Genomic DNA, 57,671 nt, shown 5'->3' on the forward strand with positions numbered 1-57,671 from the left:
TTGGTTCAAGTTCACTGTAAGAAAGAACGGGTACATCCTGCATCGTTCTCTCCACAATTTGTCTCAAATACATCCGAATGGTAGGTGATGCGAGTACAACAGGCTGTTGGCCAGCTTGAATCTGACGATTTACATGCTCATTGAGCTTCTGGTAAATCTGTTGAGTGGAAACGGGATCCAGTGCAATATAGCTGCCTTGATCCGATTGCTGCACAGATTCAGCAATTTTTTTCTCAAGCTGCGGTCCTACTGTTATCACTCGTAACGTATCGCTACCAGATGAAAACTGCTGTGTAATTTGTCTTGATAGCGACTGGCGTACATACTCTGTCAATATATCAGGATCTTTCGTATAGTTTCCATGATCCGCTAATGCTTCAAAGATGGTAACTAGATCTCGTATAGAAACCTTTTCTCTTAGAAGCTTCGACAACACTTTTTGTACGTCTCCAATAGTAAGAATAGACGGTATAAGTTCATCGATAAGCGCAGGATAGGACTCTTTTACATTTTCTACGAGCTGCTTCGTTTCTTGACGTCCAATCAGCTCGTGTGCATGTCGTTTAATAATCTCAGTTAAATGTGTAGCAACGACTGAAGGCGGGTCAACGACTGTATAGCCGGAAAGTTCGGCACGTTCCTTCATTTGCTCGTCAATCCAAATCGCAGGCAATCCGAAGGCTGGCTCAGTTGTTTCAATACCAACGACCGAATCGTCCTCAAATCCAGGGCTCATGGCCAAATAATGATTAAGCAGCAAATCGCCGCGAGCGACGGTGTTGCCTTTAATTTTGATGACATACTCATTTGGCTTCAGTTGAATGTTATCCCTGATCCGGATGACTGGTACGACGAGCCCAAGCTCCAGCGCACATTGCCTGCGTATCATGATGATTCGATCAAGCAAATCTCCTCCCTGCTGCGTATCCGCAAGCGGGATAAGACCATAACCAAACTCAAATTCAATCGGATCGACCTGCAAGAGGCTAATTACACTCTCTGGACTGCGAACCTCTTCAATTTGCTGTTCTTCGACAAGCATTTCCTCTTGCTCTTGTTGCTTATGTATAGCTTTCTGCATATACCAGCCGCCAAAGGCTAGCATAATAGCGAATGGCCAAGTCCTTAATGGACCGATAGGTGTAAGGCCTAGCAAAGCGATTGTTCCAGCTGCAATAAATAGCAGCTTCGGGTATTTGAATAGCTGAGCGGTTACATCCTCTGCCAAGTTCCCCTCTGATGCCGCTCTAGTTACGATAAGGCCAGCAGCTGTGGAAATAAGCAATGCAGGTATTTGACTGACGAGACCATCACCAATCGTAAGGATCGAGAACGTCGAAAGCGACTCGCCAAAGCTCAAGCCATGAATCGCCATACCAATGATAAATCCGCCAACTAAGTTGATGACTAGAATGATAATGGAAGCAATTGCATCACCCTTTACAAACTTGCTGGCACCATCCATTGCCCCGTAAAAGTCCGCTTCACGTTCGATTTTTGAACGACGTGCTTTCGCTTGATGTTCATTAATCAAACCAGCATTCAAATCTGCATCAATACTCATTTGTTTACCCGGCATCGCGTCGAGCGTGAATCGTGCTGCAACTTCCGCTACCCGTTCAGAACCTTTCGTAATAACGATGAACTGCACGACTACGAGAATGAGGAAGACGATAAATCCAATTGCAATTTCTCCACCGCCAACCCAACTGCCAAACGTAGCTACGACTTCCCCTGCTTCCGCATGTGACAAAATATTTCTAGTAGTAGAAACGTTCAGCGCAAGTCGGAATAAGGTAGTGATTAGTAGAATTGCCGGAAATATAGAGAAATCAAGAGCTTCCTTTGTATTCATTGCAATAAGTAATATCATCAATGCTATCGAAATGTTTAAAATGATGAGTATATCGAGTAGTAGGACTGGGATCGGGATTATCATCATGAGTACAATTCCAATTACGCCAAATAGTATTACAAAGTCCTTTGCTTTCATGACGCCTCCACCTCCCGTAGTGTTATGATTTCAATCGGCCTTTCATCTTATATACATATGCGAGCACCTCAGCCACAGCTTGGAACAGATCTGGAGGTATGACATCCCCAATCTCCGCTCGTTCATAAAGCGCTCTGGCAAGCGGTTTATTTTCCATTGTCACAACACCGTTTTCTTTCGCTATTTCTCTAATGCGAAGCGCTACATGATCCATACCTTTGGCGATGATTCTTGGCGCTTCCATTTTGGTTGCATCATATTTCAATGCAATAGCGAAGTGTGTAGGGTTGGTAATGATGACATCCGCTTTAGGAACCTCTTGCATCATACGCTGCATGGCCATTTTGCGTTGACGCTCACGAATGCGGCTCTTAATGATCGGGTCACCTTCAGATTTTTTGTATTCATCCTTAATATCCTGCTTAGACATTCTCAAACTTTTGTTATGCTCATAACGCTGATAGAAAAAATCTGCTAATGCGAGTACGGCGAGCACCACACCAATTTCTATACCTAGTTTTATCGTTAAACCCGCGGTAAAACTAAATATTTGTTGGATTGGCAAGCTAGCAAGCACTAATATACGGTTCCATTCTTTGGATATGGTCATATATACAAGCACCGCTACAATAAGCAGTTTTAAAACACTTTTCAAAAATTCGACTACTGTTTTAGCTGAAAAAATTTGCTTAAAGCCGTTGATCGGGTTCAATTTGCTTAATTTCATTTTTAGAGGATCACCGGTTAGCAAAAAACCGTACTGTACAACGTTGCCGAGGACACCGACAAGAACGGTTACCGCAAAGATTGGCAGTAAGATTAGCAGCATTTCAATTGCCACATCATTGAAGAGCGACATAATGTTGCCTGTCGTAACATCCATCAACAGCCAGTCTTCAAACAGATTGCCGAAGAGCATCATGATATGTGTCTTGAAATAATTGCCCATCATAATGAAGCTCATAAAAACAAAAATTAATATTAATGAACCCGGTAAATCAGCCGATCTCGCAATTTGACCCTTTTTTCTTGCTTCATCCTTTTTCTTCGGAGTTGCTTCCTCAGTCTTCTCTTGACTGAAAAGCTGCAAATCAAGCTCTAGACGGTAATTTCGCATGGGAAGCTTCCTCCTATTTCACGTCAGGCGGCGGTCCTTGCACGATACCGAATAACTGCTCCAAAGCATCAAACATGATGGAAAACAATCTTTCGAATATGCCAGCAAGACTTGGCATTAACAACACTAGCAAAATCATGCCTATAATTAGCTTTAGAGGTATCCCAATTACAAAAACATTGAACTGAGGAGCTGTTTTGGTTAAGAAGCCTAATCCAACATCCGTCAGAAACATCGCTACTACTAATGGCGCTGACACTTGAATGGCCAGCAAAAACGTGTTTGCGAATGTTCTTGTTAAAAAATCAGTAATGCTGCCGCTCATTATTCGGCTAAATAAATCATTGGACAAAGGCATCCATTCGTAACTGTCCATAAGGCCTGTTAATAAAAAATGATGACCGTTCATCATTAAGAAAACAACTAAGATCATCATGTATTTAAAATTGCCGAGCAATGGGGCTGACGTACCTGTATGGGGATCTACGATATTTGCCATTGCAAAACCAACCTGCAAATCCATTAAGGCTCCCGCGGTCTGAACGACCGTGAAGAACAAGTAGACTACATACCCAAGCAGTACGCCGACCAATATTTCTCGAACCAGAACCAAAATATATTCAGCGTCCGGAACCATCGTCTGCTTCACGCCGTACGTCAAGAAAACGATAAACGAGATAAAAAATCCGAGCCCAATTTTGAAAACATTCGGCACGCCTCGCGACGAAAAAACAGGCGCTACGACGAAAAACGCAGTTATTCGACAAAAGATTAACAAAAAAATAGGGAAACCCTGTACGATCGCGTTCATACACTCACAACCTAACCGATGTAATTATGAAGATTGTTCAGCAGATTGTAAGTGAAGTCGATAACCGTATTTAGAATCCATGGGCCAAAAATGATGATGGACACGAAAACCGCTACAATTTTCGGAACAAATGCCAGCGTCTGCTCCTGAATCTGTGTTGTTGCTTGAAATATGCTGACTAGTAACCCTACGACCAAAGCAAGAACGAGCATTGGTGCACTGGCTTTCAAAACAACGAATACGGCCTGGCTGGCCAACCCGATTATGAAATCAGTACTCATCAAAAGTCCCTCCCTGCTAGTATCACGTGTTGAAACTTAACAACAAAGATTTTACGATCAAATACCATCCATCTACTAATACAAATAGCAGTATCTTAAACGGCAAGGAAATCATAACAGGAGGCAGCATCATCATCCCCATTGCCATCAATGTGCTTGCGACAATCATATCGATGACTAGAAACGGAATGAATATCATAAATCCCATTATAAAAGCTGTTTTCAACTCGCTTATGGCGTATGCAGGTATTAGTACTGTGATCGGAATCTCTTCAAATGAAGCCGGCTTCTCTGTTTTCGTATAATTCATAAAAAGCATTAAGTCCTTTTCCCTCGTATGAGAGAACATAAACTTCTTCATCGGAACGGAGGCTTCCTTAAAAGCTTCTGTTTGAGAGATTTGACCTTTTAAATAGGGCTGCAATGCAACATCATTTACTTGAGAGAACGTTGGAGCCATGATAAAGAAGGTAAGGAACATTGCCAGTCCAATCAATACTTGATTGGGCGGCATTTGCTGTGTTCCAAGCGATGTTCTTACAAAGCCTAGAACGATAACGATCCTAGTAAAGCTTGTCATTAGCACCATAATCGCTGGTGCGATACTTAGTACTGTAATTAATAGAAGAATGGATAATGCGCTAGTATCGGGCGTGTCACCGCTTCCGTTGCCAATATTGATGGATACGTCGGGTAACGGCTCGGCAAATGCTTGATTATGTAATAACATCGCAAGCAATTGAACAACAACGATTGATATCCACCACTTATTTTTCATCATCCATCAACCGTTCATTTGATTTAGATTCATGCAATAACGATTCCAATTGCTGCTTGCGGTCAGCTTGCTGACTAAGCTTATTTTGCAACAAATCCTGAAAGGAAGACGTCTTGTTCCACTGCTCGTTCGTAGGATCAGAGCCATTCGGATTGTTGCGATTTTTGAACTTCTTAAGTATTTGTGAGACTAGATCCTTTGACCAAGCCGATTCCTGTTGCCGCTCCAGCGCTGAAATAACAGCACTTGCTTGCTCAGGATCATCTAGCTTGTCAATTAGAGTTATGTTCTCGCCGACGCCAACGATATAAATCCGACCTGCAATCTCGACGACTTGTAACGAGTTATTCTGTCCAAGCGCAATACCGCCGAGTGAACGAAGCGATCGATTCGTTCCCCACATGCGATTGCGCTGCGACAACCATTTAATGACTAAAATAATTAATACGATAACGATGGCAAGCGATACGATAACCCAAATCATGTTGCCCGCTAGATCATTTGTTCCGGTAAACATCATTTGTCCTTCATCGTTTGCGCTGCTGCCGCCTTGTGCCGCAGCAGCCGCAAATTGTGGCCCAATCGCCACCCCAAGAGCAGACACCATTGAAATGCGCGAAGCTATGTTAAACATAATGTCTAACCGTTATCCGAGTGTTTTCTTGATCGCTTCAATTACACGATCAGCTTGGAACGGTTTGACGATGAAGTCCTTTGCGCCTGCTTGAATCGCATCAATTACCATTGCTTGCTGACCCATTGCTGAACACATAATTACTTTAGCATTGCTATCAATTTTTTTAATTTCTTTCAGAGCGGAGATTCCGTCCATCTCAGGCATCGTAATATCCATTGTTGTCAAATCAGGTTTCAATTCCTTGTACTTCTCAACTGCTTGTGCGCCGTCTTGGGCTTCACCGACGACTTCGTAGCCGTTCTTTGATAAAATGTCACGAATCATCATGCGCATGAAAGCTGCGTCGTCTACGATAAGAATGCGGTTTGCCATCTTTTTATCCTCCTAGGATGCTATTGTAATTTTTGAATGCGGTCCCATTGGCTTACGATATCCGTTACACGAACACCAAAGTTTTCATCTATGACAACAACCTCGCCTTTTGCGATCAGCTTGTTATTCACTAGGATGTCGACTGGTTCGCCAGCTAGCTTGTCCAGCTCAATAATAGAACCTTGCGACAGCTCCAAAATATCTTTTATCTGCTTTTGGGTCCTTCCTAATTCTACCGTGACCTTAAGCGGTATGTCGAGAAGTAAATTGAGGTTTGTCTCATCTGGCTGAATAATTGGCGCATTGCCAAAATTAGCAAATTGCACAGGCTGTACATTAACATTTCGACTAGCTGCATGACCATATGTATGAGGCCCCGGCGGCTGCATCGACATGTCGTAGCCAGCTGCAGGTGTTTGATACGGCATAGAAGGCATTTGAGGCGCCTGTGAAGCCATATTCATTTGCGGCGGCACAGCGTTCAAATGAGCTGCTGCAGCCGTTTCTTGCATTGCCATAGCTTGTTGTGCTGCCGGCGCTGCTGCAGCCGTTTGAGGCGCTGGAACAGCAGGCTGAGCTGGCTGATCTTCTACCACTCCCATTAATATATCAACCATTTGTTTCGCAAACGGAATGGGCAGCAGCTGMATGATTGTTGAATCTATGAGATCTCCAATCGTAAGCCGGAATGATATTTTTATAAACATATCTACCGGTGGCAAATGCTCCATGCCATCACCGTTATTAACATCTAGAATGTCAATGCCCGGCGGCGAAATATTGACAAAACGATTAAATATCGTTGACATCGACGTAGCAGATGATCCCATCATTTGATTCATCGCTTCTTGAACTGCACTAATGTGAATTTCATTAAGCTCTTCTACAGTGATGTTGGTGCCTTCACCGCCAAGCATCAAATCAGCAATGATTTGGGCATCTTTTGTTTTTATGACAAGTGAATTAATGCCTTGAAAGCCGTCTACGTATTGCACGCTAACTGCAACATGAGGCTTAGGGAAAATGTCAGCAAGCTCATCTTTTCTTACAATAGTAACTTGTGGTGTAGTAATATCTACTTTCTTGCCAAGCAACGTTGACAATGCTGTTGCCGCACTGCCAAATGTTATGTTTCCAATCTCACCCAGAGCAGACTGTTCCATATCGGATAAAAAGTCTGAAAGTTGTGTTCCGACTTCAGTGTGCTGCTCCGGTTCCGGCTCACTGGAGGATTGACGTAGCAATGCATCAATTTCCTCTTGTGACAAATAGTCCTTACTCGTCATAATCTTCTTCCACTCCTTCAGTGACAATCTCATCTACTTGAACAGCTAGCCGATCCTTAACAGAGCCTGCACTGCCAATGAATTTAAGCTTGTCTCCAACTTTAATGTTGAGACCATCATTAACTGATTTATTCAATGAAATAACATCACCAATATTCAGTCCTAGAAACTCTTGAATGGTTAGCGACGATTCGCCAAGCTCGGCTACGATAGGAAGCTTCGCTTTATTTACTCGCTGCTCCAATATTTCAACTTCCTCTGGCGCGCGAGCTTTCTTCTGCGATACAAACCAGTGATGAACAGACAGCCTGGACATAATCGGTTCAATAACGACATGAGGAATACAAAGGTTAATCATACCCGTCGTATCGCCGATTTTGGTGCTGAATGAAATGAGAGCGATCGTTTCATTGGGCGATACAATTTGCATGAACTGCGGGTTCGTTTCCAATGCTTCCAGCCTAGGAGAAATATCGATTACTGTTTTCCAAGCCTCCTGCAAGCCTTCAAACGTTCGACTGAAAATTTTCTCCATAATAATGGTTTCAATTTCAGTTAAGTTGTTGATTTTGGATGGCGCTATGCCTTGTCCGCCTAACATTCGATCCAGCATTGCGTACGCTACGTTTGGATGAACTTCAAGCACCATACGACCTTCCAGCGGCTCCGCTTCAAAAATGTTCAATATCGTCATCTTTGGTATCGAACGAATAAATTCATCGTAAGGCAATTGCTCGACCTGCACGACATTAATTTGAACAAATGTGCGAAGTTGTGCTGAGAAATAGGTTGTCAAATACCGTGCGAAGTTTTCATGAATCCGCGTCAAACTTCTAATATGATCCTTCGAAAAACGTACGGCGCGTTTGAAATTATACACACTGACTTTTCGCGTCGTTTCTTCCTTCTTTAAATCCTCTGCATCCATTTCACCGGAATCCAAGGCAGCTAGTAGCGCATCAATTTCATTTTGCGATAAAACATCAACCAAATATCTCACCTCCTTCGAGGAATGTCTGCGTAGTCAGTTAAAGTGGAGCAAGTGTAAAGTCTGTGATTTCTACCTTAATCAACTTACCTTTAGGAATAATAGGATTGATTAAGTTGAGAAGCTTCGACTCAAGTGCGTCTTCACCTTGAGAACCCTGCAGCTCATCTGCTGTCATATCAGCAATAACACGGTTAATAATTGGGCGAACTTCAATCTCAAGCAGTTTATCAAAATCTTCTTTTGTTTTCTTCTTGTCGAGCTGGAAAGCAAAACTCAAAATAACGACATATTCACGATCTTTCAGATTTCTTCTGAATTCCTTTAATTCAGAAGTTACGGCCACACGCTCATCAGCCGATAAAGCTTTAACCTCAATCGTTTTTGTCTCCGTCGCCTGCTCCTTAGGGTCAGTAAAAAACGACTTGAACAAGATGATTGAAACAATGGCGATTAAAGTTATGGATAACAAAATCGTAATTAACCAAGGTAGCATTTTCTTCATGACGATGGACCCTCCGTTTGCTCACTCTTTTGGGCCGCCGCAATAAGGCCAATTGTGCGAAGATACTGCCCATTAAGCTGCAACAGTTCCGTTGTTTTTTCTTTTACAACCAGCTTCTTGCCCGTCGTAAGTGTAATCACCGTATCCGCTGATTCTTCAATCATTTCAATTAATAAAGCATTTATTGTGACCTTTGTTCCGTTCAACCGCGTTACGGTAATCATCAGTTGCCCCCTCACACCTAGGGGAGGCGTTAAGCCTCCCGCTCGTTATGACTTACTTATCGTTTTAGATTAACTACCTCTTGCAAAATTTCATCAGAAGTTGTAATGATACGTGAATTCGCTTGGAAACCACGTTGTGCAACGATCATTTCTGTAAATTCAGCAGTTAAGTCAACGTTAGACATTTCCAGCTGACCGGCAATGATTGCGCCTGTACCGAATTCAGGATCAGTCGCGAACGTCATGAAATCCTCAATAGAAGCATCCGGATTAGCATTCGCTGTAACACGGTACATATTGCCGCCCAGTTTCTCAAGACCACTTGGATTTACAACTTTGGCTACGCCAAGCTGTGCAACGGCTTCCGTACCATCCGCTGTTACACCCATGATTGTTCCGTCTTGACCAATGGAAAACGCCGTAATTGCCTCATCAAGTACGATAGGCTCTTGATCAACGCTTAGTACGAAATAGCCATCGCCTGTAACAAGCTGTCTATTCGAGTCAAGCGTAAAGTTGCCCGCACGTGTTAAAAGCATTTCAGAATCTTCGCTCGCTCTAACTACGAAAAATCCGTCTCCGTCAATACGAAGGTCTGTCGGTTGGTTCGTTGTCATTGCGCTTCCTGCGGTATGTACGGTATCGATAGAGCCGATAGACACGCCGAGTCCGATTTGTTTTGCGTTAACGCCACCGCGCACGCCTTCCTCAGGTGCGGTAACGCCCGCAACCGTTTGGCTCAAAATATCTTTGAACATGACGCGCCCTGCTTTAAAGCCAACCGTGTTCACGTTCGCAATATTGTTACCAATAACGTCTAGCTTTGTTTGGAAGCCGCGCATACCGGACACGCCCGAATACATCGATCTTAGCATTTTCGTAATTCCTCCTAGGGAATGGATTAAAATCTTATGGGCTTCAAAAAAATGTTAGCACTATCATAAACTGCTTCAATCGGTCCACAGCTTGAGGCTCCCTGATAGGTCCAGCCTTACGATAATATAATAGCGCTGTCTATTTGCGTAAATACGTTGCTTCGCATTTGCGCGCCATCCATTGCAGTCACAACTGTACGGCTTGGGACATTCACAATCATGGCAATGTCTCGGAAAACGATTAATGAATCCTGAGCGCCTTTGGATGCAGCCTCTTCGACCGCATTCATTATTTTGGTTAATGACTCTGGTTGCAAGTTAATGCCTCGCTGCTGCATTCTAACCTCGGCATGATGACTAAACTTTAAAACCTTGCCATTAAGTATTTCTTGAAATTCAGATGGCTGAGCTGAACGGTTGACAACTGTCTTGCTAGGCTGCAGAGGTGTCGACTTAACCGGGAAAATATGACCGATTTTTATGCCTTCACTCATTATTTATCAGCCCCTTCCTCAGCACCAGCTGGATCCGAAGGATTCTTGTCTACGCCGTTATCTTCCCCTGTAGAATCCTCTGGCGTTGGTGTTTCACCCGTTGTTTCCGAGATAGAGTTGACATAATCAAGAGCAATCTCGGCTCCGCCTACCCTTGCATAAAGGAGACCATCCTTCGAAATAATGGAATCAACTACGCCTTTGGCGGTCTTGATTGCACCAGCATCATCATATTCATTCCATTCAATCGTTTTACCGATTAAGCTGGATGCTGAACCAATGTTTTGACGCATTAAAGATAGCTCGGTGGACATATTCATCAGCTGCTCTACAGAAGTAAATTGCGCCATCTGAGCGATGAACTCTTTATCCTGAAGCGGCTGCATGGGATCCTGGTTGCGAAGCTGCGTAACGAGAATACTTAGAAATTGATCTTTTCCAAGCGTATCCGTGTTTTTTTTGTTTGCTGCAGCTTGTACATTCTCTTTGCTGTAATTCGGCCAAACTACGCGAGTAGAAACGCTATCTGCCATTTCCGATCACCTCCGATCTCTCTAACCCTCTACTAACTCCACTACGCTTTAACGTTGATGCCTCTGCCAAATCCAAGACCCTGAATTGTCGCTTGTTGAACCATTTCGGTTTCAAATTGAGACTCATTCACAGTATCGTCAGTGTTCACAGCATTACGATTGGATGACTGCTGCTGATTGCTTCCTTGTCCATGCTGCTGTTGAAACAGCTGCGCAGCTGATTGACCTTGCGAAACCTCAAGCTTATCTACCATAAGGCCTTGTGCTTGAAGCGCTGACCGCAGTTGAGCCATTTGATTATCCAGCATGTCCTTGGCCATTGCCGTATCTGTTTGGAAGATCGCGGTTAGAAGTCCATTTTGCATCGTTATTTTAACGTCTACTTGCCCTAAATGCTCTGGGTATAACATGAGCTTCGCTTCTGAAACGCCATTCAATGTTGTAAGATCAAATTTCTGTACGATCATACCTGTCATGGATTGGGCAAATTCATCAGCGACAACAAATGAAGTAGCTGCTGCATTAGCAACAAGAGAAGTAAACGTCCGCATTGTATCCGGATTGTTTGTTCCAAGCTGCATTTGCGGAATCAATTCAATAGAAGAGTCAGATACATCTGATGCGATTGCCTGCTCCATACCCTGAACTGCAGTTGTTAATAATGCAGGATGGGCGGTTTGCTGTGACAGTCGTTGCAATAGCGTACTAACGTCAGCTTGCTGTACATTTTGAGCCGTAAACAGTTGTTGTGTAAAAGCGGTCGATTTCGTATGAGTCTTAGTCGTATCCACCGGCTCGCCTTCCAAAATCGCTGTTAACGCCTTAAGCTGTTGTGCCACCAAAACCGTTGGCTCTTGCTGTCCAACCAATTTTGTTGTTCCCTGCTGCAGCATCACTTGCATTTGCAGCAACGTATCCTGCAGGCTTGATTTGATATTTACTGCATTCTTCCCCTCTAATGAAATAGAGGAATCTTCCTCACCGCTAGTCGGTTGACCAATCGGTTGCTGAATGACAGGCACTGGAATGCCAAGCAGAGCAAGCAAAGCATTCATTTGATCAAGCACGTCTTCCAACTGTTGGAGCTGCTGATCATCTTCAAGAGAAGCCTTGCCGTCTTCACCATTTGTTGCATCCAATTGCGCTAGCAAACCATCGATGATTGACATGAGGTCAGATAATGTTGGTGCTGCAGCAGCGCCATCCACCAAAGCCATAGCTTCCTTAGATACGTTTGCAACTAAAGGTGCAGCTTGTGTCTGACTGCTGCTGCCAGCAGTTTCGCTATTAATTTGCTGCACTAACGTTTTCTGAAACGCTGCTCCGCTTGTATTGCCGCTCGCTTGTCCAGTTGTTGTACCTTGTGCTTGCGGTTGTACTACAGCAACTTGTGAAATGTTCATTTCCATTTTTCTCACCTCCTTTCAAATAGAGGGAAAACATAAGGTCAGACATTAACTTCCTGTCATTAATTTAGCTACAATTTTTGCTGTAGTCGTTTCATTAATTCCAGACATTTCTGCAATAATGGATGATCTTGTTTGATTATCCACCGCATTTAAAATCCGAAGCACTTTGCTTGGACTCACATCTATCATTTTGATTAGAAGCTCTGCAGCGCTCTTTGCATTCATAGCTGTAAACGTTGCACTTAATTGCTCTTGATCAAGAACAGAGGAAGCAGGCTTCGTTGTTGGCGATTTCTGCGAATCAAGTCTTGCTTGAAGCGCGGCAATTTGCAAATCCTTTGCCTGCACGTTATCCTTCAGCTTCATCGCTGCATCAGCTGCCGTCTGAGGATTCATCTTCTCCATAATGCGCACTCGATCATCAGGCCGCATATTTGCAAATACGAGCACCATTTCATCTAAAGTCATACTTTGCAAGATTGGAGCAGCTTTACTTGGCGTAATTTTAGAAAACATGCTTGCCAGTTCTTGAATTTTCGCTTGATACTGCTCATCCTCAAGCAATTGATCATCGTTTACACCTTTAAGCTGGATGTTATCACTTTCCAAGTCCTTTACTTCTTGCTCAAGCGTCGCTTTCGTTTGATTCGCAGCTGCCAGTTCGCTTTCAATTGCAGTAAGCTGTGTTTGCAAATCTGCTATTTTTGCTGACATATTCGCTGTCTTCAAAGCATCATCATTTCCAGGCCCGCCTGCAACCTTTGGCTCGGGAAGCACGTCTTTTAGAAAGGGAACTGAGTTTCCGGCTTCCAGCATTTTATTGCGGAAATCAATATTGAACAAGGTGTACAAAACACCGAGCAATACGATTGCGAATAAAATTGGTGTCATCAAAAACATAATTCTCTCTAGCGTGCTATAGCCTTGCTTTTCATTATCCATACCCGCCAATTCCACTCACTCCCTCTAGCCGGTGTCACGCATCACTTTATGGGGTTGGTATCATGAAACGGACGCTTGCCATCTCATCTAGTTCGTTCTGCTCTTTGATTTGCATCGCATACTGGAACCGATCACGCGCATGATCTTTTGCTTTAAGCCACACTTTCTCATCTTTCATCTTGTCTGAAAGCTTAAGTCGGCTTTGCTCAACCGCCTTTTGTGCATGCAACACATCTTTCAATTTGCTTGTAATACAAGTGACCAAATAGTCTAAGTATTGTTGAATAACTTGAAGCTCAGATAAAGGAACAGCAGTCTGTGAGGATTCAAGCAGCTTGCTTTCCCATTCTTGCTGCTTCGCACGCAATTGCTCTAACGACAATTCTTCAGCCGCTAGAGCACCAATGGCCGATGAAAGAATCCATTCCGCCTGTGTTTTTTCACTAGATTTTAAATCAACAACCTTTTGAAAAGTATAACGAAACGATGCCATCTCGTGATTCAACTCCTGTAGAAGTCATTAATTAAACGACTTTGCGCTTCCTCTAAGCTCACCTTTTCATTGGTCTTTTGCTTTGTGTAGCTTTGAATCGGTTCAATAAATTCTAGCGCCATATCAATTTCTACATTTGATCCTCGTTGGTACGCCCCTATATTGATCAGGTCTTCCGAATCTTTATATGTAGCTAGCATTTTTTTTAGTTCATTCGCCGCATCTTGCTGTTCTTCTGTGACAATTTCCTTCATAACACGGCTGACAGAAGCTAAAACATCGATGGCAGGAAAATGACCTTTATGAGCTAGCTGACGACTTAAAACGATATGACCATCCAATATTCCGCGGACAGCATCCGCGATAGGTTCATTCATATCGTCACCATCAACAAGAACGGTGTAGAAGGCGGTTATCGAGCCTGTTGGCCCTGTCCCTGCACGTTCCAGAAGCTTTGGCAGTGCAGCGAATACAGAAGGTGTATAACCTCTAGTAGCAGGCGGTTCACCAATAGCCAGACCTACTTCACGAAGAGCCATTGCATACCTTGTAACGGAATCCATCATCAACATAACGTCCAGACCGCGATCACGGAAATATTCAGCAATGGATGTCGCAATTAATGCGCCCTTCATGCGAATGAGTGCTGGTTGATCTGAAGTTGCAACAATAACGACCGAACGGGACAAGCCTTCTGGGCCAAGATCCTTCTCGATAAATTCAAGCACTTCACGACCACGCTCGCCGATCAACGCAATTACGTTAACATCAGCTGAAGTATTGCGAGCAATCATGCCAAGCAGTGTACTCTTCCCTACACCGGATCCGGCGAATATGCCTACACGCTGACCACGCCCGACGGTAAGAAGCCCATCGATCGCTCTTACACCGATACCGAGTGGTTCAACGACGCGCGGCCGTTTAAGCGGATTGCTTGGTTCATTATAAGTAGAATAATGCGGCATACGCCTTGGCAAAAATGATCCATCCAGCGGATTTCCAAGCCCATCGAGCACTTTACCGAGCAGCTCTGATCCGACTTGAACAGTCAAAGGTTTGCCTGTACCTACAACATCACAGCCCGGGCTAATGGACTGAAGATCACCGAGCGGCATTAATATTACTTTATTATCACGAAAACCAACGACCTCTGCCTTGATAGGCTTTGCGCCTTTGGATGGATAAATAAAGCAAACATCGCCTATGCTCGCATCAGGTCCTTCAGACTCCACGGTTAGGCCGATGACCTGAGTGACTTTGCCATTGACCCGAACGGGATCAAGCGGCTGCAAATGCTCGATATACTTAAGCACATCTAGATTATTCACTATCATAGGCTTGACCTCGTTCTTCGCCGCTATGATGAGCAAGATGTATTAATTCTTTTTTGATCTCAGCAAGCTGCGTGTCAATTCGAGCGTCTATGCTGCCAAATGAAGAGCGAATAACACAACCGTTGTCTTTAACCGTCGAGTCAGGCAAAATTTGCAATTCCGCTTGAGAATCGATGGCCATATGAAGCTCTTCTCTAGCTGCTTGCACGAATGCAAGCTGCCCAGGTGCAACACATAGAGTAATAACTCCTTGCTCTCTGCGTCTAGACAATGATTTGCGAATGAGCTCGATTGCCATTTCAGGAGCCGTTGATAGCTGCTGCCCAATAATTTTTTCGGCAATCGCACAGCTTAGTTCAACAAGAAAGGGTTCTGCTTCCTGAATGATTTGTTCTCTCATTTGAAATGCAGTTTTTAGCACATCCGATGCTTCAGCCAGCTTTTGCTCCCAGATCTCACGCATTTCCTTTTCGGATTGCGCGGCTCCTTCGGCATAACCAAGCTCATAGCCTGATTGCCTGGATGCTTCTGATGCTGATTCATCTTCTGTACGTTTTTCAAGCCACCATACATCGATTTGCTGCTGTGTATCAGCAAGAAGCTTTTCACTTTCTTCTGCTGCATCACGCAGTCTCTCTTCTGCATATAGCTGAGCATCATTTAATATTTGATCTCGCAAAGTTATCGTTTCTTCATCAGGAACGGGTTCCATATCCTCTTCCTGATCCAGCGATTCATTGATTTCAAGATTCCGTTGATGCAGCCATTCGAGCTGCTTCAATTGATCAAGAGTAATCACACTCGAAGATTTGATCAAATTAGACAATGATATCGTCTCCTCCACCACGGGCGATGATGATTTCACCTGACTCTTCTAATCTGCGAATCGTAGCAACAATGCGTGTTTGCGCTTCTTCAACATCACGAAGCCGCACTGGTCCCATAAATTCCATTTCTTCTTTGAATGTTTCGGCCATACGCTTCGACATATTGCGGAAGATCGCTTCTCTAACTTCTTCACTTGCCACTTTAAGCGCAAGCTGAAGATCGGAATTCTCGATATCGCGAATGATTCGTTGAATGGAGCGATTGTCGATATTGACAATGTCCTCGAAAACGAACATCCGTTTTTTGATTTCTTCTGCAAGCTCTGGATCTTGAATTTCAAGCGCATCGAGAATCGTACGCTCCGTCCCGCGATCGACACCATTCAATATTTGAACGATAGAGTCGATACCGCCAGCATTCGTGTAATCCTGGGTAACGGTTGCGGACAGTTTTTGTTCAAGCACTCTTTCTACCTGCGAAATGACTTCTGGCGATGTGCTATCCATCAGAGCAATTCGCCTCGCAACCTCTGCTTGTTTCTCTTGCGGCAGCGATGAAAGAATGTGCGAAGACTGCTCCGATTGCAAATACGATAATACCAAAGCAATCGTCTGCGAGTTCTCATTTTGAATAAAGTTCAAAATTTGTGTAGGTTCCGCTTTTCTAGCGAAGTCAAATGGTCTTACTTGGAGCGTTGCCGTTAACCGGTTAATAACTTCAAGAGCTTTTTGTTCACCGAGCGCTTTCTCCAAAATGTCTTTGGCATAAGAAATGCCGCCTTGCGTGATATACTCTTGAGCCATACAGATTTGGTGGAACTCGCTTAAAATCGTTTCACGATCACTACTGTCCACTTTACGGACATTTGCGATTTCAAGTGTTAGCTGTTCAATTTCTTCATCTCTTAAATGCTTGAATATTTGAGAGGATACATCAGGTCCAAGCGTAATAAGTAAAATGGCAGCTTTCTGTCGACCAGATAATCCTTGCATTGATTTTGACACATGAACCACCTCTATTCATCCACAAGCCATGTGCGAAGAAGGTTAACGAACTCATCCGGTTTTCGTTTGGCAAGTGTTTCAAGATTTTTTCTAGCCTGACTGTCGTTGTTGACACTTTCCAAATCAAGTGTTGGATATTCCACTTTAGCTGGAGCAACCAATTCGATTTCTTCCTCGGCAACCTTCTTGCGTCTGCGTGCTAACATGTAGATAAGTCCGCCAATGATAGCAAGAGCAGCAACACCAATTCCGATAATCCAAGGTGTTGATAGTAGGCTCGATTCCTTAGCAGAACTGCTTCCAGAAAATGTTCTTGCAATAAGAGCAACTTTTTTCTCTATCAATGCGTCATTGGTTACATCTTGACCAGAATCAGCTAGTTGTGCGCGCACCAATGCAGTCAAATATGTCATAATGGCTGATCTGCTTGCTTCATCATTCATTTGTGACTGTTCGATGCCGATACTAATAGAAAGGTCTTTCAAAACAAAAGGTCCGGATTCGATGTTGCTATTGACTCGAGTCACATCATAATTCCGAATGGTCGAGTTCGATTCTGAAGAATTGCTGCCCGTCGCAGCCGCTTCGTAGCCCGGTACGTCAGTCTCTCCAGTTCCTGCAACACCGCCAGCGTCTCCTGAATTGCCAGTCGAAGTACTGTTATTCAGCTGTTCACTAATGATAATGCCGTTATTGTTGTTATTGTCTAGCGGCTTCACAACAGATTCTTGCGATGTCTTCTTATCGAAGTTCATGCTGCTAGAAACTTGAACGACTAAATTATCAGCTCCAACGATCGTTCCTAGAAACTGCTGGATATTTTTCTTGAGCTCAGCCTCATATTTGCGCTGAATGACGAATTGGGACTCAACCGCATCTGAATTATTAGCTATTCCGCCAGCAACATCAGAGTAGATTAATTCGCCTTGAGGACTTGAGATCGTAATATCCTTAATTGCCAAATCCGGAACCGCTGTTTTCACCAGGTTGTAATAGCCGTGGATTTCCTTCTGGCTTGGACGATAGCCAGACACGAATTTCATCATAATCGATGCTGATGCTTGCTCCGCATCTTCTGCAGAAAGAAATACACTTTCTTTTGGCAAGTTAACCAAAACCTTCGAACTGTCCACACCTTGCATCGCATTCAGCAACTGTTGAACTTCACCGTTCAAAGCATTCAAATATTTTACATTGAATTCATTTTCGGTTGTGCCAAACTGGCTTGAGCTTGCATTAAATGCTTCAAAACCAATGGAACCGTTTTGAACTAAACCTTGAGAACCTACATCCACTTTTATTCGTGCTGCATCTGTGCTCGGTACTGAAATGCTTTTCCCATTGTTGCTGAGCTGGTAAGGTATTCCGCTTCCGTCTAAGTAAGTCATAATAGCAGCTGCGTCTGTTGTATCCAAACCTTGAAAAGCAATTTCGTATTCCGTTCTCGTAAATACAATTGTTAACAAAATAATTGCTAACAATAGTCCACTAATAGATGCCCCCAACCAAATTTTTTGTTTTCTGCCCGTCTGGCTCCATAATTGTGTAAGCCTACCTCGAAACTGGGCGATTCTCTCGTTCACATTTTCACCTCACCCAAATACTATGCTAGGTCTTCATGATGGTTAAATTTGCATCCGCATCATTTCTTGATATGCCTCGACCATTTTGTTGCGGACTTGTGAGGTAAGCTGCAAACTTAGTTGCGCCTGCTCAGAAGCAATTAAAACCTTTGAAACGTCAACCTGACCTATTAAGTATTTGTCGTTAAGCTTATGAACGTTCTTTTCCTGATCACTTACATTATTAATTGCCGTTTCTAGATATTGACCAAATGATTGCGTCAATTGTGCCGGAGTCGCTTCTTGAACCGATTTAGTTTCAATGAGTTTGGTTGGCTGAACCGGGCTAAGCGACATCGCTTGTATCATCATTACTCCCCCAATACTTCATATGGAATTGTTAATCAATTACTTTCCTATTTCTAGTGCCTTAATAAACATTGATTTGGTAGCGTTTAGCGCGGTTACGTTTGCTTCGTAAGATCTTGTAGCTGCAATCATATCTACCATTTCCTTCGTTACATCCACATTCGGCATATTTACATAGCCGTTTGCATCAGCATCAGGATGCGTTGGATTATAAATGAGCTTGTTTGGCGATTGATCCTCTTTAATTCTCGTTACTTTAACTCCTTGAGCAGCGGAGTTTTCATTCATTTGCTGAGAAAGCACATTTGAGAAGGACTGCTGCAGAGGTTCAATGACAACCATCTTTCGCTTGTACGGCTGGAATTGTCCATTTACAAAACTGCCTCTCGTCGTTTCAGCATTCGCTATATTAGAAGAAATTACATCCATCCGCAGTCTTTGTGCTGATAGAGCCGAAGCGCTGATATCAAACCCTGTGGACAATTTCATCGTTAAGCTCTCCCTTCAATCGCTGTGCGCATCATTCTTACCTCATGATTAATCTGTTGGACATAAAAGTTGTAGCTTAATTGGTTTTTAGCTAGCAAAGACATCTCACGATCGACATCAACATTATTTTCATTGTTGTTCATCGAAGTTGTTTCATCGGTAATAAGTTTGGGTATAGGTACATTAGAAGAACCTGCTCCAATAGCAATATGCTTTTGATTCGTTCGTTTGCCGATCAATTGCCCTTGCGTATTTCCCATGGATTGCTCTAATAATTCCTCAAACAAAACCTCTGACCGTTTGAAATGCGGCGTATCACCGTTTGCCACATTGTTAGAAATGACGCGCTGCCGCATTTCAGCTGCTTGAAGCGCACCTTCCATTCTTCCAAATGCTGCGCCATTCAACAAATTCACGTAGTTTCACCACTTTCACATAGGGGATCTTCTTAACGTATTCAACAGATTACTGCTCATTCCTTCTTTGTTCGACAGTAAATATTAAAAAAATGAGATACATGTGTCGATTTTTGCCGACATGATAATATTCAACAATTTCCTAAATTATTACAATAAGAAAAAAGCCCTATCTTTAAAATCAGATAGGGCAAAAATGGTCTAAACGTCCTATAATTATCGCTTCATCTTATCTAATTCTTGCAATAATTGGTGATTTAATATTTTAATGTATGTGCCTTTCATGCCTAATGACCTTGTTTCTATGACACCAGCACTCTCCAGCTTCCTAAGCGCATTTACAATAACTGAACGAGTTATTCCTACCCGGTCAGCAATCTTCGATGCGACAAGCAAACCTTCCTTGCCATCAAGCTCCTCGAAAATATGCTCGACTGCTTCTAATTCGCTAAATGACAAAGAACCGACCGCAACGGCAACAACTGCACGACTGCGAACCTCCTGCTCAATCTCATCCGCGCGCTCGCGTAAAATCTCCATGCCTACAATCGTTGAACCATATTCAGCTAAAATGAGGTCATCGTCATCGAAAGTACCGGACAAACGGGTCAGGACCAACGTACCTAGACGATCTCCTCCGCCAATAATAGGTACAACCGTCATAATTTCTTGATCACCTAACCGCGGAAAAGTTTCGTAAATTCCCGAATCAGGCTTCACATTCGTCATCGATTCCTGCATATCAAGAAACCGAACGTTGCTCTCTTGCGGGAAACGAAGCTCATCAGCTGATAACGTTCGCATGAAATCGTGATCAAACGCATCTACTGCGGAGCAGCCAAGTATTTTTCCTCTCCGGCTGACGACAAATACATTGGTTTGGATCGTTGTACAAAGTACTTCTGCCATTTCCCTGAAACTCAGCGCTTTGCCAGCTGCGCGTTGCAACAACCGGTTCAGCGTTCTAGTCTTCGTTAGTAAAGTCATTCTAATGCCTCCCAAAACTCATAACAACTACAGTATATATTGACTCAAATCGCGATTTTGCGCAATGCTTCCGAGTTTTTCTCGAACGTATTCCGGCGTAATCGTCATTTTTTCGAGCGACAGCTCAGGCGCTTCAAAAGATAGATCCTCCAGCAGCTTCTCCAAAATCGTATGCAAGCGACGCGCGCCAATATTTTCAGTATTGCGGTTAACATCTGCGGCAATGGACGCAAGCTCACGAATCGCCTCATCAGTAAATTCGATCTGAATGCCTTCCGTTTCAAGTAGAGCTGAATACTGCTTCGTTAAAGCATTTTTTGGTTCTTTCAAAATACTTACAAAATCGTCCAAGCTAAGACTAGTCAGCTCTACCCGGATCGGGAAACGACCTTGAAGCTCTGGTATCAAATCCGAAGGTTTGGCAACATGAAACGCGCCAGCAGCGATAAACAACACATAATCCGTTTTAACGGGACCATATTTTGTCATGACAGTAGAGCCTTCAACGATAGGCAAAATATCACGTTGAACACCTTCCCTAGATACATCTGGGCCAGATCCACGTGATGGGCTCGCAATTTTGTCAATTTCATCTATGAAAATAATGCCAGATTGCTCAGCTCTTGTAATCGATTCGGTAATGACATCATCCATATCGATTATTTTGTTAGCTTCCTCCTGCGTCAACACCTTGCGAGCTTCCTTTACAGGCAGCTTGCGCTTCTTCGGCTTCTTCGGCATTAATTGACCGAACAGCTCCTGCATATTCATGCCCATGCCCTCTGGGCCCTGGCCTGAAAGCATATCCATCATATTAGGTGAGGAGTCCTCTACCTCAATTTCAATGATTTCGTTTTCCAGCTTGCCAGCCGCGAGCTGCTCTTTAATTTGCGAACGTTTTTGAAAGAGCGCATTTTCCACTTCCGGCTCTTCCTTTTGCTCTTCTGATTGCTGTTGATTGCCAAACAACATTTCAAATGGATTTTTTTGCGATTTAGCCTTAGCCGTTGACGGAGCAAGCAAAGAAACGATGCGATCATTAGCTAGCTTTTCTGCTCTGTCTTTTACTTTTTCCGTTTTTTCTGTTTTCACCATACGTATAGCTGTTTCCACTAGATCGCGGACCATTGATTCAACATCACGGCCTACATATCCGACCTCAGTAAATTTCGTCGCTTCTAGTTTCACAAATGGTGCCTTAACCAGCTTTGCCAAGCGGCGTGCGATTTCCGTTTTACCTACTCCGGTAGGTCCGATCATCAAAATATTTTTCGGAACGATTTCATCGCGCAGCGTTTCATCGAGCAAACTTCTCCGGTAACGATTGCGAAGCGCAATGGCTACAGAACGTTTCGCTGGTTTTTGCCCAACAATATACTTATCAAGCTCCGCTACGATCTGACGAGGCGTCAGTGCATCATTTCCCATTATAAAATCCCTCCGATTTCTATTCTTCGCTAAGACTTTCCGAAGTTTGGCCTTCTATCCAAAATCCTGTTACTCGATTTATACGATCTCTTCAACAATAATATTATGATTCGTGAATACACAAATTTCTGCCGCTATTTCTAGCGATGAACGTGCGATATCCTTTGCTTCCATTTGAGGTGCATGACGCTGAAGCGCTCTTGCTGCCGATAATGCGAAGCTGCCGCCTGAGCCGATTGCTAGAATGCCGTCATCCGGCTCAATGATCTCACCGTTGCCTGAAATAAGCAGCAAGCCGGTTTTGTCCATAACGAGCATCATCGCTTCCAATCTACGAAGGACACGGTCTGAACGCCATTCCTTGGCAAGCTCAACAGCTGAGCGCTGCAAGTTGCCGTGATGCTCCTCCAGCTTTGCCTCAAACTTCTCGAACAAAGTAATGGCATCTGCAACTGATCCTGCAAAACCTGCGACGACTTGACCGCGATAAAGCCTTCTTACTTTTTTAGCAGAGTTTTTCATGACCATGCTATTCCCAAAAGTGACCTGACCATCCCCGGCAATTGCACCTTTTCCCTCATGACGAACTGCGCAAATCGTTGTAGCGTGAAATTGCATTTCCATTGCTTTGCCTCCTCAAGGTTCCAAATAATTAAATTGCCATGCCTTCATTACGCAATATTATTGCAAATGTTCCTTTTTAAATTGCTCAATACCTTCCAAAGCGCGATTCGCAATCATTTCGTTCTTTTCTTTTTTGCTGCGGATCTTCTTCTCAAGCGGTGGAAATAAACCGAAATTAGCATTCATCGGTTGGAAATGCTTGAAATCGGCTGTTGTAATATAATGAGCCATACTGCCAAGCGTAGTTTGCTCCGGCAATACGAGTGGTTCAAGATCTCGAGCTAATCTTGCAGCGTTGATTCCAGCAATCAAGCCGGAAGCAGCAGATTCCACATAACCTTCAACACCGGTCATCTGGCCTGCAAAAAATAAGGTCTCGCGGTTGTTAAGCTGATAGGTAGGCTTAAGCAAACGAGGTGAATTGATAAACGTATTGCGATGCATAACGCCGAAACGAACAAACTCAGCATTTTCCAGACCTGGTATTAATGAGAAGACGCGTTTTTGCTCTCCCCATTTGAGATGAGTCTGGAATCCAACTAGGTTGTATAATGTTCCTGCAGCGTTATCCTGACGAAGCTGAATTACAGCATGTGGCAGCTCACCCGTGTGCGGATTTACAAGTCCAACTGGCTTCATAGGTCCAAACAATACGGTTTGTTTGCCTCTGCTTGCCATAATCTCGATCGGCATACAGCCTTCAAAGTAGACTTCCTTCTCAAAATCTTTTACTTCTGCTTTCTCAGCTGTTGTCAGCGCTTCGTGGAAAATTTCAAATTCTTCTTCTGTCATTGGACAGTTCAAATAAGCAGCCTCACCTTTATCGTAACGGGAAGCTAAATAAACCTTGCTCATATCGATCGAATCTTTTTCAACGATTGGCGCTGCAGCATCATAGAAATAAAAATACTCTTCGCCCAGCAGCTCTTGAATTTGCGAAGACAAGCCCGGTGCTGTAAGTGGGCCTGTAGCAATAACAACAATTCCATCCTTCGGAATTTCTGTTACCTCTTCATTCCGTACTTCAACAAGTGGATGCTCATGCAGTCTACGAGTAACTTCACCAGAGAAACCGTCGCGGTCAACCGCCAGCGCTCCTCCCGCAGGTACAGCGTGCTGATCAGCACAGCTCAAAATAAGCGAGTCTAGTCGGCGCATCTCTTCCTTTAATACTCCAACAGCATTTGCAAGACCATTAGAACGCAAGCTATTGCTGCATACAAGCTCTGCAAATTGATTCGTATGATGAGCAGGTGTTTTTGTGACTGGACGCATTTCATACAAAACGACAGGTACTCCTTGTGATGCAATTTGCCATGCTGCCTCGCTGCCTGCTAGTCCTGCTCCGATGACGGTTACTTTTTGTGGTTGTGACAAAATATATTCAATCCTTTCAGATATAGTTCACGTAGGTTGACCTTTGGCGCTACTACCTTGCCTTCAAAGGTTTTTTTATTGTAAATTAATAATTTCGAACCTTCCAATAATTTCAAACATTTTGAATGTTGTGAAGTTTTTCAACTTTAAAACTTTATAAGCTTTTTGAAGGATGAAAGAGCTTTTAGAGCCTTTCATGCTTTACAAAACTTTTAAAACACTTTTTGTATTTTAAAACATTTTTACAACAATTTTACAAGCATTTTAAAACATTCAATTCCTTTTTAAACATCAAACCTTTTAAAACTTAAAACCCCCACAAACTTTTCGAACCCACCCAAACCCTCCCTTCCAAGGGAGGGCCCCAAGGACTGCGTCCTCTGGACACCTGCAATTGGACTAACCTCAGTGTTAAACAGTCGGTTATCCATCCCATTGCCGTAAGATCGCTTCCGTCACTTCGTGACACGCTTCCAGCTTGCGCTAACATAGATCTCATCCATCAGTTCGTGATACGAGTTCAGCCTGCGCAAACAAAGATTTCATCCATCAGTTAGTATTATGAATTCAGCTTGCGCAACAAAGATCTCTTCCATCAGTTAGTATTATGAATTCAGCTTGCGCAACAAAGATCTCTTCCATCAGTTAATGATATGAGTTCAGCTTGTGCAAACAAAGATCTTTTCCATCAGTTAGAGATTGGAGTCCATCTACCACAAACAAAGACATCTTTCATCACTTCGTGACAGGTTTCCGGTTTGCGCAAACTTTAGTATCGCATGACCGAAAGGAAGTAGAAGCTTAGGCGCGATTTGAGCGATTTAAGCCATTTGAATCATCAGAATGATTGAAACCATTATAAATCGATTACAGCAGCTTAATAGCCCGTTTAACAACGGTGTCCCCCCTTTGTGAAGGGAGGACGGGTAAGGCGGTTGTCATTCGATTCTGTAGTATGGTTGCTAATGCTAGCTCATGCTTAATTAATCCGTATCGGTACCTTGCTCGTCTTCATCCAATACCTCTTCGGAATAATCACATGTTGGGCAAAGCAGCTTTGCTCCGCTGCGATTGCGCTTTTCAACAAGCTTGGACTCGCCGCATTGCGGGCAAGGTTTGTTCGTCGGTTTATCCCATGACACATAATCACAGCCGGGATATTGATCACAGCCATAAAATATACGTCCCTTTTTGCTCCGACGCTCAATGATTTTGCCTTCTGCGCATTTCGGACATGTCACACCGATATCCTTGACGATCGGTTTCGTATTGCGGCAATCCGGGAAGCCCGAGCACGCAAGAAACTTGCCAAATCGGCCCATCTTATAGACAAGGTGGCGTCCGCACTTCTCACAAAGCTCATCGGACACTTCGTCTTGAATTTCGATTTCCTTCATTTCATCTTCGGCAACTTCTAATCTTTTCTCAAAGGATTCGTAAAATGTAGCGAGCACCTTTACCCAATCCTCTGTGCCTTCTTCCACATGGTCGAGATTGCCTTCCATGTTCGCTGTAAACTCCGCATCCAAAATTTCAGGGAAAAACTCTTCCATGAGCTGAATGACAAGATCTCCAAGCTCAGTTGGCATAAATTTTTTCTCTTCCATTGCAATGTATCCGCGCTTCTGAATCGTTTCCAGAGTTGGCGCATACGTACTTGGACGACCTATACCGAGCTCCTCAAGCGTCTTTACTAGTCGCGCCTCCGAAAAACGTGGCGGCGGCTGCGTAAAATGCTGTTTTGGATCTATCGATTCTGATTGAATGACATCTCCAGCGGCTAGCGGCGGCAAAAACTTATGCTCTTCAACCGTGCCGTCATCGTTGCCTTCCACATATACCTTCATAAAGCCGGCAAATTTCACTTTAGAACCAGTAGCTCTAAACGTTGTATCGCCTGCCTGCAAATCCACGGTCATCGTGTCGAGCACTGCCGATTGCATTTGACTCGATACGAAACGTTCCCATASGAGCTTATACAGTCGCAGCTGATCACGACTCAAGAACGGTTTCATTGATTCGGGATCTCTTAATATGGACGTTGGCCGAATCGCTTCATGCGCGTCTTGAGCGTTGCTGTTTTTCTTTGTGTAAATGCGTGGTTGTTCAGGCACAAAAGCTTCGCCATACTTCTCAGAAATGAATTCTTTCGCTTCTTCTTGAGCGATAGGCGAGATGCGCGTAGAATCGGTTCTCATATAAGTAATTAAACCGACTGTACCTTCTTTACCCAGCTCAACGCCTTCATACAGCTGCTGTGCTACTGACATCGTCTTAGAAGCCCGGAAGCCAAGTTTCCTTGCCGCTTCCTGTTGAAGGGAGCTCGTTATAAATGGAGGCGCTGGATTGCGCAGACGCTCCTTCTCTCTCACGTCAGAGACTGTGAGCTTGCTGCCCTTCATCGCTTGTAGAACTTCCTCAACGTCAGCTTCCTTGCCTAACTCACGTTTTTCTCCAAGAATGGAATGATATTTCGCATCAAAAGGAATTCCTGCATGAGTCAGCTTCGCAGTGATGGACCAGTATTCCTCAGGGATGAATGCATCGATTTCGTTCTCACGATCGATGATGAGCTTAACGGCAACCGATTGAACCCTGCCGGCAGACAAGCCCTTCTTCACTTTTTTCCATAGAAGCGGACTAATCTTGTAACCAACCAATCGGTCCAAAATCCTTCTCGCCTGCTGCGCGTTAACTAAATCCATATTAATCTTTCGCGGTGTCTTAAAAGCATCCTTCACGGCCTGTTTCGTAATTTCATTAAATACAACGCGGCAAGTATCGGTCTCATCCAGCTCCAAATAATGCGCCAAATGCCAAGCAATCGCTTCACCTTCGCGATCCGGATCGGCTGCTAGAAAGACATGTTTCACTTTTTTGCTGGCATCCTTCAATTCCTTGAGGATGCTGCCTTTGCCGCGGATGGTTATGTATTTAGGATTAAAATCATTTTCAACCTCGACGCCGATCTGGCTTTTGGGCAAATCGCGAATATGTCCCATAGAAGCTTTAACGATATATTTACTGCCAAGATATTTACCAATCGTTTTGGCTTTCGCGGGTGATTCGACGATAACTAAAGAATCTGCCATGTAAGGCGCCTCCTCTCTCCATTGCAAGCTATAAAGCAATATATATTGATCCGGGCTGCAATTCAATTTTGCGTTTTATACATAAATTTAGCAGAAGTGCGTTCAAATGTCCAAACGGGAAGGCGGAGAGCTCGTGCAACTCATTAATAGATAAGGGCTGATCTCGCAAAAAAGCAATCAATTTACTCTCCTCAGGCGTTAGCTCTGGCTTATTTAATTCCTGTTCGGACTTGCTCGCTGCATCTGCTTCCTTGTAAGCTTTAAGCGCTTCCGGCAGCCAATTCAGCTCATCGATAATATCTTCAACGCAGCTAATAAGCTTTGCTTCTCCGCGTTTGATGAGCGCATTTGGCCCCTCACTCTTAGGCGATGAGTTTGGACCGGGTACAGCAAACAACTCCCGAGACATGTCCATCGCATGCTGTGCTGTTATCAGTGAGCCGCTCTTCGTTGCGCCTTCCACAATAACCGTTCCTACAGATAATGCCGCAATAATACGATTGCGCTGTGGAAATTGTCCAGGATGCAGCGGAGTACCGATCGGCGTTTCTGAGACGAGCAAGCCATGCTCGGCAATTTTGTGAAACAATGATAGATTCTCAGTTGGATAACACTTATCAATAGGCGTAGGCAGAACAGCAATCGTTCCTCCCGCTCCGTACAACGCTGCTTCATGAGCTTTGCTATCGACACCTTTGGCTAGGCCGCTAACCACCGTCAAGCCAGCAGAGGAAAGCTCCTGTGCCAGCGTAGTCGCTGATTGCCTGCCATATGCGGTCGGCACTCTTGTACCTACTACTGCAATTGCTGGACGCTGCAGCAGCTCAAGACGTCCTCTAGCATACAAGACCCAAGGCGGCTGTGCAATCTCTCTTAAAATTTTCGGATATTCGGTATCATAAGGCGTTAATGCGATTGCATTTACTGCAGCAACTGCTTCTGACGGATCTTCTGTCAAAATCCATGGCCGCTCTGCATAACGTTCAGCCGCTGCTTTCGCTTGACCACGATGCAGGCCTATAGCAAGTAAATCTTCTATGCTCCATGATCGTTTATTCCAAAATTCATGGTGAACAGCCTTCTGAATTGCATGCCATCCTATGCCAGGAATTTCGTGAAAGGCAATAACCATTTGTCTACGAATATCTTGTTTTTTAGTCATCAGTACCAAGCCCCTTCTCTACTCGGGCTGGCCTACATACTTATCTATTGTGCGGTAGATAGCATAAGAATGCAAGTCAGCCGATAAAATAATGGCAATCCGCAAAAAAAAAAGCAACCTTCCAACTCCCGTTATCGGGTCGTTGAAAGGTTGCTTACCTTAGATCAAACTATATAATTATTTGCGTGTGATACATTTTTCAAGAAGGCCTTGCTCTTCAAGAACACTCACAAGCGTTGAACCCATCTCAGATGGTGTTGGAGCTACTTTAATGCCGCAAGCTTCAAGCGTTGCGATTTTTTCAGCAGCTGTTCCTTTACCACCGGAAATGATTGCGCCAGCATGTCCCATCCGTTTGCCCGGAGGCGCTGTTGCGCCGCCAATGAAGCCGACAACTGGTTTTTTCATGTTTGCTTTAATCCACTCAGCAGCTTCTTCCTCTGCTGTACCGCCGATTTCACCAATCATGATTACCGCGTAGGTATCTGGATCTTCATTGAAAAGATTCAAGATATCGATAAACTCAGAGCCCTTAACCGGGTCGCCGCCGATTCCTACTGCAGAAGATTGTCCAATTCCACGAGTCGTTAATTGATGAACCGCTTCATAAGTCAATGTTCCTGAGCGAGAAATTACGCCAACATGTCCAGCTGTATGAATGTAACCAGGCATAATGCCGATTTTGCATTCATCCGGCGTAATTACGCCTGGGCAGTTAGGTCCAATAAGAACGGTTTTACTGCCGTCCATGTAACGTTTAACTTTTACCATATCCAGCACGGGAATGCCTTCTGTAATACAGATAACAAGATCAAGCTCAGCGTCAACCGCTTCCATGATTGCATCTGCAGCAAATGCAGGTGGTACATAGATAACTGAAGCATTAGCGCCAGTAGCAGCTTTTGCTTGAGCAACCGTGTTGAAAACAGGCAATGATACGAGCGTGCCGTTATCAAGTGTAATATCAACGTTTGTGCCACCTTTGCCAGGTGTTACGCCGCCGACCATTTGCGTACCGTATTCCAATCCGCCTTTGGTATGGAACAAGCCAGTTGCTCCTGTAATACCTTGGGTAATGACTTTTGTATCTTTATTAACCAAAATGCTCACTCTTAACTCACATCCCCTGAATGAATTCGTATGCGGCCTATGCCACACAGCAAGTTATCTTATTTCACGAGAGCGACAATCTTCTGCGCGCCGTCCGCCATGGAATCCGCAGCCACGATGTTCAATCCCGATTCTTTCAAAATAGTTTTGCCGAGGTCTACGTTAGTACCTTCTAGACGAACAACGAGCGGACGGTCAAGACCGACTTGCTTCGCTGCTTCGACAACGCCATTTGCAATTACGTCACAACGCATAATGCCGCCGAAAATGTTAACGAAAATACCTTTAACTTTTTCATCAGACAAAATGATTTTGAACGCTTCTGTTACCTTCTCAGCTGTAGCACCGCCCCCTACGTCTAGGAAGTTGGCAGGGTCGCCGCCGTAATATTTGATAATATCCATTGTTGCCATCGCTAGGCCTGCACCGTTGACCAAGCAACCTATGTTGCCGTCAAGAGCGATGTAGCTAAGGTCGTATTTGGACGCTTCAATTTCTTTTGCGTCTTCTTCTTCCAAATCGCGAAGCTCAACGATATCTTTGTGACGATAAAGAGCGTTTGAGTCGAAGTTCAATTTAGCATCAAGAGCAATAACTTGTCCGTCGCCAGTTACAACAAGCGGATTGATTTCTGCAATGGATGCATCTTTCTCAACAAAAGCGGTATAAAGAGAAATCATGAACTTAACTGCTTTGTTAACAAGCTCATTAGGAATGTTGATTGCATAAGCTAGTTTGCGCGCTTGGAACGCTTGCAAGCCAACAGCAGGATCAACGATCTCCTTAATGATTTTCTCCGGGGAGTGTTCAGCAACTTCTTCAATCTCAGTGCCGCCCTCTTCCGAAGCCATCATAACGACACGACCTGTACCACGGTCTAATACTACGCCGATATAATATTCTTTCTTAATGTCGCAGCCTTCTTCGATCAGAAGACGTTTGACTTCCTTGCCTTCTGGACCTGTTTGATGCGTAACAAGCACTTTACCTAGAATCTCACTAGCATAAGCGCGCACTTCATCAAGATTTTTTGCTACTTTAACTCCGCCCGCTTTACCACGGCCGCCAGCGTGAATTTGTGCTTTCACGACAACAACCTTTGTTCCGAGCGATTTAGCCGCTTCAACAGCTTCGTCTACAGTGAAGGCTACTTTACCTTCAGGTACGACGACACCATACTGTTTAAGGACCGCTTTCCCTTGATATTCATGGATATTCATTGTTGAAATCCTCCATTTCACAGACTGAAATCAGTCATATGTACACAAACCTCTATTATTGTAGCACCTTTCCCCACCAGTTACCTTACTTTCACACATAATTAATACGGCTTTTTTGATATGGGTTTCATCTCAAAATGAGATTAAAGCGATAAAACCAGCTGAAATGCTCGTTTTATAAGGGAAAATACCACGCCATTTAGTATGACCCAATCCTAAAAATCATACCCGAAACATTTTAAATATTGACAATGCGAAGATAACTAAATTATGATATTGGCAAATTCATAACGATGGAACGGAATCGTAAGGAAGCACCTTCATTCATACATATGGGGGTGCTTTTTGTCGTGTTTAGTTTAATTCAGAGCGCAAGCGTTTATGGAGTAGATGGTAAAAGCATCTCGGTTGAGGTTGATATTTCCAGTGGCCTACCCCAAATCAACGTAGTAGGTTTGCCTGATCCTGCTGTTCGCGAATCTGTTGAACGTGTTCGAGCCGCTCTAAAAAATAGTGGTTTTACTTTTCCTATGGACAGAATTACGGTTAATCTAGCTCCTGCCGACTTGCGCAAGGAAGGCACATCCTTTGATTTAGCCATTGCGGCGGGCATCTTAACTGCAAGCGGACAAATTAGCGTTGCCCCTTTTGAGAATACGCTTCTTCTTGGAGAGCTCTCACTTAACGGCAATGTCCGTCCGGTAGCCGGTGTACTTGCCATGATTGAACAAGCGAAACGACTTGGCTTTACGCGTGTCTTACTGCCTGTAGCGAACGTCAAGGAAGCCATCTGGATTTCTGATATGGAATTGTTTGCGTTAAGCCACCTGAAAGAGCTTGATTTAATCAAAAAGAAACAATCCGACTGGAACGATATTCGTGTCGATCATAGAAACGATTCCAGCTTTAGCCAAATTGAAAACAAAGCATATCTAGATAAGCAAGATGAAATTGGTGATTATGGAGATGTTATCGGTCAGCATCAAGCCAAACGAGCTATGCTTATAGCCGCGGCTGGCAAACACAATATTTTGCTCAGCGGACCTCCAGGCACGGGTAAAACGATGATGATTCGGCGTCTACCGGGGATATTGCCCTTATTGACTGAACAAGAAGCGCTGGAGGTTACGAAAATATATAGTGTAGCTGGCAAGCTGCTGGATAGCTCCCACGGCCTTATTACTCATCCACCATTTCGCGCTCCGCATCATACCATATCGTCCGGCGGACTGATCGGCGGCGGCTCTATCCCTAAGCCGGGAGAAGTTACACTCGCTCATCGCGGCGTGTTGTTTCTTGATGAATTGCCAGAATTTCCGAGACAGGTGCTTGAGGTTTTGAGACAGCCGCTGGAGGATCGTATAGTCACCATTTCCCGCTCCAAAGCCGTGTTCCAGTTTCCAGCAAGCATTATGCTGGCTGCCTCCTTTAATCCATGTCCATGCGGCTATTATGGGCATGAGTATGGCGACAAACGCTGCACTTGCAGCGCTACACTCATTAGCCGTTATCGATCTAAGATATCAGGGCCATTGCTTGATCGAATAGATTTACAGCTAGAAGTGCCAAGACCTATTTCTCTAGAGCATGCTTCAACTGGCCCATCACTTAATACTGCCCAAATGAAGCAGCTAGTGCTGGGTGCATATGCCTTTAAACAAGATCGCACAGCAGGCATCAGTCTCAATCCTATTGGATCATTAAACGGCGCTGCCCTTCGAAGGTCTGTAAATATAAAGCCAGAAGCCGCAAGCCTGCTGGAAAGTGCTTTTGAAGCGCTTGGAATCAGTATGCGGGCATACGATAGAATGCTGAAGCTGGCACGCACCATAGCCGATCTTGAAGCAAGCGACGCAGTCGATACAATGCATATCGCGGAAGCTATTCAATATCGCGGGCTTGATAAGCCGTTTTCATAATAAAAAAACTTTCTCTGTAGGTTAGCTCCCGTCAGAGAAAGTCCAATTTGTTACTTTTTTAGAACGCTGCCTCAAAATGCTTTAAAGAAGTGACGATCTCATCTGCACGGCTCAACGTTATCGCAACAACATCAAAGCGAATGGATGCATCTGAGCGCCCGACACTGCGTAAATAAACTTGAGCCGCGTCCCTAACCTTCTGTTGCTTGCGATAATCCACCGACTCCGCGGCTGTGCCGTATTTGCCGCCTTCTTTTCTCGTACGCACCTCTACAAATACAAATCTATCAGAATGTTCAGCAATAATATCAATTTCTCCTATTCTACATCGCCAATTCCGCGTGAGAATATTATAATTCGCTTCTATTAAATACAAACAAGCTGCTTCCTCGCCAAGCTGACCCGTAGCTTTCCTATTATCTAGTTTCCGCGTCCCATTCGCTCTTCCCTCATCATCACCCATCTATCATTTCCCTCGCTTTTCGGTCAGAACGATAAACAAAGCTTAAAATTTCTGCGACGAGCGTATACAGCTCACCCGGGATTTCTTGATCGATATCAAGCTTAGAGAGCACTTCTACTAATGAGGAATCCTCTTGAACAGGAATGCCATTTTCCTTCGCTTTCTCAAGGATGAGATCCGCTAAATGCCCTTTCCCTTTAGCAACCATAACCGGAGCAGTGCGCTCGCCTGGCTCGTATTTTAAAGCGACTGCTTTCCTGACTTTCGTTTGTGGCTGATTTTCACTCTGATCGCTGCTCATATACGATAATCGACTCCTTTGTAACGATTGGCTGCAAAGGCGCTCATATCCGTCATTTGCTGGTTCTTAACTGCTGCTGATGCTGCTTCCACCTTTGATTCCCCCGCTTTGGGAAGCGGCGTTGTTCGCAGTGAAAGCAGCTGATAGCCTGCTTGCTGAAGGCTGGCAGCAATTTCATTTCGAGATTCTTCAGCAAGCGATGAGATTGCAGGATGATCATTCCACAAGTTTAAACTCACAATTTTGTCCATCACATTTACGTCAACCATCGTATCGCCCAGCGTGTTCATCGACAAATTAAAGAGCAATCTGCAATTCGAAGCGTCAAGCTCTCCTTTTCGCCCTCTTCTTGTCTGAATGTGAACCGATGCGGTTTGTTTGCCGTCTGCGTTATTGATTGGAATAAACATCGTCACATGTGTGAGAACCGAGCTGTTCCGCTCAGGAGTAAGCAAAAGCTGCTGGCCTGTTATTTGCTGTACAAGCTGCTGCGCTGTCTCTTTGAGAGCAGGAGGTGTATGATCCGATGAAACAAGAGCTAGCAAGGCACTTTTCAATGATTCCTGCTGAGCAGGCGGAGAAGAATCTGTCATTGGAATGCTGTCTGCAACGGTCGAAAGAACCGCTAAGGCTGCTCGTTCAACCATATGCTTTTGATCCGGCAGCCTTGCTTGCTGAGAATCAGCGGTTTCAAACTCTGCTGGTTTTGCCAGCATAACGGTTGGAGCAGCTTCTTTGCTGTTAGCCTCGACGATAGGATTCTGCAGCGGTGGTGCTGAAGCATACGTTACAGTCGCCGGCTTCGCAGCAGTTTCCGTTGTTGCTGGCTGAGAAGCAGGTGCTAGCTGACTCAATTGAGTATCCGCTGTAAAAACTTTGGCAAGCTGAAGCTCATGATCGACGCCCATCCATTTCATCATCTGTCCCAGCCAGTTGGGCTGACTTGACTGACTGGCTAATGCTCTAGCCGCTTGAGGATTAGCTTGTTGATCCGGAGCTTCGTCCTCAGACATAGCGACAGGTGCTGCTGTTGCCTGCGGCAAGTCCGTTTTGACGATTTGCGCGTTTAATTGCTTTGCAGTCGGTATGTCCTTTGTAACGGCTTCTCCTGATCTTGCTGCACCAGACTCAGCCGTCACTCCACGAAGCAGCTCGAGCCCTTCCGTCAGAAGCGCTTGCACACGTGCAGCTGCTTGAGTTGCGGCTTTTGTTTCAGCTGTCCCTTCATCCGAAACGCTCGTGAATGAAGTAATTTGCTGCTGCAACGTCTCGAGCAGCTCATGCGTGCTGCGCCCGAACATAACCTGCTGCATCGCACCTACAGTAGCACCCGTCATAGGCAGCCCTCTTTTAAAGGTTGCGGCAGCGGACTGCATCCATTGCTCCGCATCTCCACCAGCCGGCATCGCGGATGCAGCCTGTTGAAAGGCTTGCGCAACGTCGCGGTTTAGAATAACGCCTTCCTTCCGCAAATCCTTTACAATCTGCGCTGCCCATTTCTGCTCTGGCAACGCCAGCTGTTTAGCCCATTCCTTGAACGTATCATCAGGCAATCCCACTTGACCAGGTTCAACCTGTTTAAGCATTACAAGCGCTCCGCTTGATTGAGGCTGCACTTGGAGCATTGCTGATTGTCCCACTTGAAGCGGCAGCTCTAGCTTCGCACGCACTTGTACACCGTTAATTTGTACGAGCGCTTCGTTATTTTCCATCACCTGCAAGATGACGCCTCTTACCACTTGTCCAACTTTAAGCTCCACAGCTCGTGTATCCGCACTAGAAGCCTCTCCTAAGAAGCTTCGCATCATTTGACTTATATTCATTTGTTCATTCGCCTCCGTTGCTCCAGCGCCATTCTATGCGTTTGCTCTTTGCACTTAAGCGAGCTCTTTACATAAGCATGTACGACTTCATTAAACCTATAAGCCTTATATCGGTCAAAATGAGCAAAGCTTGTAGCCGTTCACCCCAAAAAACAGCACAAAAACAAAATAACGCCCGATAATTACACTAGGCATCTTTTGCCTCGCACAATCAATCGAGCGTCATATAATATGTGCTGCGAGATGCAGCTAGAAGAGAAGCAGCTGCTCCTCTGTAAATAAATTGCCGAGAAACGATCTGCGATGCAGAGGACTTGGTCCATTAGCTAGCAATCGCTCCCGATGAAGCTTCGTTGCATATCCCTTGTGTATAGCAATGCCATAAGCTGGATATTCCTGCTCCCATTCGGTCACACAAAGCCTATCGCGCGTAACCTTGGCAACGATAGAGGCTGCAGCGATCGATTGGCTTGTAGCATCCCCTTTAATGATCGAGAGCTGCGGCAGACTAACATCGACCTTCTCCGCATCAACAAGCAAATAGTCAGAAGGAACCTGTAACGATTCCACTGCAATTTTCATTGCAAGCCTAGCTGCCTGCTTAATATTGATTCGATCAACCGTTTCAGCATCAACACGAGCAGCCGACCACGCTACACATTCCTGCAAAATAATATCATACAGCTGGTCACGCTTTTTCTCGGAAAGCTTCTTGGAGTCGTTAACCCCTTCAATCACAAGCCCTGGCGGTAAAATAACGGCAGCTGCCACGACGTCTCCGAACAAGCAGCCTCGGCCAACCTCATCTACACCAGCAATCGCTTTAAATCCTTCTTCCCATAACGACTGTTCATATTGCAGCACGTTACGTTCCCCCGTTTCACATCAATAAGGTGGCGCTTCGAGCGTAATTCTTCCTAGCTTGCCTGAGCGCAAATCACGCAAAATGATTCCGGATGTTTTCTCCAAATTGACATGTCCACCGCTAACAAGGCAGCCTCTCCGACGTCCGATATCTTCCATCACACGCACGATTTCATCTGAATCCTTAGCGTCCTTAGGTGGCGTTTCAAGCTCATACCGCTCTTTCATGTTAGGCCAGTAACGATCTACCAGCTCACGCATCGCAAAAAACGCGATATCGTCAACATTCAAAATTTGCTCTCTAATTGCACCTGTCATAGCAAGCCTGTATCCGACGAGCTCGTCTTCAAACTTTGGCCACAATATGCCCGGTGTATCGAGTAATTCCATTTCAGTTCCAATCTTAATCCATTGTTGTCCCTTCGTAACGCCAGGACGGTCGCCGGTTAAAGCAATAGCGCGTCCAGCGAGCTTGTTGATCAACGTGGATTTCCCGACATTCGGTATACCTACAATAAGTCCGCGAATTGCACGAGGATTTATGCCTTTTGCAATTTGACGTGCAATTTTCTCATGCAAAATTTGCTTTGCCTTGAGCGGAACCTCATTTACCTTCGTGCCTGTTGAGGAATCAATTGCGATCGATTCATGGCCTTCATTACGGAAATAAGCCATCCATTGCTCTGTCGTTTTTGGATCAGCCAAGTCGGATTTGTTTAATACGATCAATCTTGGCTTGCCGTTCAAAATTTCCTCAATCATCGGATTACGGCTAGATAGCGGAACCCGTGCATCCAATAGTTCGATGGCAAGATCGATTAGTTTGAGCTTGTCTTGTATTTGCCGTTTCGCCCGCGTCATATGACCCGGAAACCATTGAATGGTCATTTACTCACCTCATTTAGTCCAGTGCTTTATAAACTCTAGTTTGTTCAGCGGCCAAAAAATAATATCGGCACGTCCAACAACCTCTTTATCCGATACAAATCCGATAACCCTGCTATCTGTACTATCGCTGCGATTGTCGCCAAGTGCAAAAATCGTGTCCTCAGGAACAGTGATTTCAGATACATCGGAATTTATTCCTTTTTCGTTGTATAGCTTGCCTTCGGCATGTGCTGCCGCAATTGCTTCTTTTAAATAAAGCTCGTCTATTTTTTTATCATTAATATAAAGGTCATCGCCTTCGAGTCGAATTTTATCACCCGGTACGCCAATCACTCGTTTTATAAATTTACGGCCTTGCTCTGGAACATCAAACACTACGACCTCACCAAATTTCGGCTCGCGTATCGTGTACAAAATTTTATTTACTATTAACCGTTCGCCGGTCTCGAAATTAGGCTTCATGGAAGGTCCGTCGACGATGAATGGTGAAAACAAAAATTGACGAATGAGAAATACGAGAACGACCGCAATGACTAAAGCCTTGATCCATTCTACGACTTCTTTATAAGCTCCGCCCTGTTTTCCTGAGCCGGATGCATGGGCTGCTGCACGGTTTGGTAAATTCTGCTCAATGTCCGCATGTTCCTGCGTATTTTTCATTTCATGATCATTGCCATTGTCCAGCCCGTCATTTCGCTGCTGTGAGTCCATTCAGTCCGCCTTCTTCCCATATGCTGTAATATGTAAATGACCTTTGAGAAAAAACGAAAAGGAGCTTGTTTGCGCAAGCCCCTCTTGTCGTTTGTTCTTAACGAATTTCTTTAATACGAGCAGCTTTTCCGCGAAGACTACGTAGGTAGTACAATTTCGCGCGACGTACTTTACCACGGCGAGCCACTTCGATTTTTTCGATTTTAGGCGAGTTAAGCGGGAAAGTTCTTTCCACACCAACACCGTAGGAAATTTTACGCACTGTAAAAGTTTCGCTGATTCCACCGCCGCGACGTTTGATTACAACGCCTTCGAACAATTGGATACGCTCACGAGTTCCCTCGATAACTTTTACATGAACTTTTAGCGTGTCACCTGGACGAAAGTTCGGTAGACCTTGGCGCAGATTTTCTTGCGCGATTGTTTGCAAAAGATTCATTTGATTCACTCCTTCCACCATAGACGTTCTTATAAGCTCACCGGATTCCTCTGAATCGGTTCATCGCTGATAGCGGACCGTCCGACTTTACGAACAACATTAGAAATTTTACCATAGCTAGCCCAATAATACAACACGATTTTTTTATTCATAAATCATGTATACTAAATGATGACAAACACCGACATGAAGAGGTGACAAAATTGCACCATAATAAACAATCTTTTTGTAACAAAACAAAAGGGGGAATCGCATCTGTACTATTAATATTAACCATTTCTGCACCATTGCAAACCTCTGCTGAATCCTTGGCTTTTAAAGATACGAATGGACACTGGGCTGGCTCCTATATTTCTTGGGCTGTTGATCAGAAATTAGCTCAAGGTTATGGGGATAATTCCTTCAAGCCAAACAAGGTTGTTAATGAAGCTGAGTTTCTTGCTATGTTATTGAGAGCCTATGGATTAGTCACAACATCATCTTCCAGCGCCAGCAATTGGACCAAGCCTTATTACGATTATGCGAATAATTTGGGCTGGCCTATCAATAACGCTTCACAAAATGTCGAATTCCGACGTGGACAAGCTGCGTTGCTTCTAGCTTCCGCGGCAAATGGAAAGGAATTTACAGAGCAAAGCGCAATTCAGTGGCTGCTTGATGAGAAAATATCGAACGGACGCACCTCTGCCACCGTTAGCGGCTTCATACCAGATGGAAAGCTTACACGCGCTGAGGCGCTTACCTTCTTCTATAACCTCAAACTTCACTCAAAAGCGTTGTCCGATGCTAAAATTATTAACACCGTTGATCGCCTTCATGAAATAACGTTAAACGATTCGCTGCAAAAGCTTCAACAAACGCTCGGAAAACCGTCAAGAATTGATCCAAGCGAATATGGTTTCTCCTGGTACGTTTATAATAGCAGCTATACCAACTACATGATGTTCGGCATCCAAAATGATCGGGTAATCGCACTTTTCTCCAACGGCAAAGATAGCTGGGCGATGAAGTCGGGCATCCAGATCGGTCAAACGATTGGTAATGCCAAAAAGCTGGTTGGCGAAGCAACCAATGTCGAGACAAATAACGATTATTATGCTTACACTACAAAAAACGTACATACCGTTCTCTTCATTGACCGACGTGATGGAAACAAAATAGCTGGTGTCATGCAAATGGATCAATCCGTTTTCAAATCCACAGCGTTAAAATCAGCCAATACATCCAAGCTGGCAGACGCATATGAACAACAGCTCTTTGATCTTACTAACGCTGAGCGCGCTGTTCGCAAAATACCTCTGCTGCAATGGGACAAGCTCGCTGCTGCCTCTGCGCATGGTCACAGCAACGATATGAGTACACGTAAATTTTTTGACCATACAAATCCAGATGGCTCGTCTCCCTTTGACCGAATGAAAGCAAAAGGCGTTAAGTATCACTCAGCTGCCGAAAACATAGCTGCCGGATACAAAAATAGCATATTTGCTCACTATGGCTGGGTCAATTCAACAGAAGGCCATCGTGAAGCACTATTAAACAGCAAGCTTGAGCGACTAGGTACAGGTGTTGCATTAGGCGGAACCTATAACGTCTACTATACCCAAAATTTTTACACGCCATAATCATCGAATACTTCTAAATAAACAAAGCCGCAACGAAATTCGTTGCGGCTTTGTTTATTAGCTAGGGTCGTACTATTTGCCTGTCTTATTAGGCTCCTGCTTTAACTGTGAAGCCACCCATTTGCGTTCCTTGTCCGTAAGCGGGGCGCTCTTCAGAAGGTCAGGACGGCGCTGCAGCGTCCGCAGCAGCGACTGCTCACGACGCCACACCTCAATATTCGCATGATGACCAGATATAAGAACATCCGGGACATCCCAGCCGCGGAACGACGCAGGCCGAGTGTAATGGGGATGCTCAAGCAAACCTGTGCTATATGAATCTGTAACGGCAGAAGTTTCATTGCCAAGCACTCCTGGCAGTAATCTAACAACGCTATCGATGAGCACCATTGCAGGTATTTCTCCACCCGTAAGCACGTAATCACCAATCGACAGCTCGTCTGTTACAAGATGCTCGCGTATACGCTCATCATAACCTTCATAGTGACCGCAAATAAGAACCAAATGCTGTTCCTTTGCAAGCTCTTCAGCCTTCTTCTGCGTAAACTGTGCTCCTTGCGGGCATAGAAGAATAACACGCGGCTTTATATTGTCATCCAGCTTTAGATCCTCTACTGCAGCAAAGACCGGATCTGGCTTCAAGACCATGCCGCCACCGCCGCCGTATGGATAATCATCAACCGTGTTATGCTTATTGCCTGAATAAGCACGGAAGTTGATTGCTTGAGGGGATACGATCCCCTTCTCTTTCGCTTTTCCTAAAATGCTCGAATTGAACACGCCGTCGAACATTTCGGGAAACAGCGTCAGCACATCTATTTTCATCGGTTAAATCAATCCTTCCATCAAATGGACCGTCACGATTTTCTCTTTTGTGTCGACATTGACTAAGACATCATCAATAACAGGCAAAAGCAATTGCTTCCCCGAGCCTTTCGGACGATCCACCACCCATACGTCATTTGCTCCTGGGCTTAGAATTTCCGAAATCGTGCCCAGCTCCTCGCCTTCCTCGGTAACGACGCGGCAGCCTATAATTTCGTGATAATAATATTCACCTTCTTCAAGCTCAAGCTGCTGGTCGGCTGAAATTTTCAATACCCAGCCTTTATATTTCTCAACCGCATTAATATCAGTGAAGCCTTCCAGCTTCAATATGTATACGTTTTTGTTCGCGCGTGAGCTGATTACTTTAACTTCCAGTGAAGCTCCGCTTTCCTCGTTCACCATAAGAAGCTTGTTTCCAGAAGCAAATCTATCCTCTGCAAAATCCGTTTGCGAAAGAATTTTCAACTCTCCGCGGATACCGTGCGTATTTACGACTTTCCCGACTGTAAACCATTTTTCGTTCATTAGAACCAGCCCTTCATATGTGTATAGCCTTATTATACATGCAAAAACGGCTTCGTTCCATGTTGAAGAACGAAGCCGTAATGATTAACGACATCCATGGATAAGTGTACATATTGAAAAGAAGGTTAGGACATTCATCCCAACCTTCTCTTCATACGTACATCATGACATAATGTCGACGATGACACGCTTTTGCGATTTCACGGAAGCAGAAGTCACTACCGTGCGAATCGCTTTCGCTATGCGTCCCTGTTTACCGATGATTTTACCGATATCCTCGGGGTGAACCGAAAGCTCGTATATCGTGCCACGGTCATCATCCTTCACATTGATTTGCACCTGTTCAGGATGATCAACCAATGCCTTCGCTATGACAAGAATCAATTCTTTCATCTCAAGGCCCTCCGCTATTCAACAGTTATTTCTGTTGCTTAAGCTCATGGAACTTTTTAAGAACACCAGCTTTGGAAAGCAAGTCACGAACGGTATCAGAAGCTTGCGCTCCAGTTTGCAACCATTTTAGCGCTTTCTCTTCATCAATCTTAACTTGAGCCGGTTGTGCAACCGGGTTATAAGTACCGATTTCTTCGATAAAACGACCATCACGCGGCGAACGGGAATCCGAAACTACTACGCGGTAGAAAGGAGCTTTGTGAGCACCAATTCTTTTCAAACGAATACGTACTGCCATTAAAAATTCACCTCCTTCAAAGAGTAAACAACCATTAAAACGGGAACTTCATATTTTTGCCGAGCATACCTTTCAGGCCCTTCTTGCCGCCCTTAGGTCCTTTCGGTCCCATCATCGATGAGAATTGCTTCATCATTTTTTTCATATCGTCAAACTGCTTAATGAGGCGGTTTACCTCAACGATCGTTGTTCCGCTACCTGCAGCAACACGCTTGCGGCGACTGTGATTAAGCAGCTCTGGCTTTTGCTTCTCCTCTTTCGTCATGGAGCGGACAATCGCCTCGACGCGGCCGATTTGTTTCTCATCGACCTTCATATCCTTCATGCCCTTCATCTTGTTCATGCCGGGCAGCATATCCATAATTTGATCAAGCGGCCCCAAATTGCGAACCTGCTCCATCTGCTCAAGAAAATCGTCGAACGTAAACTCTGCTGTACGCATTTTACGTTCCATTTCCTTCGCTTTATCTGCATCAATGTTCGACTGCGCCTTCTCAATAAGAGATAGCATATCGCCCATGCCGAGAATACGTGAAGCCATACGCTCTGGATGGAACGGCTCCAAGGAGTCGATCTTCTCACCCATTGCTGCGAATTTAATCGGACAGCCTGTAACTGCTTTTACCGACAGCGCCGCGCCACCGCGAGTATCGCCATCGAGCTTCGTTAGTACAACGCCTGTTAAAGCGAGCTGTTCATGAAAGCTTTGTGCAACGTTTACAGCATCTTGTCCTGTCATTGCATCAACAACGAGGAGAACCTCATCCGGCTTTGTAACCTGATGAATTTGCTTAAGCTCTTCCATCAGCTCTTCGTCGATATGTAAACGACCGGCGGTATCTATGATGACATAGTCATTGCCGTTCTCTTTGGCATGCTGTAGTCCAGCACGCGCAATCTCTACAGGTGATGTCTGATCACCCAAGGAGAAGACCGGCGCATTGATTTGTTCACCAAGCACTTGAAGCTGCTTAATGGCTGCAGGACGATAAATATCACAAGCGATAAGAAGCGGCTTATTGTTGCTCTTCTGAAGCAATTTTGCCAGCTTGCCTGAAGTTGTTGTCTTACCCGCACCTTGCAAACCCGCCATCATAATGACTGTCGGAGGCTTATTAGCCTTAACCAGCTTGCTCTGCGTGCCGCCCATCAGCTCGGTCAGCTCTTTATTTACGATATCGATGACGACCATGCCGGGCGTGAAGCTCTTGGATACATCGAGGCCAATAGCCCGTTCCTTCACCTTCGCAATAAAGTCCTTCACGACTTTAAAGTTAACGTCTGCCTCTAGAAGCGCCAAACGCACTTCACGCATTGCTTCGCTAACATCATCCTCGGAAACCTTGCCTTTGCCCCTCAGCTTGCTGAACACATTTTGAAGCCGACTCGATAAGCTCTCAAATGCTGCCATGTACCGTCACCTCCATTCTTCATGTTTTATTCGGCTAATTTAAATTGTGCAATGACAATCATAAGCGCCTGCTTGTCCTGCTCTGCAATGGAAAGCTCGTTAACGCTGTTTACAAGCTGCACAGTTAATTGTTGAAAGGATTCATGTCTTACAAGCAAGCCTAGCTTGCCTTCATAACTTTCTAGCACTTGTTCTGCACGCTTGATGTGCTCATATACCGCTTGTCTGCTAATTCCAAACTCGCCAGCAATTTCCCCAAGTGTGAAGTCGTCGTGAAAATAATATTTGAGAAACGTCCGCTGCTTCTCTGTCAAGAGCGGCTCGTAAAAGTCGAACAACAAGTTTATTCGGGTTGTCTTGGACAAGGCATCTGGTTCATTTGCTTTCATCCCCTCAGCCCCTCCTGTTATTTGCTTGTTCTGCCGACAAGGTAAATACCTTTACACCAGCAACGTCTTTTATAATACATGACACTATAGGCTGCTGTCAAGTATTTTCCCTTGTCACCTTTACGAGCTGTTTTAACTGCTCAAAACCATCGTTAATCGCCGCTTACTCCGACGTTTTTTCAGCTTCAGAATCATCTTCACGCTGGATTAATCCAGCAAACAAAGCATGAATAAATTGCTCTGAATCGAATTGCTGCAAATCGCCCATTTTTTCGCCAAGACCTACAAGCTTAACCGGGAGGCTTAGCTCATTACGAATAGCAATTACGATTCCGCCTTTAGCTGTGCCATCAAGCTTTGTCAGCACGAGACCGGTTACGCCGCTTTTCTCGCCAAACAATTTTGCTTGGCTAAGTGCGTTTTGGCCAGTCGTTGCATCAAGAACGAGTAGAACCTCATGAGGAGCGTCAGGAAGCTCGCGCTGAATCACGCGGAAAATCTTGTTCAGCTCTTCCATCAAATTCGTTTTGTTTTGCAGCCTGCCAGCCGTATCGCATAACAGAACGTCTACGCCGCGCTGCTTTGCAGCTTGCACCGCATCGAACATCACTGCTGCAGGGTCAGCTCCTGATTGCTGCTTAATGACATCGACACCAACACGCTGTCCCCATACCTCCAGCTGCTCAATAGCTCCTGCGCGGAACGTATCGCCAGCTGCCATAAGCACACTCTTGCCTTCGCTCTTGAATTTATGAGCAAGCTTGCCAATGGTCGTCGTCTTGCCGACGCCATTTACGCCAACGAACAAAATGACAGTGATGCCGCTTGGCGCCATCCGCAAGCCGGAATGATCGTCACCCTTCATGAGCTGAATCAGCTTCTCAGATAGGATTGGCTGCAAATCCGAAGCATCCTCGATCTTCCGTTTTTTCACTTCAACCCGCAGATCGTCAATAAGCTGCATAACGGTATTCACACCAACATCGGCGCCAATTAATATTTCCTCTAGTTCTTCATAAAACTGCTCATCGATTTTTTTGCGGCGTGTGATAAGCTCTTCTACCTTCTCAACAAAAGCCGTACGCGTCTTCGATAAGCCTTCTTTGAAAATATTTGTCACCGCTTCTGTCTTTGTAGCGATGCTTTCCTTCAGCTTCTTAAAAAAACTCATCGTTCCAACTCCCCATCCTCACGTTGCCGTTTTTTCTATAAGTTATGCGGATACCGGCTCTTCATCCTCTAAGCGTACAGAAACGAGCTTCGATACGCCGCCTTCCTCCATCGTAACACCATATAGCACATCCGCTTCCTCCATCGTGCCTTTACGATGAGTAACGACGATAAACTGCGTAAGCTCTGAAAACTCACGCAAATATTGAGCAAAGCGTGATACGTTTGCCTCATCAAGCGCAGCTTCAACCTCATCAAGCACGCAGAACGGAACGGGTTTCACCTGTAAAATCGCAAATAACAAAGCGATTGCGGTCAAAGCTCTTTCTCCACCAGAGAGCAGCTGTAGATTTTGAAGTTTTTTGCCTGGCGGCTGAGCGACAATGTCGATTCCTGTATCAAGAACACGATCTGGCTCAACGAGCACAAGATCAGCTCGGCCACCACCGAACAGCTTCGCGAATACGATAACAAAATGACTGCGAATCGCTTCAAACGTCGCTTTGAATCGTTTGGACATCTCATCGTCCATCTCGCGAATGACCTGGTACAACGTCGTTTTTGCGTCGATCAAATCATCCTTCTGCTCGGACAAAAACTCAAAACGTTCGCTGACACGCTCATACTCCTCGATCGCGCCTAAGTTCACTTCGCCTAGAGCGGTTATCTGACGTTTAACGTCTCTAACCTCATTTTGTGTACCGAGAACATCCTCAGGTATAGGGTACTGCTCCTTAGCGAGCTCATAGCTAAGCTCATATTCCTCACTGAGCTTCCGAAGCAAGTTATCAAGCTCAACGTCTAGACGGTTAGCCGCAATTTCGGTCTGCCTCATCTGCTCTTCAACCGTCCGAAGTTGTCCGCGCTGCTCCTTCGTTTCACTTTCGCCCAAATCGAGCTCAGCAATACGCTTAGCGCGTGCTGATCGTTTGAAATCCGTTTGCTCTGCACATTCCTGCTTCTTCAAACGCAGGTGATTGAGCTGTTCAATCTGCTGTACCGTTTCATCGGCATGCCTTGCGATTTCTTCCTCTTGCTGAACGGACAAGGAGCGCAAGCTTCCAAGCTCTTGCTTCACTCGACCAATTTCCGCTCGTACTCTCGCTGATTGATCTTCGAACGATAATTTTTCTTGATCAGTCTTCGCGGCAGCGATCTTAATATCGGTAAGCTGGCCTTGCAGCTCTTCCTTCGCAAATTCGCTAGCTTTACGCCGCTCTTCTGCCATACGAATCGCTTCCTGCAGCCTCGCTTCATCTACAACCAGCTGTTCTAAACGGAGCTCTGCAGCTTTGGCTGCTGCCTGAACATCTTTCTGCTCGGACAAATGAGTGTTCCGATCTGCTGAATACAGCTGACGCTGCTCGTCGAGATGCTTCGCCTCATTGTGAAGCTGCTGAAGCTCAGCTCTTATTTGCTGCTCTTCAATGCGGCTTTTCTCGCCTTCTGCACGCAGCTCCTCAATATTGTGGGTGCGAATAGAATGTTCTTTGCGCAAATCGCTTAGCTTATTACGAAGCTGCTCTACCATCTTGCGAGCATCTGCAATCTCTTGATCAAGCGAGTCGATTTGTCGTTGACGACCAAGCAGGCTAGCGCCTTTCTTCTGCAAGCTGCCCCCCGTCATTGAACCGCCAGCATTGACAATATCACCTTCAAGCGTGACGACGCGGTATCGATATTGACATTTCGATGCAATCCGGTTGGCTTGCTCCAGCGTTTCTGCTAGCAAAACATTGCCAAGCAAACTGTTCACAATCGCTGAATAGCGGTCATCCGAGCTTACCAAATCAGCAGCAACGCCTACGAAGCCCTCAATGGATTCGGCTATACGTTTGTCATGCTCAGGAACTTGTCTGCCACGTATGACATCGAGCGGCAGGAAGGTAGCTCGTCCTAGCTGACGCTGCTTCAAGAATGCGATAGCTGCGCGAGCCGTTTTCTCATCCTCCATGACCACATGCTGCAAGGCCCCGCCCAGTGCAGTCTCAACGGCAGTCTCAATGCGTTCAGGAACACGAACAAGCTCCGCAACCGCGCCATGAACACCGCTGATTCCACTATTGCCGCGTCTGGAAGCTTTGAGAACTTCCTTTACGCCCTGCATAAAGCCATCAAGCGCATCCTGCATTTCTTTCATGGTATCGCGCCTAGAAACATGGCTGTCGAGCTTCTGCTCCCACTTTCGCATAGCTAAAGTGATCTCTTCCAAACTTTGAGAAATCTTTCTCGTTTGTTCAGATTCCGTAAGCGTTTTGTTTCTTGCCTGTTCTAGTCGCGCCAGTGTTGATTCAAGCGCAGCCGCAAGTGCAGAGCGTCTCTCGTCCAATTTTTCCTGCTGCTCCAACCATTTGCTCTCATCCTCGCTAATTCGCTCCATCCGCCGCTGCAATGCTTCTTGCTGCTGCGAAGCATAACGAATTTCGTTGCGGTGCTGCGCCATCGAGCTGAGCACTTCCAATAGCTCGCTTTTGAGTGTTTCTTCCGCATCAACGACTGCTCCGCCTGCAACGCCTACGAGACGCGCTTCTTCATCGGCTATTTTTGAGCGCAGATCTGCTAGCTGCAGCTGCAACGCAGCTGCGCGGCTGCGAAATTCCGCTTCTTCCTGCGTCATTGTGACAATGCGAGCGTCCTGTGCAGCGATTGACTCTTCAAGCTGACGTTTATTTTGCTCCAAGTTGCGCTTGCGTTCCTTCAGTACCTCGCCGTATCCTTCACATTTCTCGAAATCCTCACTAATTTGCAGCATCGCTTCATGAAGCTGATCAAGCTCAAGCTCAAGCTCCCGCAGCTGCTGACGATCCTTCTCCAAATGTGCATCATGTTTGCTGACAACCGTAGATAGCTGAAGCTGCTCCTGCTGCAAACGCTCAAGCTTGCCGTTTGCCTCCGTCCATGAACCATGAATCTGTTCGATGTTATGTACGTACATAGAGATTTCCTTCGTTTTCAGCTGTTCCTTGAGCGCTTTGAAGTGAATGGCTTTCTCCGATTGCTTGCGAAGCGGGCCAACCTGATCTTCAAGCTCTGTCACCAGATCATGAATGCGAAGCAGATTTTGCTCGGTTTCATCAAGCTTTCTCTGCGCTTCGCGCTTACGCGACTTGTATTTGACGATGCCGGAGGCTTCTTCAAATATTCCGCGACGATCCTCCGAGCGCGTGCTTAAAATTTCTTCAATTCGGCCTTGTCCAATGATGGAATAAGCTTCTTTACCGATACCGGTATCCATGAATAGCTCGGTAATATCTTTTAGCCTGCATGGCTGCTTGTTTATTAAATATTCGCTATCTCCGCTGCGATGTACACGCCGTGTCACTGTTACCTCGTTATACTCGAGCGGCAATGCCCCATCCGAGTTATCAAGAGTAAGGGATACCTCGCTGTAGTTGACAGCTTTCCTAGCATCGCTTCCGGCAAAAATAATATCTTCCATCTTGCCGCCGCGGAGGCTCTTTGCGCTTTGCTCACCGAGCACCCAGCGTATGCCGTCCGAGATGTTGCTTTTTCCGCTGCCGTTCGGCCCTACAACCGCAGTAATACCGGTTACAAACTCCATTTCGGTCCGATCAGCGAAAGACTTAAAGCCTGATAATTCAATCCGTTTCAGAAACATGTCTTGGTTTTCACCTCACCCCTCATTGTACCACATCTTATGGGCCTTGATAACCATTTAAGCTACTAAAAGCAACCAAATGCTGCGTTTATCACCTTATTTCAGCTGGTTAAACCGCTCTTCCTTTTTATCAGGGCTACATAATAAACGTTCATAAAAAAAGAGAGCGCCCGGCAGGTCAGAAGACCTTCCGGAAACTCTCTATGCTGATTAGCCTTGTTCCTGCGATAGCGTGCGCCATGCTTCAGCTGCAGCACGCTGCTCCGCTTCCTTCTTCGTCCTCCCGCTGCCGACGCCAAAACGCTCTTCACCGAGATATACTTCAACGACAAATTCACGGTCATGCGCAGGTCCACGTTCTTCAATGATTCGGTATTCCACTGCACCAAGCCCATGATGCTGCGATCGTTCCTGCAGCTTCGACTTGGAGTCTTTAACAAGAAGACCATAGTCGTTTGACTCAACAAAAGGAAACATATGCTCATTAAGAAAAGCTCTCGTTTCCTCAATTCCTGCGTCAAGGAAAATGGCACCGACAAACGACTCGAACAAATCAGCTAGCAAAGCTTGCCTTTGCCGACCGCCTAGCTGCTCTTCACCGCGTCCGAGAAGCACATGCGAACCGAGCTCCAAGCGTTCAGCAAATTGGGCTAAAGATGGCTCGCAGACGATTGATGCACGCATTCTCGTGAGCTCGCCCTCAGGCCGCTGCGGATACGTTGCGAACAAATACTCAGAAACGAGTAATTGAAGCACCGCATCTCCCAAAAATTCCAAACGCTCATTATCCTGAGCTGACCCGCGCTTGTGTTCATTTACATAAGAAGTATGAGTGAAAGCTTGCCTCAGCAGCTTTGTCCGCTTAAAACTGAGCTGCAGCCGCTGCTGCAGCTCATAGAAGGAATCACGCTTCATAAACTTTCATCACGATCGATGCGTTGTGACCGCCGAAGCCAAATGAGTTGGACAATGCTATCCTTACATTCGCTTCACGCGGTTTATTAGGTACATAATCAAGATCGCACTCCGGGTCTTGATTGTCTAAATTAATAGTCGGAGCGATGATGCCGCTTTTGATAGTCAAGCCGAGAATTACGGCTTCAACGCCGCCAGCAGCACCTAGCAAATGACCTGTCATCGATTTCGTTGAGCTGACCGCTACTTTATAAGCATGGTCGCCGAGCGCTTTTTTGATCGCTTTTGTCTCTGAGCGATCACCGACAGGTGTCGAAGTGCCGTGCGCATTGATATAGTCGATCTCAGAAGGATCAATTCCAGCATCCTTGAATGCTTTCACCATGCAGCGAGCTGCACCATCTGGATCTGGCTCAGTCATGTGATGAGCGTCACCGCTCATACCGTAGCCAATAACCTCAGCATAAATTTTTGCACCGCGTGCCTGCGCATGCTCAAGGGATTCAAGCACGAGTACACCAGCGCCTTCGCCCATTACGAAACCATCACGGTCAACATCGAACGGACGACTTGCTTTTTCAGGCTCTTCATTGCGAACGGACATCGCACGCATCGAGCAGAAGCCTGCCATGCCAGTCGGTCTGATCGTCGCTTCTGCTCCGCCAGCAATCATCACGTCAGCGTCGCCGCGTTGAATCAATTTGAAAGAATCGCCGATGGAATGAGTGCCCGTAGCACAAGCGGTTACTGCCGTACTATTTGGACCCTTCGCACCAGTAAGCATGGATACTTGTCCAGACGCCATGTTCGCGATCATCATCGGAATAAAGAAAGGGCTGACGCGCTTAGGGCCTTTCTCCAGCAAAATATTGTGCTGGTCTTCCCAAGTGCCGAGTCCGCCGATACCGGAACCGACCATAACGCCAACACGCTCAGGGTCTGCATTTGTACCAATTTGCAAATCAGCATCTTTAACTGCCAATTGACTAGCTACAGCAGCAAATTGTACGAAACGATCCATTCTGCGTGCTTCTTTTTTATCTAAACCGTAATCTTCGGGATTGAAATTTTTAACTTCTGCGGCAATGCGCGTTGGATACTCAGAGAAATCGAAAGCTTCAACAACCGATACACCTGATTTTCCGTCCAGCAAGTTACCCCAGAACTCTTCCAAATCGGAACCGAGTGAGGTAATAACCCCCATACCCGTAACAACAACTCTTTGTTTCATTCGATTCACCTCTATGTCCAGCAAATTTGATGCGCAAGCTGCGTCACCTTTGTTAATCGGTCAATGTTGCTATATTGCGTATACCCTGCTTATATTTCTCCGTAAATACAAGCCTAGCCGTACCAAACGGCGAAACCTTTACGCTTGAAATATAAGGAGGTATAAATGAGATGCACATAAAGCCATTCACGCTTCTTTATATAAAAGCTGCCTTGCTTGCTTAAGTGTAATGCAGGAAACTGCCTAGATGGAGAGAAGTCCCGTTTATTAAAAACGGGACTTGTCCTTCTTACGTATGAGATTGTATGTATTTAACTACTTCTCCCACAGTGGTGATTGTCTCAGCATCTTCATCAGAAATTTCCATATCAAACTCGTCTTCTAGCTCCATGACCAATTCAACGACATCAAGAGAGTCAGCGCCGAGGTCATCTTTAAATGAAGCTTCAAGTGTAACTTCCGCTTCGTCTACGCCTAGTCGGTCGATGACGATACGTTTTACGCGATCTACTACTTCGGACATCCGGTTCACCTCCTCCATGGTATTATACGAGAATTAAAGATAAAATGCCATACGTAACCGTTTTAATTCATTATTGCTGAATTATCTGGTGTTACATATACATGCCGCCGTCCACATGAATCGTCTGTCCAGTCATATAGGCTGAAGCATCCGAAGCAAGAAAACGGACTGCGTTTGCGATGTCGCTCGGATCACCGAGACGGGCAAGCGGAATTTGGCCAGATAAAGATTGGCGCATTTCTTCCGGCAGCTTGTCCGTCATTTCGGTTTGAATAAATCCTGGGGCTACACAGTTAACTGTAATGCCGCGTGACGCAAGCTCGCGGGCACTAGCCTTAGTAAGACCAATGACACCAGCTTTGGCTGCGACATAGTTAGCCTGCCCAGGGTTTCCGAGCACACCAACAACAGAAGAAATGTTGATGATTCGGCCGGAGCGTTGTTTCATCATAGAGCGAGTGACCGCTTTAATGCCATTGAAAACCCCTTTTAAGTTGGTTTCAATGACTTGGTCAAACTCGTCTTCCTTCATACGCATGATTAAATTATCTCTTGTAATGCCCGCATTATTCACTAATATGTCAACCGCTCCGAATTGCTCGATGACTTCCTTGACCATCGCTTCAAATTCATCTACTTTGCCAACATTAGCTTTTATTACAATAGCGCGTCTACCGAGTGCTTCTACAGCTTGCGCCGTTTCAGCTGCTGCCGCTTCGCTGCCTGAGTAGTTAATGGCAACATCCGCGCCTGCCTCGGCGAGGGCAATAGCAATCGATCTGCCAATACCTCGCGATGCACCTGTTACGAGTGCTTTTTTTCCTTCCAAGCTAGCAAACATCGAATCCCCTCCATCCTATTGTTCATTCACCTGCAGCGCTTCAAGCGCACTGATGCTGTTAATCGAGATGACACGTAGATTTTTGTCGACTTTTTTGATCAGGCCGGCAAGCACCGTTCCCGACCCGATTTCCACAAATGTATCAACGCCTTGCTCGACTAAATAACGTACGCCATCTTCCCAAAGGACAGGTGAATACACCTGCTCTACGAGCAGACCACGTATCTCATCCGCCGATGTTACCGCATTGGCAGTGACATTCGCCACAACAGGAACATTAGCATCCTTCATCGCTATATCAGCTAATGTCGTTTGAAGATTTACAGCTGCAGGCTTCATTAGGGATGAATGGAATGGACCGCTTACTTCAAGAGGAATAACCCGCTTAGCTCCAGCCTCTTCTTTGCCGCGCTGGACAACAGCATCAACACCTGCTGCAGTACCAGACACCACAATTTGACCTGGACAATTCACATTTGCAAGCTCAACAGCCGAGCCTTCAGCTGTAATTGCCGCACAAAGCGCTGCGAGCGTATCGCGTTCAGCGCCGAGCACTGCTGCCATTGCGCCTTGGCCGCTAGGAACAGCTTGCTCCATAAATTGACCGCGAGCACGGACAGTACGAACTGCATCTTCAAAGGATAGGACTCCAGCAGCGACAAGCGCGCTATACTCCCCAAGGCTGTGTCCAGCAACATAATCCGGCTTCAGCCCCCGGCCTTCCAGCGCTTCCAATAGCGCAACGCTAACGGTAAGCAGTGCTGGCTGTGTATTCGCAGTTTGTTTAAGGATATCTTCTGGTCCCTCAAAAATAATCTGGCTTAATGAGAAGCCCAATGCCTCATCCGCTTGTTCAAAAATCGCACGGGAACGATCAAACGCATCATAGGCGTCCTTGCCCATTCCGACAGCTTGTGCGCCTTGCCCCGGAAAAACAAATGCTATTTTACTCATAACGTTTCCCCCTTACACACGTATACGGCTCGAACTGCATCAGACAGTATAGCTCGTTTCGCGGTGATATGTAAGCTCGTCATAAGAGGAAAACTTATAACGTCTTATTTTTTCAAAAAGCTGCAACGCTCATACTACCATACCAGAACGGAAGCTCCCCATGTCAAGCCGCCGCCGAAACCTACAAGCACAAGGCGGTCTCCTTCACTGACACGACCCTGCTCAACGGCTTCAGCCAGTGCAACTGGAATGGATGCCGATGACATATTACCGTATTTGTCCAAATTGACCATCGCTTTATCTTCCGACAAGCTTAGTCTGTTTAAAGCGGACTGGATAATCCGAATATTCGCTTGATGAGGAATAAGAAGATCAATATCTTCTTTGTTTAGGCCAGCTTTCTGCAAAGCCTCTTCAGCCACGCTGCCCATAATTCTAACCGCAAACTTGAATACATCATTGCCAGCCATATGAATGAAATGCTGCTTCGACTGGATACTTTCTTCCGATGCTGGAACGCGTGATCCGCCTCCATGAACCTTCAGCAAGTCTCCACCGCTTCCGTCTGCGCCAAGCACAAACGATTGGAAGCCGCGGCCTTCTTCAACCGGTCCAAGTACAACTGCTCCTGCACCGTCACCGAACAAAATGCATGTGTTGCGATCCGTGTAATCAGTAATTCGCGATAGCGTCTCAGCGCCTACAACAAGCACATGCTTGTACATGCCGCTGGCGATCATACTCGTTCCTGTCGCTAGTCCATATATAAACCCGGAGCAAGCAGCCGACAAGTCGAACGCAGCCGCTTGCTTTGCTCCCAGCTTATCTTGAAGCAAGCAGGCAGTCGAAGGAAAAAACATATCAGGCGTAATTGTAGCAACTATAATGAGATCGATATCTTCTGCCGTAAGGCCAGCAGCAGCAATCGCTTCACGCGATGCATGCAGTGCAAGATCGGATGTTGCTTCTTCTGCTGACGCTAGGCGGCGTTCTTTAATGCCTGTGCGAGTAACTATCCATTCATCATTTGTTTCAACCATTGCTTCTAGCTCTTTGTTCGATAAAATACGTTCTGGCACGTATTTACCAGTACCAATTATTCCGACAGGATGTAAACCCATTTCGCACACTCACTTCCCGTTGATTTCTGATGCGATTGTTTCAATTAATTGTCCTTGAATGGCGCTGCGAGCCTGTCTTACGGCATTTTTCACAGCGAGGGCATCCGAGGAGCCGTGGCATTTTACTACAAGGCCATTCAGTCCAAGCAAAGGTGCACCGCCATGCTCCTTATAGTCCATTCTCTTCTTAAGCACACGCAGCTTAGGAAGCATGATAGCCGCAGCAAGCTTAGTTAACAGCGTTTGACCGAAAGCGTCCTTAAGCGAATCAAAAATCGTACCCGCGGCGCCTTCCATGGCTTTCAACATAATATTGCCGGCAAAACCGTCGCAAACAAGGACATCGCAATTTCGATTTAGAACATCCCTTGCTTCAACATTGCCGATAAAATTCACTGGAGCTTGCTCAAGCAAAGCGTAAGCCGCTTTAGCCATCTCATTGCCCTTCATCGCTTCAGTTCCCACGTTCAGAAGCCCAACTCTCGGCTTCTCCAGTCCGTGAACCTTTGCACGATAAATGCTTCCCATAATTGCATATTGCAGCAGATGCTCCGGCTTTGCATCCATATTCGCTCCCAAATCAAGCGTAAGAATGCCGACATCATCCATCGTAGGCATCATAGGAGCGAGCGCGGGCCGTTCGATTCCATCCATTCGACCGACGACAAGAAGTCCAGTCGCCATCAAAGCGCCAGTATTGCCTGCTGACAGCATAGCATCTGCCTGCTTTTCACGAACGAGCTGTCCAGCAACGACCATAGATGCTCCTTTTTTGCGGCGTACCGCTTTAACAGGCTCATCATCTGGACCAATGACCTCATCAGCATGGCAAATGGTTATATTAGCGGGCTTCTGCCCTTTCATGAGCGGTTCAATAACAGACGTTTCACCAACGAGCAGCAGCTCTGTATCGGGCCACTGCGCCGCCGCGTCAAGCGCTCCTTGCACAATTAAGCCAGGGGCGTTGTCTCCCCCCATAGCATCAATAGCGATCCGCACGTACGTCTCCTCCTTCAGCATCTGTGTCTCCCGCGGACCGATAAATAACAAAGTTACCCTGGAACACCATTTCGTCTCCGACATATGTGAACAGCTCTACCTTCGCCTTGCTTCGCTCGCCCGAAATGGAACGAACATAAGCCTTGGCAATACATTTCTCCCCAAGCTTAACAGGTCGAATGAATCTAATGTCCGCTGTTACGGTAAGTGCAATTTCATCATCTATAATAGCAACGGCAAGTGAATTTGCTTGTGCAAATACGTGATGACCGCGTGCAATGCCCGTTCTGGAGAATACATGTTCTTCACGAATCTCGAATACCGAGATGCCGTTCTTGTCCAATTCCAAATCGACAATATCACCAATCACCTCGTGCAATGCGAGCGAGCGAACGGAGTCGTATGAACGTTCTGCCATCAGCTTCAGACGTTCTCTAAGCTCTGGTATACCAAGCTCCATCCGGTCAAGGCGTATCGTCTGGATGCTTACTTTGAGCAACCTAGTCAGTTCCCGATCCGTTATAAAAGGATTTTCATCAATGTGTCGGGCAAGCTGCTGATGCCGCTGCCGTTTGGGCATTCGTTCGATGTTCGGCACCACCTTTTACCAAATAGTGAATGATAGACAATCTTATATCTGTTCCGCGGCCTTGTGAGGCATCAGTACGATTAGTATATGTATGTTGCTTGATATTATCACCTGGTACTAATTAAGTATATAAAAAAATACGCTCGAGCGCAATGTTGCATAAAAATATAACTGCTTTTTCATCCATTCCCTAGCGTTACACGAATCGATATGAGCAAAAAAATAGCACTTCATCACATGGATGAAGTGCTATCCCAGACATCATTTCTTATTGAGAAATGATCTCTTTTGTTTTGTAATATCCACAAACTTTGCATACGTGGTGAGCCAATTTCAGCTCGCCGCATTGCTCACACTTCACCATGCCCGGTACTGCAAGTTTGAAATGCGTACGACGTTTATCACGGCGAGTCTTGGATGTTCTACGCTGAGGTACTGCCATATTTAACACCTCCTTCAAAAATTCAATCAGCACTACTCTTATTCCTTAAATAGATCCTTTAGCGCTGCAAAACGGATATCAACCTTCTCCGTGGAGCAGCTGCATTTGTGCTCATTTAAGTTCTGTCCGCAAGTCTGACAGAGACCTTTACAATCATTGCTGCAAAGCGGTGCAAAAGGCATGAACAGTTGAAGTGCTTCTTCCACATAAGGCTTCAAGTCCAGTCTGTCCGCATTTACTTCAATGAAATCACTCTCTTCCTCTTCCATATCCTCATCACGGTCTTCGTCAGACGTAGCCCGCTTAAATACTTCAGAGAATCGAATAACCGTATGATCCTTTACCGGTTCAAGGCAGCGTGAGCAGGCAAGCTCGAGATCGATGGCAAGCTTGCCATCCACTTCGATAAACTCTTCGTGCCCAGTTACCTGAAGCGATACATGGAGAGGTCCCGTACGATAAACATCTTGGCGTCCTTTAAAAAGGTCACTAACATCGAGCTGTTCGTCGATTGTAGTTTTCAACCCTTTGGACATTGTTTCTTGAATATGAAACTGCATCAGATCACCCCAAACAAACAAAGATTATTATATCTATCAGACTACTGTTTTGTCAACATTTTCACACGGTTTTTCAATAACACTTGATGCAGACCGTGATTGTGCTCCCTCTCTATGCTATAGTGAAACGACCAACATTTAACAGAGAGAGGATCAAGCGAATGCGCACCGTCGGGCTCATTGTCGAGTATAATCCATTTCACAACGGACATTTGTATCATTTGCAACAATCGCGCAAAATAACGCAATCTGACGCCGTCGTTGCCGTTATGAGCGGCCATTTCCTGCAACGCGGCGAGCCCGCCCTGCTGGATAAATGGGCTAGAACACGTATGGCGCTTGAAGGCGGCTGCGATCTTGTCATTGAATTGCCGGTTGCTTACGCAACACAGGCCGCAGAGTGGTTCGCCTATGGCGCTGTGTCCTTATTAGAGGCGACAGGCGTCGTTGAAAGCTTCTGCTTCGGAACGGAAAACGGTGAGCTTGAGCCGCTGCTACAGGCTGCAGAGCTCATTACAAACGAGCCGCCAGCCTTTAAAGCTTTATTGAAGCAGCTGCTTCAAACGGGAATTAGTTATCCGAACGCGTACAGCAGCGCCATTACCACCTACTTATCGGATCATGGCTATTCCTCTGCCGCTAATTTTCCATTCGCGCTTCCTAATCATACATTAGCGCTCCATTATTTGCTTGCGCTGAAACGGCTAGGCGGCAAAATGGAGCCGCACACTATCACTCGTGAGAAAGCGCAGTACAATCAAGAAACCGCAACCGACAGCCAAATCGCAAGCGCGACCGCAATCCGCAAGCTGCTGCTCGAGAAACGATCTCTTGAGGAAGCGCGCGCTTATGTACCGGAATCCACAACGCGAATCTTGCAGCAGGAATGGGCTAGCGGACGTTGCCCGATCAGCTGGGAGCCTTTTACGAATGCGCTGCTTCACGCGATTGTAACTCGCTCGTCATATGAACTTTCGAACCTGCATGAGATGACAGAAGGATTGGAGCATCGCATTTTGAATGCCCTTCCCAAGCTGCCCTCCCGCCAGTTCGATGACCTGCTAGAAGCTTTAAAAACGAAGCGCTATACGAG

Annotated in this window: 60 protein-coding genes (2 of these 60 only partly in view); 3 read left to right on the forward strand and 57 right to left on the reverse strand. The window is 45.5% G+C overall.

Annotated elements, in window-relative coordinates:
* The 32 genes from flhA to sucC form a co-directional block, all read right to left on the reverse strand.
* A protein-coding gene (gene flhA / locus AC1DM9_RS13115) for a flagellar biosynthesis protein FlhA (protein WP_076269162.1) crosses the window boundary here: on the reverse strand, positions 1–1,993 show its 5' portion. The gene continues 38 nt to the left of window position 1, outside the view; the window shows 1,993 of its 2,031 coding nt (coding positions 1–1,993); its start codon is at positions 1,991–1,993; its stop codon lies beyond the left edge, outside the window.
* Between the two features lie 22 nt (positions 1,994–2,015).
* Positions 2,016–3,110, reverse strand: a complete 1,095-nt coding sequence (gene flhB, locus AC1DM9_RS13120; protein ID WP_076269161.1) for a flagellar biosynthesis protein FlhB — start codon at positions 3,108–3,110, stop codon at positions 2,016–2,018.
* 13 nt (positions 3,111–3,123) lie between these two features.
* Positions 3,124–3,921 carry a flagellar biosynthetic protein FliR gene (gene fliR / locus AC1DM9_RS13125; RefSeq protein WP_076269160.1) on the reverse strand — a complete coding sequence of 266 codons (798 nt, stop codon included), beginning with the start codon at positions 3,919–3,921 and terminating at the stop codon, positions 3,124–3,126.
* Positions 3,922–3,932: 11 nt separating this feature from the next.
* Positions 3,933–4,202 (reverse strand): flagellar biosynthesis protein FliQ, encoded by a 270-nt coding sequence (gene fliQ, locus AC1DM9_RS13130; protein WP_054028974.1) that lies wholly within the window; start codon positions 4,200–4,202, stop codon positions 3,933–3,935.
* Between the two features lie 22 nt (positions 4,203–4,224).
* Positions 4,225–4,932, reverse strand: coding sequence for a flagellar type III secretion system pore protein FliP (gene fliP, locus AC1DM9_RS13135; protein WP_372239010.1), 708 nt, complete (start codon positions 4,930–4,932; stop codon positions 4,225–4,227).
* A gap of 37 nt (positions 4,933–4,969) precedes the next feature.
* Positions 4,970–5,614, reverse strand: a complete 645-nt coding sequence (locus tag AC1DM9_RS13140; protein ID WP_477580345.1) for a flagellar biosynthetic protein FliO — start codon at positions 5,612–5,614, stop codon at positions 4,970–4,972.
* 12 nt (positions 5,615–5,626) lie between these two features.
* Positions 5,627–5,989, reverse strand: coding sequence for a response regulator (locus AC1DM9_RS13145; RefSeq protein WP_076269158.1), 363 nt, complete (start codon positions 5,987–5,989; stop codon positions 5,627–5,629).
* Between the two features lie 20 nt (positions 5,990–6,009).
* Positions 6,010–7,275: a flagellar motor switch phosphatase FliY gene (gene fliY / locus AC1DM9_RS13150; protein ID WP_477580347.1), complete on the reverse strand. Its 1,266-nt coding sequence runs from the start codon at positions 7,273–7,275 to the stop codon at positions 6,010–6,012.
* Entirely contained in the window at positions 7,265–8,266 is a 1,002-nt protein-coding gene (gene fliM, locus AC1DM9_RS13155; RefSeq protein WP_054028979.1) for a flagellar motor switch protein FliM, read from the reverse strand. The genes fliY and fliM overlap by 11 nt, the downstream gene beginning before the upstream one ends.
* A 37-nt stretch (positions 8,267–8,303) precedes the next feature.
* The gene (locus AC1DM9_RS13160) at positions 8,304–8,768 is read right to left on the reverse strand and encodes a flagellar basal body-associated FliL family protein (RefSeq protein ID WP_076269156.1); all 465 of its coding nucleotides are present in this window, start codon (positions 8,766–8,768) and stop codon (positions 8,304–8,306) included.
* Positions 8,765–8,992 carry a flagellar FlbD family protein gene (locus AC1DM9_RS13165; protein WP_054028981.1) on the reverse strand — a complete coding sequence of 76 codons (228 nt, stop codon included), beginning with the start codon at positions 8,990–8,992 and terminating at the stop codon, positions 8,765–8,767. Before AC1DM9_RS13165 ends, AC1DM9_RS13160 begins: the two co-directional genes overlap by 4 nt.
* A gap of 56 nt (positions 8,993–9,048) precedes the next feature.
* Positions 9,049–9,867 carry a flagellar basal body rod protein FlgG gene (gene flgG, locus AC1DM9_RS13170; protein WP_076269155.1) on the reverse strand — a complete coding sequence of 273 codons (819 nt, stop codon included), beginning with the start codon at positions 9,865–9,867 and terminating at the stop codon, positions 9,049–9,051.
* A gap of 116 nt (positions 9,868–9,983) precedes the next feature.
* Entirely contained in the window at positions 9,984–10,361 is a 378-nt protein-coding gene (locus AC1DM9_RS13175) for a TIGR02530 family flagellar biosynthesis protein (protein WP_441881284.1), read from the reverse strand.
* Entirely contained in the window at positions 10,361–10,894 is a 534-nt protein-coding gene (locus AC1DM9_RS13180) for a flagellar hook capping FlgD N-terminal domain-containing protein (RefSeq protein ID WP_477527611.1), read from the reverse strand. Before AC1DM9_RS13180 ends, AC1DM9_RS13175 begins: the two co-directional genes overlap by 1 nt.
* A 41-nt stretch (positions 10,895–10,935) precedes the next feature.
* Positions 10,936–12,303 carry a flagellar hook-length control protein FliK gene (locus AC1DM9_RS13185; RefSeq protein ID WP_477550290.1) on the reverse strand — a complete coding sequence of 456 codons (1,368 nt, stop codon included), beginning with the start codon at positions 12,301–12,303 and terminating at the stop codon, positions 10,936–10,938.
* A 45-nt stretch (positions 12,304–12,348) separates the two neighbouring features.
* The gene (locus tag AC1DM9_RS13190) at positions 12,349–13,245 is read right to left on the reverse strand and encodes a MotE family protein (protein WP_441881439.1); all 897 of its coding nucleotides are present in this window, start codon (positions 13,243–13,245) and stop codon (positions 12,349–12,351) included.
* Between the two features lie 46 nt (positions 13,246–13,291).
* Positions 13,292–13,738, reverse strand: a complete 447-nt coding sequence (fliJ, locus tag AC1DM9_RS13195; protein ID WP_076269151.1) for a flagellar export protein FliJ — start codon at positions 13,736–13,738, stop codon at positions 13,292–13,294.
* An 8-nt stretch (positions 13,739–13,746) separates the two neighbouring features.
* On the reverse strand, positions 13,747–15,072 hold the full coding sequence (gene fliI / locus AC1DM9_RS13200; protein ID WP_076269150.1) for a flagellar protein export ATPase FliI: 1,326 nt from the start codon (positions 15,070–15,072) through the stop codon (positions 13,747–13,749).
* Positions 15,059–15,898, reverse strand: coding sequence for a FliH/SctL family protein (locus AC1DM9_RS13205; RefSeq protein WP_477550288.1), 840 nt, complete (start codon positions 15,896–15,898; stop codon positions 15,059–15,061). The genes fliI and AC1DM9_RS13205 overlap by 14 nt, the downstream gene beginning before the upstream one ends.
* The gene (gene fliG / locus AC1DM9_RS13210) at positions 15,891–16,892 is read right to left on the reverse strand and encodes a flagellar motor switch protein FliG (RefSeq protein ID WP_179089844.1); all 1,002 of its coding nucleotides are present in this window, start codon (positions 16,890–16,892) and stop codon (positions 15,891–15,893) included. The genes AC1DM9_RS13205 and fliG overlap by 8 nt, the downstream gene beginning before the upstream one ends.
* A gap of 23 nt (positions 16,893–16,915) precedes the next feature.
* Positions 16,916–18,487 carry a flagellar basal-body MS-ring/collar protein FliF gene (gene fliF / locus AC1DM9_RS13215; RefSeq protein WP_477580349.1) on the reverse strand — a complete coding sequence of 524 codons (1,572 nt, stop codon included), beginning with the start codon at positions 18,485–18,487 and terminating at the stop codon, positions 16,916–16,918.
* A gap of 42 nt (positions 18,488–18,529) precedes the next feature.
* Positions 18,530–18,835, reverse strand: a complete 306-nt coding sequence (fliE, locus tag AC1DM9_RS13220) for a flagellar hook-basal body complex protein FliE (RefSeq protein WP_076269147.1) — start codon at positions 18,833–18,835, stop codon at positions 18,530–18,532.
* Between the two features lie 39 nt (positions 18,836–18,874).
* Positions 18,875–19,324 carry a flagellar basal body rod protein FlgC gene (flgC, locus tag AC1DM9_RS13225; protein ID WP_441881295.1) on the reverse strand — a complete coding sequence of 150 codons (450 nt, stop codon included), beginning with the start codon at positions 19,322–19,324 and terminating at the stop codon, positions 18,875–18,877.
* A 2-nt stretch (positions 19,325–19,326) separates the two neighbouring features.
* The gene (gene flgB, locus AC1DM9_RS13230; protein ID WP_339208914.1) at positions 19,327–19,740 is read right to left on the reverse strand and encodes a flagellar basal body rod protein FlgB; all 414 of its coding nucleotides are present in this window, start codon (positions 19,738–19,740) and stop codon (positions 19,327–19,329) included.
* Positions 19,741–19,956: 216 nt separating this feature from the next.
* Positions 19,957–20,727 carry a GTP-sensing pleiotropic transcriptional regulator CodY gene (codY, locus tag AC1DM9_RS13235; RefSeq protein ID WP_076269144.1) on the reverse strand — a complete coding sequence of 257 codons (771 nt, stop codon included), beginning with the start codon at positions 20,725–20,727 and terminating at the stop codon, positions 19,957–19,959.
* Between the two features lie 27 nt (positions 20,728–20,754).
* Positions 20,755–22,155 carry an ATP-dependent protease ATPase subunit HslU gene (gene hslU, locus AC1DM9_RS13240; RefSeq protein WP_441881297.1) on the reverse strand — a complete coding sequence of 467 codons (1,401 nt, stop codon included), beginning with the start codon at positions 22,153–22,155 and terminating at the stop codon, positions 20,755–20,757.
* 78 nt (positions 22,156–22,233) lie between these two features.
* A complete protein-coding gene (gene hslV / locus AC1DM9_RS13245) occupies positions 22,234–22,779 on the reverse strand; it encodes an ATP-dependent protease subunit HslV (protein WP_076269142.1) in 546 nt (181 codons plus the stop codon).
* A 57-nt stretch (positions 22,780–22,836) separates the two neighbouring features.
* Complete coding sequence (trmFO, locus tag AC1DM9_RS13250) at positions 22,837–24,156, reverse strand: FADH(2)-oxidizing methylenetetrahydrofolate--tRNA-(uracil(54)-C(5))-methyltransferase TrmFO (protein ID WP_076269141.1); 1,320 nt, start codon at positions 24,154–24,156, stop codon at positions 22,837–22,839.
* A 983-nt stretch (positions 24,157–25,139) separates the two neighbouring features.
* A complete protein-coding gene (topA, locus tag AC1DM9_RS13255; protein WP_477580351.1) occupies positions 25,140–27,248 on the reverse strand; it encodes a type I DNA topoisomerase in 2,109 nt (702 codons plus the stop codon).
* A 28-nt stretch (positions 27,249–27,276) separates the two neighbouring features.
* On the reverse strand, positions 27,277–28,410 hold the full coding sequence (gene dprA, locus AC1DM9_RS13260; protein ID WP_339208909.1) for a DNA-processing protein DprA: 1,134 nt from the start codon (positions 28,408–28,410) through the stop codon (positions 27,277–27,279).
* A 177-nt stretch (positions 28,411–28,587) separates the two neighbouring features.
* Positions 28,588–29,520: a succinate--CoA ligase subunit alpha gene (gene sucD, locus AC1DM9_RS13265; protein WP_053375706.1), complete on the reverse strand. Its 933-nt coding sequence runs from the start codon at positions 29,518–29,520 to the stop codon at positions 28,588–28,590.
* Positions 29,521–29,579: 59 nt separating this feature from the next.
* Positions 29,580–30,740 (reverse strand): ADP-forming succinate--CoA ligase subunit beta, encoded by a 1,161-nt coding sequence (gene sucC / locus AC1DM9_RS13270; protein ID WP_076268348.1) that lies wholly within the window; start codon positions 30,738–30,740, stop codon positions 29,580–29,582.
* A gap of 293 nt (positions 30,741–31,033) precedes the next feature.
* On the opposite strand from sucC, the gene AC1DM9_RS13275 reads away from it, so the two are divergent.
* Positions 31,034–32,659 (forward strand): YifB family Mg chelatase-like AAA ATPase, encoded by a 1,626-nt coding sequence (locus AC1DM9_RS13275; RefSeq protein ID WP_477580353.1) that lies wholly within the window; start codon positions 31,034–31,036, stop codon positions 32,657–32,659.
* Positions 32,660–32,717: 58 nt separating this feature from the next.
* Here the strand turns inward: AC1DM9_RS13275 and AC1DM9_RS13280 are convergent, their stop codons facing one another.
* From AC1DM9_RS13280 to rplS, 7 genes are all read right to left on the reverse strand, one after another.
* Entirely contained in the window at positions 32,718–33,122 is a 405-nt protein-coding gene (locus AC1DM9_RS13280) for a YraN family protein (RefSeq protein WP_477511432.1), read from the reverse strand.
* Entirely contained in the window at positions 33,115–33,423 is a 309-nt protein-coding gene (locus AC1DM9_RS13285; protein ID WP_076268346.1) for an EscU/YscU/HrcU family type III secretion system export apparatus switch protein, read from the reverse strand. The genes AC1DM9_RS13280 and AC1DM9_RS13285 overlap by 8 nt, the downstream gene beginning before the upstream one ends.
* Positions 33,420–35,246 carry a hypothetical protein gene (locus AC1DM9_RS13290; RefSeq protein WP_477580355.1) on the reverse strand — a complete coding sequence of 609 codons (1,827 nt, stop codon included), beginning with the start codon at positions 35,244–35,246 and terminating at the stop codon, positions 33,420–33,422. Before AC1DM9_RS13290 ends, AC1DM9_RS13285 begins: the two co-directional genes overlap by 4 nt.
* 249 nt (positions 35,247–35,495) lie before the next feature.
* Complete coding sequence (locus AC1DM9_RS13295) at positions 35,496–36,110, reverse strand: ribonuclease HII (RefSeq protein WP_076268344.1); 615 nt, start codon at positions 36,108–36,110, stop codon at positions 35,496–35,498.
* Between the two features lie 21 nt (positions 36,111–36,131).
* A complete protein-coding gene (gene ylqF, locus AC1DM9_RS13300) occupies positions 36,132–36,998 on the reverse strand; it encodes a ribosome biogenesis GTPase YlqF (protein WP_477511434.1) in 867 nt (288 codons plus the stop codon).
* Positions 36,999–37,007: 9 nt separating this feature from the next.
* Positions 37,008–37,709 (reverse strand): signal peptidase I, encoded by a 702-nt coding sequence (gene lepB, locus AC1DM9_RS13305; protein ID WP_477580357.1) that lies wholly within the window; start codon positions 37,707–37,709, stop codon positions 37,008–37,010.
* Positions 37,710–37,806: 97 nt separating this feature from the next.
* Positions 37,807–38,148, reverse strand: coding sequence for a 50S ribosomal protein L19 (gene rplS, locus AC1DM9_RS13310; protein WP_053375699.1), 342 nt, complete (start codon positions 38,146–38,148; stop codon positions 37,807–37,809).
* Between the two features lie 203 nt (positions 38,149–38,351).
* Here rplS and AC1DM9_RS13315 point away from each other — a divergent pair, with 203 nt between their 5' ends.
* Positions 38,352–39,770, forward strand: a complete 1,419-nt coding sequence (locus tag AC1DM9_RS13315) for a CAP-associated domain-containing protein (protein ID WP_477580359.1) — start codon at positions 38,352–38,354, stop codon at positions 39,768–39,770.
* A 72-nt stretch (positions 39,771–39,842) separates the two neighbouring features.
* Here the strand turns inward: AC1DM9_RS13315 and trmD are convergent, their stop codons facing one another.
* The 18 genes from trmD to AC1DM9_RS13405 form a co-directional block, all read right to left on the reverse strand.
* A complete protein-coding gene (gene trmD, locus AC1DM9_RS13320) occupies positions 39,843–40,595 on the reverse strand; it encodes a tRNA (guanosine(37)-N1)-methyltransferase TrmD (protein ID WP_339208901.1) in 753 nt (250 codons plus the stop codon).
* A gap of 3 nt (positions 40,596–40,598) precedes the next feature.
* Positions 40,599–41,123, reverse strand: coding sequence for a ribosome maturation factor RimM (gene rimM, locus AC1DM9_RS13325; protein ID WP_076268340.1), 525 nt, complete (start codon positions 41,121–41,123; stop codon positions 40,599–40,601).
* A gap of 162 nt (positions 41,124–41,285) precedes the next feature.
* Positions 41,286–41,516, reverse strand: coding sequence for a KH domain-containing protein (locus AC1DM9_RS13330; RefSeq protein WP_076268339.1), 231 nt, complete (start codon positions 41,514–41,516; stop codon positions 41,286–41,288).
* Positions 41,517–41,541: 25 nt separating this feature from the next.
* Entirely contained in the window at positions 41,542–41,814 is a 273-nt protein-coding gene (gene rpsP, locus AC1DM9_RS13335; protein WP_053375694.1) for a 30S ribosomal protein S16, read from the reverse strand.
* 34 nt (positions 41,815–41,848) lie between these two features.
* Positions 41,849–43,225, reverse strand: coding sequence for a signal recognition particle protein (gene ffh, locus AC1DM9_RS13340; protein WP_076268338.1), 1,377 nt, complete (start codon positions 43,223–43,225; stop codon positions 41,849–41,851).
* Positions 43,226–43,251: 26 nt separating this feature from the next.
* Positions 43,252–43,614: a YlxM family DNA-binding protein gene (gene ylxM / locus AC1DM9_RS13345; RefSeq protein WP_477580361.1), complete on the reverse strand. Its 363-nt coding sequence runs from the start codon at positions 43,612–43,614 to the stop codon at positions 43,252–43,254.
* Between the two features lie 163 nt (positions 43,615–43,777).
* Positions 43,778–44,785: a signal recognition particle-docking protein FtsY gene (gene ftsY / locus AC1DM9_RS13350; RefSeq protein WP_339208899.1), complete on the reverse strand. Its 1,008-nt coding sequence runs from the start codon at positions 44,783–44,785 to the stop codon at positions 43,778–43,780.
* A 42-nt stretch (positions 44,786–44,827) separates the two neighbouring features.
* Positions 44,828–48,403, reverse strand: coding sequence for a chromosome segregation protein SMC (smc, locus tag AC1DM9_RS13355; RefSeq protein ID WP_477580364.1), 3,576 nt, complete (start codon positions 48,401–48,403; stop codon positions 44,828–44,830).
* A 210-nt stretch (positions 48,404–48,613) separates the two neighbouring features.
* Positions 48,614–49,318, reverse strand: a complete 705-nt coding sequence (gene rnc, locus AC1DM9_RS13360; protein WP_076268334.1) for a ribonuclease III — start codon at positions 49,316–49,318, stop codon at positions 48,614–48,616.
* A complete protein-coding gene (gene fabF, locus AC1DM9_RS13365; protein WP_054029014.1) occupies positions 49,308–50,549 on the reverse strand; it encodes a beta-ketoacyl-ACP synthase II in 1,242 nt (413 codons plus the stop codon). The genes rnc and fabF overlap by 11 nt, the downstream gene beginning before the upstream one ends.
* 289 nt (positions 50,550–50,838) lie before the next feature.
* Positions 50,839–51,072 (reverse strand): acyl carrier protein, encoded by a 234-nt coding sequence (locus tag AC1DM9_RS13370; RefSeq protein ID WP_053375686.1) that lies wholly within the window; start codon positions 51,070–51,072, stop codon positions 50,839–50,841.
* A 91-nt stretch (positions 51,073–51,163) separates the two neighbouring features.
* The gene (gene fabG, locus AC1DM9_RS13375; protein WP_076268333.1) at positions 51,164–51,913 is read right to left on the reverse strand and encodes a 3-oxoacyl-[acyl-carrier-protein] reductase; all 750 of its coding nucleotides are present in this window, start codon (positions 51,911–51,913) and stop codon (positions 51,164–51,166) included.
* A 15-nt stretch (positions 51,914–51,928) separates the two neighbouring features.
* Positions 51,929–52,867, reverse strand: coding sequence for an ACP S-malonyltransferase (gene fabD / locus AC1DM9_RS13380; RefSeq protein WP_477580366.1), 939 nt, complete (start codon positions 52,865–52,867; stop codon positions 51,929–51,931).
* Positions 52,868–53,001: 134 nt separating this feature from the next.
* Positions 53,002–53,988, reverse strand: a complete 987-nt coding sequence (locus AC1DM9_RS13385) for a beta-ketoacyl-ACP synthase III (RefSeq protein WP_076268331.1) — start codon at positions 53,986–53,988, stop codon at positions 53,002–53,004.
* 9 nt (positions 53,989–53,997) lie between these two features.
* A complete protein-coding gene (plsX, locus tag AC1DM9_RS13390) occupies positions 53,998–54,987 on the reverse strand; it encodes a phosphate acyltransferase PlsX (RefSeq protein WP_430054995.1) in 990 nt (329 codons plus the stop codon).
* The gene (gene fapR, locus AC1DM9_RS13395; protein ID WP_441881325.1) at positions 54,971–55,567 is read right to left on the reverse strand and encodes a transcription factor FapR; all 597 of its coding nucleotides are present in this window, start codon (positions 55,565–55,567) and stop codon (positions 54,971–54,973) included. The genes plsX and fapR overlap by 17 nt, the downstream gene beginning before the upstream one ends.
* A gap of 277 nt (positions 55,568–55,844) precedes the next feature.
* Complete coding sequence (rpmF, locus tag AC1DM9_RS13400; protein ID WP_006036546.1) at positions 55,845–56,018, reverse strand: 50S ribosomal protein L32; 174 nt, start codon at positions 56,016–56,018, stop codon at positions 55,845–55,847.
* Between the two features lie 38 nt (positions 56,019–56,056).
* Positions 56,057–56,542: a YceD family protein gene (locus AC1DM9_RS13405; RefSeq protein WP_477580369.1), complete on the reverse strand. Its 486-nt coding sequence runs from the start codon at positions 56,540–56,542 to the stop codon at positions 56,057–56,059.
* Between the two features lie 197 nt (positions 56,543–56,739).
* On the opposite strand from AC1DM9_RS13405, the gene AC1DM9_RS13410 reads away from it, so the two are divergent.
* Positions 56,740–57,671: the 5' portion of a nucleotidyltransferase gene (locus AC1DM9_RS13410; RefSeq protein WP_477580371.1), read on the forward strand. The gene runs 319 nt beyond the window's last position; 932 of the gene's 1,251 nt are visible here — the first part of the coding sequence; its start codon is at positions 56,740–56,742; the stop codon falls past the right edge of the window.

Source organism: Paenibacillus sp. 01T431 (assembly GCF_056398625.1).

What these genes read in the sequence shown, in the direction of transcription:
- flhB (WP_076269161.1), bottom strand. Translation starts at nt 3,110, where the DNA reads ATGCGAAATTACCGTCTAGAGCTTGATTTGCAGCTTTTCAGTCAAGAG.
- fliR (WP_076269160.1), bottom strand. Translation starts at nt 3,921, where the DNA reads ATGAACGCGATCGTACAGGGTTTCCCTATTTTTTTGTTAATCTTTTGT.
- fliQ (WP_054028974.1), bottom strand. Translation starts at nt 4,202, where the DNA reads ATGAGTACTGATTTCATAATCGGGTTGGCCAGCCAGGCCGTATTCGTT.
- fliP (WP_372239010.1), bottom strand. Translation starts at nt 4,932, where the DNA reads ATGTTATTACATAATCAAGCATTTGCCGAGCCGTTACCCGACGTATCC.
- AC1DM9_RS13140 (WP_477580345.1), bottom strand. Translation starts at nt 5,614, where the DNA reads ATGTTTAACATAGCTTCGCGCATTTCAATGGTGTCTGCTCTTGGGGTG.
- AC1DM9_RS13145 (WP_076269158.1), bottom strand. Translation starts at nt 5,989, where the DNA reads ATGGCAAACCGCATTCTTATCGTAGACGACGCAGCTTTCATGCGCATG.
- AC1DM9_RS13160 (WP_076269156.1), bottom strand. Translation starts at nt 8,768, where the DNA reads ATGAAGAAAATGCTACCTTGGTTAATTACGATTTTGTTATCCATAACT.
- AC1DM9_RS13165 (WP_054028981.1), bottom strand. Translation starts at nt 8,992, where the DNA reads ATGATTACCGTAACGCGGTTGAACGGAACAAAGGTCACAATAAATGCT.
- flgG (WP_076269155.1), bottom strand. Translation starts at nt 9,867, where the DNA reads ATGCTAAGATCGATGTATTCGGGCGTGTCCGGTATGCGCGGCTTCCAA.
- AC1DM9_RS13175 (WP_441881284.1), bottom strand. Translation starts at nt 10,361, where the DNA reads ATGAGTGAAGGCATAAAAATCGGTCATATTTTCCCGGTTAAGTCGACA.
- AC1DM9_RS13180 (WP_477527611.1), bottom strand. Translation starts at nt 10,894, where the DNA reads ATGGCAGATAGCGTTTCTACTCGCGTAGTTTGGCCGAATTACAGCAAA.
- AC1DM9_RS13185 (WP_477550290.1), bottom strand. Translation starts at nt 12,303, where the DNA reads ATGGAAATGAACATTTCACAAGTTGCTGTAGTACAACCGCAAGCACAA.
- AC1DM9_RS13190 (WP_441881439.1), bottom strand. Translation starts at nt 13,245, where the DNA reads ATGGATAATGAAAAGCAAGGCTATAGCACGCTAGAGAGAATTATGTTT.
- fliJ (WP_076269151.1), bottom strand. Translation starts at nt 13,738, where the DNA reads ATGGCATCGTTTCGTTATACTTTTCAAAAGGTTGTTGATTTAAAATCT.
- fliI (WP_076269150.1), bottom strand. Translation starts at nt 15,072, where the DNA reads ATGATAGTGAATAATCTAGATGTGCTTAAGTATATCGAGCATTTGCAG.
- fliG (WP_179089844.1), bottom strand. Translation starts at nt 16,892, where the DNA reads ATGCAAGGATTATCTGGTCGACAGAAAGCTGCCATTTTACTTATTACG.
- fliE (WP_076269147.1), bottom strand. Translation starts at nt 18,835, where the DNA reads ATGATACAAGCGATGTCGCTTAGCCCGGTTCAGCCAACCAAACTCATT.
- flgC (WP_441881295.1), bottom strand. Translation starts at nt 19,324, where the DNA reads ATGAAATTGTCCACAGGGTTTGATATCAGCGCTTCGGCTCTATCAGCA.
- codY (WP_076269144.1), bottom strand. Translation starts at nt 20,727, where the DNA reads ATGACTTTACTAACGAAGACTAGAACGCTGAACCGGTTGTTGCAACGC.
- hslU (WP_441881297.1), bottom strand. Translation starts at nt 22,155, where the DNA reads ATGGGAAATGATGCACTGACGCCTCGTCAGATCGTAGCGGAGCTTGAT.
- hslV (WP_076269142.1), bottom strand. Translation starts at nt 22,779, where the DNA reads ATGGAAATGCAATTTCACGCTACAACGATTTGCGCAGTTCGTCATGAG.
- dprA (WP_339208909.1), bottom strand. Translation starts at nt 28,410, where the DNA reads ATGACTAAAAAACAAGATATTCGTAGACAAATGGTTATTGCCTTTCAC.
- sucC (WP_076268348.1), bottom strand. Translation starts at nt 30,740, where the DNA reads ATGAATATCCATGAATATCAAGGGAAAGCGGTCCTTAAACAGTATGGT.
- AC1DM9_RS13275 (WP_477580353.1), top strand. Translation starts at nt 31,034, where the DNA reads ATGGAACGGAATCGTAAGGAAGCACCTTCATTCATACATATGGGGGTG.
- AC1DM9_RS13280 (WP_477511432.1), bottom strand. Translation starts at nt 33,122, where the DNA reads ATGGGTGATGATGAGGGAAGAGCGAATGGGACGCGGAAACTAGATAAT.
- AC1DM9_RS13285 (WP_076268346.1), bottom strand. Translation starts at nt 33,423, where the DNA reads ATGAGCAGCGATCAGAGTGAAAATCAGCCACAAACGAAAGTCAGGAAA.
- AC1DM9_RS13290 (WP_477580355.1), bottom strand. Translation starts at nt 35,246, where the DNA reads ATGAATATAAGTCAAATGATGCGAAGCTTCTTAGGAGAGGCTTCTAGT.
- ylqF (WP_477511434.1), bottom strand. Translation starts at nt 36,998, where the DNA reads ATGACCATTCAATGGTTTCCGGGTCATATGACGCGGGCGAAACGGCAA.
- lepB (WP_477580357.1), bottom strand. Translation starts at nt 37,709, where the DNA reads ATGGACTCACAGCAGCGAAATGACGGGCTGGACAATGGCAATGATCAT.
- rplS (WP_053375699.1), bottom strand. Translation starts at nt 38,148, where the DNA reads ATGAATCTTTTGCAAACAATCGCGCAAGAAAATCTGCGCCAAGGTCTA.
- trmD (WP_339208901.1), bottom strand. Translation starts at nt 40,595, where the DNA reads ATGAAAATAGATGTGCTGACGCTGTTTCCCGAAATGTTCGACGGCGTG.
- rimM (WP_076268340.1), bottom strand. Translation starts at nt 41,123, where the DNA reads ATGAACGAAAAATGGTTTACAGTCGGGAAAGTCGTAAATACGCACGGT.
- AC1DM9_RS13330 (WP_076268339.1), bottom strand. Translation starts at nt 41,516, where the DNA reads ATGAAAGAATTGATTCTTGTCATAGCGAAGGCATTGGTTGATCATCCT.
- rpsP (WP_053375694.1), bottom strand. Translation starts at nt 41,814, where the DNA reads ATGGCAGTACGTATTCGTTTGAAAAGAATTGGTGCTCACAAAGCTCCT.
- ffh (WP_076268338.1), bottom strand. Translation starts at nt 43,225, where the DNA reads ATGGCAGCATTTGAGAGCTTATCGAGTCGGCTTCAAAATGTGTTCAGC.
- ylxM (WP_477580361.1), bottom strand. Translation starts at nt 43,614, where the DNA reads ATGAAAGCAAATGAACCAGATGCCTTGTCCAAGACAACCCGAATAAAC.
- ftsY (WP_339208899.1), bottom strand. Translation starts at nt 44,785, where the DNA reads ATGAGTTTTTTTAAGAAGCTGAAGGAAAGCATCGCTACAAAGACAGAA.
- smc (WP_477580364.1), bottom strand. Translation starts at nt 48,403, where the DNA reads ATGTTTCTGAAACGGATTGAATTATCAGGCTTTAAGTCTTTCGCTGAT.
- rnc (WP_076268334.1), bottom strand. Translation starts at nt 49,318, where the DNA reads ATGAAGCGTGATTCCTTCTATGAGCTGCAGCAGCGGCTGCAGCTCAGT.
- fabF (WP_054029014.1), bottom strand. Translation starts at nt 50,549, where the DNA reads ATGAAACAAAGAGTTGTTGTTACGGGTATGGGGGTTATTACCTCACTC.
- AC1DM9_RS13370 (WP_053375686.1), bottom strand. Translation starts at nt 51,072, where the DNA reads ATGTCCGAAGTAGTAGATCGCGTAAAACGTATCGTCATCGACCGACTA.
- fabG (WP_076268333.1), bottom strand. Translation starts at nt 51,913, where the DNA reads ATGTTTGCTAGCTTGGAAGGAAAAAAAGCACTCGTAACAGGTGCATCG.
- fabD (WP_477580366.1), bottom strand. Translation starts at nt 52,867, where the DNA reads ATGAGTAAAATAGCATTTGTTTTTCCGGGGCAAGGCGCACAAGCTGTC.
- AC1DM9_RS13385 (WP_076268331.1), bottom strand. Translation starts at nt 53,988, where the DNA reads ATGGGTTTACATCCTGTCGGAATAATTGGTACTGGTAAATACGTGCCA.
- fapR (WP_441881325.1), bottom strand. Translation starts at nt 55,567, where the DNA reads ATGCCCAAACGGCAGCGGCATCAGCAGCTTGCCCGACACATTGATGAA.
- rpmF (WP_006036546.1), bottom strand. Translation starts at nt 56,018, where the DNA reads ATGGCAGTACCTCAGCGTAGAACATCCAAGACTCGCCGTGATAAACGT.